The sequence below is a fragment of the Flavobacterium sp. C4GT6 genome (assembly GCF_036347315.1).
In the GTDB taxonomy this organism is placed as follows: Bacteria; Bacteroidota; Bacteroidia; order Flavobacteriales; family Flavobacteriaceae; genus Flavobacterium.
Map to the genome: position 1 here is coordinate 1 of NZ_JAZGZU010000019.1, position 57,671 is coordinate 57,671.

Consider the following 57,671-nt stretch of genomic DNA (forward strand, 5'->3'; position numbering starts at 1 on the left):
TTTAAGGTAACATCTCCTGCCACACCACCTGTACCTTCGTGGATTTCAACATCGCTAAAATCATCAGCCTCTGCCCATAATCTGTTTCTGATTAACAGGGTTGCCGCCTGTGAAGAAGCACCACAACCTATCACCTCATTAATTACTACTCTGTACTGGTAGTTGTTAAGGCTTAGCGGAGCATGTACAACAGAAAGCATATTGGTATTTACACCAATATAAGTAGGATTCACACCACCATCTGTAAGGTTGTACCATGTAGTACCGCCGTCATTACTTTCCTGCCACTGGTAGCTGTAAGCATTAGCCACATCTACAGTAAAGTGAGCATCACCGTCAAACGGAGTAGAATCATCTACAGGCTGTGCGTTAAATGTCGCTGCAGGAAGTCCCTGTATAATTACGTTTGCCGAGTTAGAACAACCATTGGCATCGGTTACAAATACACTGTAAGTACCTGCTGTAAGACCTGTAATGTTTGCTGTAGTAGCACCGTTACTCCAAAGGTAAGTATATGGCATAACACCACCCACAGCAGTTACGTTTGCCTCACCATAAGCAGCACCTATACAGGTAGGATTGGTTTGACCCGCTGTTATGAAAAGTGGAGATGGCTGAGAGATAGTACATCCCTTAATGATCTGGCAACCGTTAACATCGGTAATGGTTACGTTATAACTTCCGGCTGTAAGGCCTGAAATAGTTTGTGTTGTAAGTCCGTTACTCCAAAGGTAAGTATACGGAGCCGTACCGCCATTGGCATTGGCTGTAGCCGTACCGTTACTACCACCGTTACATGACACATTGGTTTGTGCAATGAAACCTGTAAGCTGTAAAGGCTGAGTTATAATTACTGTTGCAGTAGCCGTACATCCGTTAGCATCGGTAATGGTTACCGTGTAAGCTCCCGGAGTAAGGTTTTCAATCATATCGGTAGTCTCACCGTTACTCCATGCATATTGGTAAGGTAATACCCCACCGGCTACGATAGCTGTAGCTGTACCGTTTGCAGCATTAAAACAGGTAATGTTAGTGCTGTCAATAGTTACGGTAAGTAGTTCAGGCTCGGTGATAGTGAAATCCTGAGTGATTGAACATCCGTTAGCATCGGTTACAAGTACACTGTAATCTCCGGCAACGAGCTGGGTTGCTGTAGCAGTAGTTTGTCCGTCACTCCATAAATATTCGTAAGGCATTGTTCCACCTGAAACCGTTACTGATGCCTCTCCTGTATTGTTACCATTACAAAGTACGTCTACCTGAGATGCGGTAAGTGTTAAAACATCCGGCTCAGTAATAACAAATTCCTGTGTGAAAACACAACCGTTAGCATCAGTTACATCAACCGTATATGTACCGGCTACAAGAGCTGTAGCAGTAGCTGTTGTTTGTCCGTCACTCCAGGCATAAGTATATGGCATTACACCACCTTCTACATCAATAGTAGCTTCTCCTGTTGCCGTACCGTTACAAGTAACGTTAGACTGCGTAGTAGCATCTGTTGCAACAAGAGCATCAGGCTGGGTAATTTCAAACTCAAGACTAAGTATACAACCATTAGCATCGGCTACATCAACTGTGTAAACTCCTGCTGTAAGTCCGCTTAATGAAGCTGTTGTTTGTCCGTCATTCCACAAATAAGTATATGGTGTTACACCACCCTCAACAACTAAGTTAATTTCTCCGGTAGCAGCACCGTTACAAAGAATATCTGTTTGTGTAGTTGCAGCACCTTCAATCAATGCAGGCGGTTCACTAATATTAAAGTTCTGTATAATAATACAACCGTTATCATCAGTAACCGTTACAAAATAAGTTCCGGCAGCAAGCCCTGTAACAGTATCGGCAGTTTCACCGTTACTCCACAGGTAAGTATAAGGAGTAACACCACCCGATACAATTACCGAAGCTGTAGCATTATCGTCTCCGTTACAAAGCACATTAGTTTGTGAACCTGTTGTAGATAAAGCAGTAGGCTCATTAACTGTAAACGATTCTGTTAAAACACAACCGTTAGCATCAGTTACATCAACAGTATAAGTACCTGCTACAAGACCTGTAGCTGTAGCTGTAGTTTGACCATTATCCCACAGGTAACTATATGGAGCTATACCTCCCTGAACGTCAACTGTAATTAACCCACTCGCACCGCCGTTACATAACACATCATTTACAACGGTATTAGGAGTAAGAGCTAATGCATCCGGCTGAGATATAATAAAATTCTCTGTTAAAGTACAACCATTAGCATCACTAATAGTAACAGTGTAATTTCCTGCGGCAAGTCCGGTTGCTGTAGCAGTAGTCTGTCCGTCACTCCATGCATAAGAATACGGAGTAACCCCCCCCTGCATTACAACAGTAATTTCACCATCAGCACCGCCATTACACGATACATCATTTTGGGTAGATCCTGTAGCAGCTGCAAGAGCATCGGGCTCATCTATTGTAAAGTTCTGCACTACTAAACAACCATTAGCATCGGTAACTGTTACGGTATAATCACCAGGTGCAAGCCCTGTAGCCGTAGCAGTAGTTTGTCCGTTATCCCATACATAAGTATAAGGAGTAATACCTCCGGTAACAGCTACGGTAGCAGTACCGTTAGTTTCTCCATTACATAAAACATCTGTGAAAGAAGAAGTAACTGCTAAAGCAGTAGGTTCGTTAATGGTAAAAGTATGAGTATAATTACAACCACTACCACTGTCTGTAACAACTACTGAATAAGTTCCTACTGTTAACCCACTTATTGTAGCAGTAGTTTCATTTGTATTCCATAAATAAGTATAAGCACCTGTACCACCTGTAACATCTATTGTAGCACTACCTGTAGCAGCACCATTACACAATACATCAACCTGAGTGGTAGCAGCTGTTGCTGTTATAGTATAAACTTCTGTAATTGTAAAGCTATGTGTATAAACACAACCGTTAGCATCGGTTACATCTACTGAGTAGTTACCAGCTGTTAACCCACTTATTGTAGCAGTAGTATCTCCTGTATTCCATAAGTAAGTATAAGTACCTGTACCACCGGTCACATCAATAGTAGCACTACCAGTTGCTTCACCATAACATATAACATCAACCTGTGTAGTACCTGCTGTAGCTGTTATAGCATCTGGCTCATCAATGGTAAAGTTATGTGTATAAGTACAATTGTTAGCATCGGTAACAACTACCGAATAATTCCCTGCTGTTAAACCGCTAATTGTAGCAGTAGTATCTCCTGTATTCCATAAATAAGTATAAGCACCTGTACCACCTGTTACATCTATAGTAGCACTACCTGTAGCAGCTCCATTACAAAGTACATCAACCTGAGTAGTACCCGCTGTTGCTGTTATAGCATCTGGCTCATCAATGGTAAAGTTATGTGTATAAGTACAATTGTTAACATCGGTAACAACTACTGAATAATTCCCTGCTGTTAAACCTGTTGCAGTTGCTGTAGTTTGTGCGTTACTATCATCCCATAAATAAGTATAAATACCTGTACCACCTGTAACATCTATAGTAGCACTACCAGTGGCAGCTCCATTACAAAGTACATCAACCTGAGTTGTAGCTGCTGTTGCTGTTATAGCATCTGGCTCATCAATAGTAAAGTTATGTGTATAAGTACAATTGTTAGCATCGGTAACAACTACTGAATAATTCCCTGCTGTTAAACCTGTTGCAGTTGCTGTAGTTTGTGCGTTACTATCATCCCATAAATAAGTATAAGTACCTGTACCACCTGTAACATCTATAATAGCACTACCAGTGGCAGCTCCATTACAAAGTGCATCAACCTGAGTTGTAGCTGCTGTTGCTGTTATAGCATCTGGCTCATCAATGGTAAAGTTATGTGTATAAGTACAATTGTTAACATCGGTAACAACTACTGAATAATTCCCTGCTGTTAAACCTGTTGCAGTTGCTGTAGTTTGACCGTCATTCCATAAATAAGTATAAGTACCTGTACCACCTGTTGCATCTATAGTAGCACTACCTGTAGCTGTACCATTACAAAGTACATCAACCTGAGTAGTACCTGCTGTTGCTGTTATAGCATCTGGATCTGTAATAGTGAAGTCCTGTACTACAGAACATCCGTTGGCATCTGTTACAATTACAGTATAATCGCCTGCAGCAAGACCCGTAGCCGTAGCTGTAGTTTGACCGTCATTCCATAAATACGTATATGGTGCAGTACCTCCGGTAACCGCTACAGTTGCACTACCATCTGTTTCTCCGTTACACAGAATATTAATTTGATTAACTGTAGAAACTGTTGGCGAAGCCGGTAAATCAACTGGAAGGTCGAATTCAGAAACACAGGTACCATTAGTAATCGTCCAACGTAAAACATAGCTGGCGCCCGGTGTACCTGTAAAAGAAGTTTCGGCATCTGTATCTGTACCTAAAACACCATCTGTACCCGATACTATAGTCCAAAGCCCCGTACCAAGAACCGGTACGTTTGCAGTAACCGTAATTTCATTACAGGTATTGGCACTAAAATCAGCCACAGCCGTAGCAGCCGATACCACACAAAGATTAGCAGCATCTGAAACCACATACCCACAAACAAAGTTAGACTGGGTAATAACCACCCTATAGTCATAATCTGCCATTGCAGCAGTAACAGCTGTTAAGTTAAGAGTATTTGTAGTAGCGTCACTATAAATTCCGCCATCGGTAATATCTGTCCATGTAGTACCATTATCAGTACTTTCCTGCCATTGGTAGTTTGTTGTTCCCGAACCACCTGAAGCCGCTACAGTAAATACAACGTTAGCATTAACCTCAACCGACTGCTCAACAGGTTGCGTATCAATAGTGCTTCCTGTTCCTATAGTAGTAACATTGTTGTTTGTTCCTGCATAAGAGGCTCCTATAACAGTACCATCGGCATTTACGGCAACAGGCCCTACACCATAGTACATATCTCCGTCATTACCATCGGCATCAGCCAGGCCATAAGCCTCGTTAGCATCACTACAGCCGTCATTATCACTATCTAAATCAACATAATCAGGGAAACCGTCGTTATCACTATCAGCACAATCTAATAAATTTGGTACTCCTGTATCTACACTATAGTTACCAATAGAAGGTGCTGTAGAGTTCGTTATATAATCACCAATACCTGTATATGAAGAAAGTATAGGTACATTACCCGTTGTAGATGTTACATTGATTGCCGTACCCGCAGCTATACCAGATACCTCGGCATATGATGTACCGGGTGAGCTAGGATATGGAACCCATCCCGTTACAGGAGCACCATTATATAAAACAAGGGAGGTACTGGCTGTAGGTGCTATAAGTGCCAGTACATTTGATGTGGTCATGGAGGTTGGTATAGAAAAGTTAAAACTGTTTACAGCTTTACTCTCATCAAGTACCAACTGCCATGCAGGATCGTTATTATTAGGACTTAACTGCCATACCGAAGCAATGTTACTGGTTTCAACCACGTTAAGATCTGTAGCCGAAACATTAAAAGAATAAACATCTCCGGCATTTGCCAGTGTAGTCACAATACTGCCGTTAAGTGTAACGGTTGTATTATCGGCATCGGCCATTACATAAGTAGTATTACTTGCAGTGTTTGAGATATAAAATTTAGTACCTAACATGTTTGTAGGCAATAACATCTCATCAATATTATCACAGGCACCATATGGAGTATTGGCACATTTAACACCAACAATTACTCCTACATTATAGGTAGACTCAACCGTCCACCCTGTCATATTAAGGTCTACCCCTGTTTGAAGATAGGTTTCTCCCGCATTTAATGTAAAGCTTTTTTGAACAACACCGGTTTTGTCTTTTATCAGTACGTTATTAGCATCGGTAGCACTGTAAATCATGGCATATTGATCTTTTTGTCCATTATCCGAATAGTGATACGTAAACAGCCTGTAGCTGTTGCCCCATATTTTTTCGGGAAGTACTACCCACGAGTCGCTTGTGTTAGCACCTGTAAGTTCGTGTATTATTGTTACCGGCATATCGGCAACTAGTAAAAGACTTTTGCCCGACTGGACCACGTTATTGGAAAGATCTGGCACCTGAGCACCTGTTACACTTATTACAAGCGTTTGTGAAGCTGGAATAACATAAGTGGAACCAAGAAAAGTAATTGTTGTCCCCTCATCGCCCGATATTACAATATTCCATATTTCGTCAGGGTGAAAGAAGTTAGGCGGAGCAAACAGGTTAAAGGTTGTTGCTGCCAGTGTTACGTCACATTCGTCGGTATCTAAAATACCATCGTTGTCATCGTCAAGGTCGTCGCTGTTTATTACACCGTCACAGTCAAAATCCTGATTAGGCGCTGTACCATAATTGGCACACTGTGAATAAGCTATTTCACTAAAAAGTAAAACGGCAAACAGCATTGTTAGTTTGAATAATAAATTTCTGGTTTTAATCATAGGTGGTATGTAATAATAATTGGGTTGTTTACTTGCTATAATAACAAAATGCCTTCCTGTCACCCGGACAAAAAAGCTCAAAAAGCCAATAGCTAATTATATTTTAAATAGATTGAACCGTACAGATTAATTAATAATCAAATAAAAGAAGACAGTTCAGGTAGTGGAGTGAGGTAGTTTTTTTCATAGGCATTAATTATTGGGTTTTACTCTTGTTATTTCAACATGCTAATATAAAGTATTTTCTATATTTTATTTAAGATTTAATTAACTTATTTAACAGGTATTTTTCTATTAAATAATAAATATACCTTAAAACTTGATTTATTTAAAAAATATATAGGCTATGCAAAGGTAATTTTTAGGATTATTTAATTTTAGAGTAGAATTACCTGTTTTTTAATAATGGGTAAAAACACCTAAAAGTGTTTTTTTATACCTGATTAAAGTATTTACAGACTACTGAATACAAATATCTTGTGGGTAAAAACAAAAAAAATACCCAAAAGTGGGTATTTTCATATAAAATGGTATGTATTAAAAAAGCATCCTTTAAGGAGGCTTTTTTAATATTAATCTACTACAGTTTCGTCTATTTGCATGTTATTTAAGAAGGCTATGGTATTCTCAATATCATAATGCAGTATTCTGTCGTCTTCCACAAGCGGAACTTCTTCCCTGTATGATTTAAGGAACATTTCTATAAAGTCGCTTGATTTTAGCGGTCTTCTAAACTCAATAGCCTGAGAGGCATTCATAAGCTCTATGGCTAGTATACGCTCTAGGTTTTCAATAATTCTAAGTGCTTTTGTAGCCGCATTAGCCCCCATACTCACATGGTCTTCCTGCCCGTTGCTCGATACTATACTATCGGCACTTGCAGGCGTACATAACTGTTTGTTCTGGCTGGCAATACTTGCTGCAGTGTACTGCGGAATCATAAAGCCCGAGTTAAGCCCGGGATTTGCCACAAGGAATGGTGGTAACCCGCGCAGGCCTGATATTAACTGATACGTTCTTCTTTCTGAAATACTTCCCAGTTCAGACAGGGCTATACCTAAAAAGTCAAGCGTTAATGCCAGTGGCTGACCGTGGAAGTTACCTCCCGATATAATCTGGTCGCTGTCAATAAATATATTTGGATTATCGGTAACCGAGTTGATTTCGGTACGGAATACCTTTTTCACATAATCAATAGTGTCTTTTGTAGCACCGTGTACCTGTGGTATACAACGGAACGAATACGGATCCTGAACGTGTTGTTTAGGGTGTGCTATAATCTCACTATCCTCAAGCAACTGGTTAAAACGTTGTGCTGTTACAATTTGTCCTTTATGAGGGCGCACCATGTGGATAAGCTCATTAAACGGCTCTATTCTTCCGTCAAAACCTTCAAGGGAGATAGCACCAATAACATCGGCAAGGTAAGAGTACTTAATTGATTTAAGCAGAACATACACACCGTATGAACTCATAAACTGAGTACCGTTTAACAACGCAAGACCTTCTTTAGATTTAAGCACTATAGGCTTCCACCCCATTTTCTCCAAAACTTTTGAAGCAGGCTGACGGAAACCGTCCATATTTACCTCTCCCTCACCTAATAGCGGTAATGAAAGATGTGCCAACGGAGCAAGGTCGCCCGATGCTCCAAGAGATCCCTGATTGTAAACAACCGGTAAAACATCGTTATTGTAAAAATCGATAAGCCTTTGTACGGTTTCCAGCTGAACGCCCGAATGCCCGTAGCTTAACGACTGTATTTTTAACAGAAGCATAATCTTAACGATTTCCTGCGGTACTTCCTCCCCTGTACCACAAGCATGTGATTTTACAAGGTTCTCCTGTAGTTTTGACAGGTTTTCGTTAGATATTTTTACATTATATAGCGAACCAAATCCTGTATTTATACCATAAATAGGGTCGCTGTGCGATTTCATTTTTTCATCAAGGTACGTTCGGCATTTTTCAATGTTCAGCCTCGCTTCCTCGCTAAGCTCCAGTTTTTTGCCCTGAGTAATAATTTCGTTTACGACTTCAATAGAAAGCAGGTCGCTGCTTATATAATGTATTGTTTCCATTTATACGTTGAATTGAAGCCCCAAAATTCATTAAACCTTATTTAAAAAACAAGATTTTTATCAACTTTTCAATATTAAGGATGATTTGATTCGATTTCATGATAGGCTTTTCCTATATAATCAGGTATCATAGATGCAGTGAAAGCCTGCATTCCGGTTTGCGGCAGGGCAATATCTGCTGTGAGTCCGTGCAGGTATACTCCAAAAACCGCAGCATCGGCAGCAGTGTAACCCTGTGCCAGTAATCCGGTAATAATACCTGTAAGCGTATCGCCGCTACCACCCGTTGCCAGTGCCGCATTGCCCGATGCGTTTATATGTACCTCATTGCCATATACTACCATTGTACGGGCATCCTTAGCTACAAGTATTACATGGTACTTTTTACAAAAGGCTTTCATCTTCTCTATTTTATCAAAACCATCGTTCCAAGTTCCCATTAAACGTTCCAGTTCTTTGGGGTGCGGAGTAAGTATGGTATTTACAGGAAGTAGTTCTAACCATTCCTTATTATAGGACAATATATTTAGTCCGTCGGCATCTATAACTAACGGATGTTTGTACCGAATTAAAAAATCGTGGAAAGCCTTTTGAGTTTCGGGATGCTGCCCCATTCCCGGACCTATACCTATTGCTTTGAGTTCAAAATCAAAATTGATATGGGTAATATGTTCCTCACCATTGGTTATTGCCATTGCTTCTGGGAATGCCGACTGTATCACTACGTAGCCACACTTGGGCAGGTAGGCAGTTATGAGTCCGCAACCTGATTTTAAGGCCGACTTCGCCGCAAGGCATACTGCCCCAATTTTGCCATAGCTACCCCCAATAATAAGTGCATGCCCCTGTTTGCCTTTATGTGTAAAGGGATCTACAGGCATGTAGCGCTTGTGTGCCTCAAAACTATCGGTAAGGAAATAGTTGGTCTCAACTGTATTAATAAAGTCCCTGTCTAACCCTATATCCAGTATTTCTACTTTTTTTATGTACTGATAATTATCTGAAAGGTAAAACGAAAGCTTGGGTTGTTGGAAAGTTAGTACGGCATCACTGTGTACCGCAAAATTTGTTTTCCTGTCCATAAACACCCCCGAAGGCACATCTATAGAAACCACATACGCATTACTGTGATTAATTTTTTCAATCATCTCCTTAACCGAACCTTCCGGCTCACGGCTAAGCCCAATCCCGAAAATAGCATCTATCACCACCAACTTACCATCAGTATATTGGTATATCTCTTTGTTGTTGTATTTAATCCCGTCTTTATTAATACGTTTCAGGTTGGCCGTAAAATCAGCAGTAGGTTTTCCGGCATCTTCCAGTATATCGAGTACCACACGGTATTTGGACTCATACAGCAGGCGGGCAACTACCAGTCCGTCACCACCGTTATTACCCTGACCGCATATTACATGAAAAAGCGTTTCCTTATCAGGGAAATTACGTTTTAGCCACTGGAACACCTCTGTCCCTGCCCTTTCCATAAGCTCGTAGTAAGTTATACCCTGTCGTTCTACAGTTACTCTGTCGGCTTCCCTATTGGCTTCAACGTCAAAAATTTTCATGTTTACTATTATTTGTAATACTTTTACTAAGTAAATTTATAATAAAGCTTTTAGATGGCAGGCAGATAAAACAAATATTTAACCTGCCCATTTATAAACCACACATTGGTGTTTGTTATAAAATCATCTTAAAAAAAGAATTTCGGTAAAATGAGATATCAGTTTAATAATTTATTTAGAGATAAAATCAGCACTGGAATTGATATTCGTAATATTGAGCCATGTGAGCTTGCAGATAACATTACAGAAGATGAAATTATAATTGTATCTAACTGCTATTTTTTATCCTCAATTTACACAGGAGGGGAAAACCCCGTTTTTTATGACAAAACCGCAGCTGAAGTTTTACACAACAAGATATTAATTAACGATTACATTAATGAAGATGTATCGCATAATTATCTGATGTGTGCCATTGGCTACTCCAATTCACTGGCACAAAAACTTAAGCAAATTTTTAAAGATAACTTTAAAGTCGTTTTATCTTTCGATGACGAATTTTATACTGTTTTCTTTTATAAAACAAGACCGTTAGAAATATATCTTGACGAAGATTTAAACAAATACAAATTAGAAGCAATTCTCACCATTGATACTGCTTTAAAAGACCAAAATGAGTTTAGTTTAACAAACCTAAACCAATAAATTTTGTTTACAAACTAATTTAGTGGCAATACGGTAACCTGAAAATATTTTATTTTGTAATTACCTGCTTTTCATATATTTACAACACCAACAAAAACAAATCATTATGGAAACCAACCTTACCCCACAGCAGGAACAGGAAGCTGTTAACCACATTTATGAATATGCCGCCGACTTATTTATAAACAAAGACAAAAACTCCTACGAAGTTAAAATGGCACTTGTAGCCAAAGGTATGAGTGAAGAAAATGCCCAAATAGTGGTAGACAGGCTTGAAGATGAAATTGAGCAGGCCCGAAAAAGCAGAGCAAATAAAGATATGCTATGGGGCGCTGTATGGTGTATAGGCGGACTAATAGTTACTTTAGCTTCGAGAAATGTTATTGCCTGGGGTGCTATCCTCTTTGGTGGTATACAATTTATAAAAGGTGTTATTGCATCTACTAAATAGCAGGTTTTACTTTAACAATGCATATTCATTTAATATTAAACCCAAAAATTGTGAAATAATTTGTATTTCCCGACAATAGCATGCCATTAGTGCGTTTTTTTCAATAAATTAGCGCCGTTGAAACTTTATTATTATTCTAGATGAAAAATACTGCGCTAACGCACATACACGAAAGCCTTGGGGCTAAAATGGTACCATTTGCAGGATACAACATGCCTGTACAATATGAAGGGGTAAATGTAGAACACGAAACAGTAAGGAACGGTGTGGGAGTTTTTGATGTATCTCACATGGGTGAATTTTTCATCACCGGGCCAAATGCCCTTGCACTTATTCAAAAAGTTACAACAAACGATGCTTCTACCCTAACTGTAGGGCGCGCTCAATACTCTTGCCTTCCTAACGAAGACGGCGGTATTGTAGACGATCTTATTGTTTACAAAATGGGTGAAGAAAAATACCTTTTAGTAGTAAACGCTTCTAACATTGAGAAAGACTGGAACTGGATTTCATCTAAAAACGATGTGGGCGCTACTATGGAAAACGCTTCAGAAAACTATTCTCTACTGGCAATACAGGGACCTAAAGCTGCCGAAGCTATGCAGTCTTTAACTTCTGTAAACCTTACCGAAATAAAATATTATCACTTTGAAGTAGCGGATTTTGCTGGTGTTAGCGACGTAATTGTTTCTGCAACAGGATATACCGGTAGCGGAGGATTTGAAATTTACGTAAAAAATTCCGATATTGAGCAGGTATGGAACAAGGTGTTTGAAGCAGGAGCTGCCTATGGTATTAAACCAATAGGACTTGCTGCCCGCGATACTCTTAGACTGGAAATGGGCTTTTGCCTGTACGGTAACGACATTAACGATACCACTTCACCTATTGAGGCCGGTCTTGGCTGGATCACTAAGTTCACTAAAGATTTCACTAACAGCGAAGCCATCAAAAAACAAAAAGAAGAAGGCGTTAGCAGAAAACTTGTTGGTTTTGAGTTAACCGAAAGAGGTATACCAAGACACGATTATGAAATTACAGATAAAGAAGGTAATGTAATAGGTATAGTAACATCGGGTACCATGGCGCCATCACTTGGTAAAGGTATCGGGTTAGGCTATGTGCCAACTGCCTATGCTGCACCGGACAGCGAAATTTACATCAGGATAAGGAAGAATGATGTAGCCGCAAAAGTGGTGAAGCTCCCTTTCTACAAAAAGTAAAGGCCTATGAAAAACATACTAGCGATAGCCTGTTTGTTCCCGCTGCTTGCAGGGGCACAAAAACACGAGCAGGCATGCAGTGTGTTTTACAACATAAACACGCTTTTACAAAGCGAACATTTTAATCCTAAGCCGACAGACGATAGCCTGTCGGCTTATGTTTTTAATAGGGTTATGCGGGAAATGGACGATAACCGTATGCTCCTGCTACAGGAAGAGGTTGACCTGCTTTCCAAACACAAATACAAAATAGACGATTACATTACAGGGAACGACTGTTCCTTTTTTACCGATTTTGTATCTATATACAAAACAGCTCTGGAACGTAATACCGATATCATTAGTGAAATTGTTTACGACGGAATAAACCTTAACGGTACCGATTCCATTTACTACTCCAAAGAGCATTTCCCCTACCGTACCAGTAAGGAACAGCTTAAAAAGTTTATTCGTAAAAAAATTGTGTATGATGTACTGGAGGATATTGCCAAACTAAGCAAGAACCGCGATTCCTTAAAAGCACAGATACCCGTAATGGAAAACAGCGTAAAGGCTAAAATAGCCGATGCCTACATGTGCCGAACCGAAGCATTGCTTAACCCTAAGGAAGGACTGGACGAAAATATGCATCACAGGTTTTATGAGGCATTTTGTTCCTACTTTGACCCACATACCAATTACTTTAATTACGACGAAAAATCTACGTTTATATCGGCAGTGTCCGATGAAAATTATTCATTAGGAATTTATGTAAGCCAAAATGAAAATGAGGAAATCATAATACAGGAAGTGGTTCCGGGGGGACCTGCCTATAAAACCCAAAAGATAGACAAGGGCGACCAGATACTCAAACTGGCATCGGAAAATACCGAATACCCCGTTACATGCGCCTCGCTTGAAACCATAACCAATATAGTGTTTAGTGATGCTTACAGAACGGTGGAACTTACCCTTAGGAAAAACGACGGTACGGTATATAGCGTTAACCTTGAGAAAAAGGTAATGCGGTCTGAAGACAATACGGTATACAGCTTTGTTATCGGCGATACCCTGCCTATGGGCTACATAAAAATACCCAGCTTTTATACAGCCCGCGATGAGAATAGTTTTCATGGTTGTGCCGATGATGTGGCACGTGAAATCGCAAAACTAAACGAAGAAAACATAAACGGACTCATAATAGACCTTCAGTTTAACGGTGGAGGCTCAATGGAAGAGGTTACCAAGCTCGCCGGTATGTTTATAGATTTTGGCCCTTTAACGGTAGTAACCGGCAGGAACAGGTCGCGCAATGTGATTAAGGACTACCTGAGAGGCAGTATTTATAACGGACCTATAGTGATACTGGTTAACGGATTCTCGGCTTCAGCAAGCGAATTCTTTACCGGAGTAATGCAGGATTACGGACGTGCCATTGTTGCCGGGAACACCACTATGGGTAAGGCTACTATGCAAACCATTTTTCAGTTACAGCAAAACAACCCTACCGATTTTGTAAAGGTTACCATAGATAAGTTTTACCGCATTACAGGCAAAAGCAACCAATACATAGGCATAGTACCCGATATTGAAATTCCCTCATACCTAAACGACTTTTTACCAAGGGAGAAAACCAATGCTACTGCCCTTGCTAACGACAGCATTAATGTGAGGCTGAAATTCCGTAAGGAGAAGTTAGACTACAGGGAGTACGCCATAAAACAAAGCAGGGAAAGGATAAGTCAGGATGCCGACTTTAACGAGATACTTTTGGTTAACAAAACCATCAAAAAAATTTATGAGGAAGACAAAGCCCCTGTTGCCCTTAATTTTGACGGTGTGTTTAACGATGTACACACTATGGATGCCATTTGGAAAAGCATAAGTAACTTTGAAGACAAGCAACAGATAAGCCACATTAAAACACCGCGCGATACCTATCAGCGTATTATGTACGACGACTTTTTGGTCAATACAAACGAGTACCGCGAAAAGCTGGTAAAAACCAATCCGTACATAAAAGAAGGCATAAACATACTTACCGATATTTATAATTTGGAAAATAAGTAAGTTATAGCGTCTTTTTTTACAATCAGCCCTAATAAGATTTTGCAAAAACAGCTAATAACCTTATTTTTGTTCCTCCAAATAAAATTAATTTATGGGAAGAGCGTTTGAATTTAGAAAAGCCAGAAAAATGAAACGTTGGTCGGCAATGGCCAAAACGTTTACCAGAATTGGAAAAGATATAGTAATTGCTGTAAAAGAAGGTGGTCCAAACCCTGAGACCAACGCACGTTTAAGGGCTGTTATACAAAATGCCAAAGCGGCAAACATGCCTAAAGACAACGTTGAAAGAGCAATTAAAAAAGCAAGCGACAAAGATACTGCCAACTATAAAGAAGTACTTTTTGAAGGCTATGCACCACACGGTATCGCCATACTTATAGAAACCGCTACCGATAATAATAACCGTACAGTAGCAAACATTCGTAGTTATTTTAACAAATGTAACGGTACTATGGGAACTCAGGGATCGGTTGAGTTTATGTTTGACCATACCTGTAACTTCCGTATCCCTGCAGAAGGTCAGGATGTAGAAGAGCTGGAGCTTGAAATGATTGACTTTGGTGTGGAAGAGATTTTTGCCGATGAGGATGGTATCATAATGTATGCTCCTTTTGAAAGCTTTGGTGCTATACAAAAAGAACTTGAGAACCGTAACCTTGAAATCCTTTCTTCAGGATTTGACAGGATCCCTCAGGTAACTAAAGAGCTTAACGAAGAGCAACAGGCAGATGTTGAAAAACTTCTTGAAAAAATTGAAGAAGATGACGACGTAATGAACGTGTATCACACTATGCAGGAATCTTAATATTCCCTGTTATATACCATATAAAAAAGCAGCCCTAATAGGCTGCTTTTTTTGCAATAAATTGATGTTGTTATTAATTCTTCTTTCTAAAATTATATTTAAATCCAAAAAAGGTTTGCAAAAAACTGTTCGTCTTTTTATTAAGATTATTGGTTAATCCCATTTCCAAATCTAGCGAGTCAAACAAATTATAAGACAATGCTACAGAAATATCCAAACCTAAATTTGAACAGTTACTTTCTTCAAATCCGTTAAAATATAATAATGCAGGCCCCGTTTTTAATGTCATTAAAAAGTTCTTATCCTGAGAATACACATTGTAACCTGCTGTCAAAGCATATTTAGAAATTATATAGTCGTTAATACTGCTGCTATCCAGTTCGGAATATTGATAGCTTGCTTCCAGACCAAAACGATTAAAATCTACTCCAAAACGTCCTCCAACAGATTTGCCTAAATCTTCTTTTGCTAAAACCAGTCCGGTATTAGCTGAAACAGAAAAATTATCCTGTGCCAGCAGGGTTTGAGGTACTGCAAGAAATAAAAATAAAATAGTATATATTTTCACTTTGTAATTAATTATAGTAAAAGTACTAAAATGCCACTTACAATCGTTACCACAGCTGCAAGAGTTACTCCATTAGAAGCTCCCCCTCCGTTTGCAGTTGAACTTAACCACTCCCATACATTAGAAATATGACAGCCTATTTGATACCATTTACAGCCTTTTTTCTTTAGGAAAGAAGTATCTTCTTGTACTGAATTTGGATCCAGACCGAATAACCAAAAAGAATCTTTGTCTAAATCAACTTCATCAATTGTTTTGTGACCTAAATCAATGTTGTGTTGAATCATTGCTTCGGTTGCTCTCATAATTTCAATACCGGTAGCATCTTCAATGCTAGATTCTTTGTTCAAAATACTAAATGATTTTTTTAACAAATCACTACCTTCAGCTTTGATTTTTTCCAAACCCGAAGCTGGATCAAGTGACCATTTAAAATCATTAAAAGTCATACCCTCATGATAGTATGGAGTAACGCCTTCTACAAAACTAATCATAGCATTTTTACTCTCGGTGATAACATAAGCCGAATCAATTTCTACTGTTTCTACTGTCGTCTTCAGGTTAAAAGAGTTACTTGGTTGTTCTGAAATACTCTCGTTTGAACAAGAGAAAAAAGTAATTCCTGCAAAAGCAATTGCAGCGAATAAAAAGGTTTTTTTCATAATAAAAAATGTTAATAATTAATTAGTGGATTGTATGCTGCAATAGTAATAAATCAAAGAGTTGCTTTAACACAAGGTTATTTTTTTTTATGAAAACTTTAGCACTTTTTGTTAAAGAACCGCAGGTAATGAGTAGAATAACATATTATATTTGAAACAGATTATAAAATCAACTATGAAAAAATTATCATTATACTTTTCACAACACTTCTAATTAGTTCATGCGCTTCAAAAATTGTTGATATTGCATTAAAAAAAACAGGAGTCTTAGATTCCAAATTAACTTTGAAAACATTAACATACAAAGACAAGGTAATAGTTTTTGTCGAGATGATGCACTTAGGGAAAGTCGAATTTTATAACGATGTTAAATCTAAAATTGACAGTTTAGAAAATGAAGGATATTTTGTTTTTTATGAAGGTCTTTATTTAAAGAAAAGTGACCGTGTGATAAAAGAAAACGATACTATTAATTATTTAAAATTCAGAAAAATATTAAACTTAGATCCTTTATTGGAATATTCTAAAGTTAAACCCCTTTCAGAATATGTTTCAAAATATAACCTTATAGATCAGCCCGATTATACTGATTTAGGACTTACTCCTGAAAACTCCCAACCTGTTGATTTACCAGTAACAGTATTGATAAATGAATTTGAGAAAGAAAAGGGTTCTATTATATTAAACGATTGTGATTATAAAACCCCTTTGGGAAGTGAAAACTATACTTGTGAAACAGTTAATAGCGAAGATAAAAAATTCTTCCTGAAAGAAATTGTAGAGAATAAAAGAAATATAAATCTTGTTGAAAAAATAAAAACTACAACTAAAAAGAAAATACTTATTCTTTATGGAAAAAAACATTATGAACCTGTAGACAGGTTACTTAAAGAACAATCCTAAATTCATAAAAAAGCAGCCTTTAGGGTGCTTTCTTTGTACCTTCTCTCCTACATATAAAATATGTTTACTTATGAATATTAATTTAAAAACTGAAAAATTAAGAAACACTATTTATAACGCTATTGAAATGAAATCACTTAGCGATGTGTATACTGATTTTGATGTTTTTACAGCTAAAATAATTGAATTAATAACTACCGATGAGGTTACTCCTGCGTTTGATTTTTTCAATGAACTGGTAAACCTAAAGGAAGAAAGTATTGATAATTTACTGGATGGAACACTCTACGAAAATTTATACCAAGAACTGGGTGATAATGAAACACTTTTTATAAACAGGCTTAACGAACGCTCTGTAAAACTGTATCGTTTAGCTGTGTACATTCGTAAAACCCCATCAACCCGAGAAGAAATAATACAACAACAAAAAAGTTTAGGATTGTAATACTTAATTAATTACTGATGCATCTACAAAACATGGATCCAGATATAAAATCAATGCCTGATGAGGAAGTAATTAATCTGTATTACGAAAAGGCTGTTAGCGGGTTTAAAAAAAGTTGGTTTAGCATTTCACACAATGAGAAATGGTATAAATATATAACAGAGTTACCCTAAAAGGAAAGTACTGCATACCTTGTATGCCTTTTAGACGGCCAAGTATACAACGGAGGTTTTAATCAGTATTTTATTAATGGATACGGTCAGTTTATTAAAGAAAGTATTTTAGCCTTCAAAAGGATTAAGGCTTTTAAAATGGCCGACTTGATTGAAAAAGCTTTTCTGGCAGTTAACTTTAATAACGATGACTATAAGCTGTTTAGAAAAAAAATAATTGCAGGTAAAATTGACGAACTATACAATGATGATAGCAACCTTAATAATTACTTAGAAAAGCTGGATGATGATTACTGGGAATATCCTGAAAACATAAGTAATTTACTGGCTGAGTATTTAAGATTTAAATAACTTTTTTAACTGATAACTCTTGCTCCAACACGACAAATTCCGTTTTTATTAAACTGAATTACTTTATGAAACTTATTGTCCCAAACCGAAAAATCTCTATCTTTTAAGGTAGCTACAATTTTTTTTATGATTTCAGACTTCTGAATTTCATGTGAATCATCCCTGTCTAAAACAATATATAGACTGTTATCTAAAAAAGTTTGATTAACAATCTGTATAATCTTTTCTTCATTAATATTCTCATTGCCTATAAAATACCACTCACTCCCCTTATTAACGAAATCCCAAGTAACCTTATTAAGGTAAGTTGTATTAGATTTATAGATTAATCTTGATTCCATATAAGAACTATTAAATTACAATAAAAGCTGCCAATCAGCAGCTTTTATTGTATATATCTCTTAAAAATTAAATGATACCCCTATTTGCCATACAAACTGGTTATTGTACTTATCAAAACCTTCGGGGTTGCTTTTATAAGTAGCGATTGGAATACCACCTTCGGTATACAGTCCGAAACCATCTGAGAAAAAGTAACGGAAGCCCAGATGTCCGCCAAAATTACGTAATCCCAAATCAAGACCCGGGTAAACATCAAACTGATCCCCTATCCCGAAAATATTACCAATATTGGCATTAAGTCGGGCTTTTACATCGGCTCTGTCCCCAAAATCGGCTTCCTGACCCAAAATATCATCGGCAGAAAGCATATAGCTAGCCGAAAATCCGAACGAAAGATTATCTGCCAGTCCAAAATCAGTAGTGGCAACAATACCGGTACCACCATCCTGTACGGTAGCCCCTATTTGTAGTTTAGTATCTCCTTTTCCGTTAAATGCCTGTGCATTAATAAAGTTGGCACACAATAAAGCGGCCATGGCAATAATAGTCCTCATGCTGTAAAATGTAAAAATTTTCTAACGTAAATATACTTTAAAAACAAGTTAGACACAATCAGGAAAAGGCATAAAATACGGGCATAATTTAAAAAATCATTAAATTTAGAAAACTTTTTTTCACTGTAACTGTAACAATAAGGATATCCTGCCAGTCATTATATTAAACCAGGCAAACAAAAGTTGGAAAGAACGCAAACCGATATAAACCATCTCATTACACTATGTAAGGCGGGTAACCGCAATGCGCAGTTTGAAGTCTATAATTTGTACTATAGGGCTATGTATAACACTGCATTACGTATTGTAAAAGATGAACATTGGGCCGAAGATGTTATGCAGGAATCGTTCTTAAAAGCTTTTACAAAACTGGATTCGTTTAAAGGAGAGGTGGCCTTTGGCGCCTGGCTTAAAAAAATTGTAGTAAATCATAGCCTAGACAACTACAAAAAATTAAACAAGGATGCCGCCCAGCCTATAGACAACATGCTGTATAAACTGGAAGACAGCGATAATGGCGAAGAAGCTAAAATTGATTTTCAGCAACTGCAGGTGCAACAGGTTTCGCAAGCCATAGCGTCGTTAAAGGAAAATTACAGAATAATATTAACCTTACTGTACATAGAAGGTTACGACCAGGAGGAGATAAGTGAAATAATGCAGATAACAGCCGGCAATTGCCGCACAACCATTAGCAGGGCTAAAGAAAGCCTGCTAAAAAAATTAGCAATATCATGAACGAGGATAAAAATTTAAACGAGCTATTTAAAAACCTGGAGGGACAGTGGGATAAACACGAACCTCTACTGGGACATCAGCAGCGATTTTTAGACAGGCTTGAGGGTAAGAAAAAGCGTTCACCACTAACCCTTATACTGCCTATAGCTGCCGCTATACTTATACTGTTTGGAATTTTTACCGTATACAATAACAACGGTACTACTGATGCTACGCAAGAACAAATGGCAAACGTATCGCCCGAGGTACAGGAAACCCAAATGTACTTTGCATCTATTATAGAAAAAGAACTGGCAAAAGTAGAAAAGGAAAAAAGCCCCGAAACAGAAATGATTATAAGGGATGCCCTTGTACAAATGAAAAAGTTGGAGGAAGATTATAACAAACTTACCCGTGAGCTTATTGATAAGGGCGAAAACAAACAGATTATCCATGCAATGATAACTAACCTGCAAACACGTATATCCTTCCTTGAAGAAGTACTTACACGTATTGAAAACATCAAAAAAATTAAAGAGAACTACCATGAAAACACTACCACTTAAACTTTTGGCTTTTCTTCTCTTAATTCCGTTTGGCATGAATGCCGGGCAGGTTAAAGGGAAGTATACCAAAGAGAAAAAGATACAGAAAGTATACCTTGTTAATCCAGATGCCGGACTCGAGGTAGGCAACCAGTACGGAAACATTTATGTTACCACCTGGGACGAAAGCAAAACCAGTATTGACGTAGTTATAAAGGTATCGGGCAATAATGAAGACCAGGTAAATAAAAGGATTAACGGTATAGACGTTAAGCTCAATGCCACCAAAGGACTGGTTGCCTGTAAAACCGAAATCAGCAGCTCTAACTCACGCACCAATATCGAGATTAATTACACCATTAAAATCCCGAAAAACGGAAATATAATACTTCATAACCAGTATGGTAATATTGTACTGGGTGATATTAAAGGACACTCGGAGTTAAAGTGCCAGTATGGTAATATCCAAGCCAATCAGCTTAACCATGTGAGTGCAAAGCTACAGTATTGTAACAGCTCAACTATAAGTACAATGGCTAATGGGGAGATAAAGGCCGAGTATTCCCGCCTTACTATAAACAAGTGTAATAATCTTGAAATTAAAACCGCATATACTGATTACACTATTGACGAAGTGAACAATATAGCTTTTAATTCAGAATATGGCGACCTTAAAATAAAACAAGCCACGAATATTGAAGGCAAAGGGGAATATATAGGTATGCGTTTCGGTACTATTAGAGGAGCTATGAATCTTTCTGCCAGTTATGGTAACATTGATATTCAAAATATTGAAAACAATGCCAAAAACATCTATATAAACTGTGCTTACACCAATGTAGATATCAATTTTAACGAAAACTATGCTTATAACTTTGAGTTCGATCTACAATATGGTAACTTAAGAGGTAGTAACGGACTTAATTTCACCGAAAAGAACGTTAGAAATACCAGTGCCAACTATAAAGGTTACTCTAAGAAAAACGGAGGTAATAAAGTATATATAGAGTCACAGTACGGCAACATCAATTTAGGAAGAAGTTAATAAAATAAGTAATTAAAAGTAACATTTTATGAAGTACATCGTCTTTAAATAAGACAAAAAAATCATCAATCATCATCAATCAAATCAATTTTTATCATGAAACGACAGTTATTATTGTTAGCAGCATTATTTACTCTGCTAACCGGTGCCGCACAGGGTACCCAGAAACTTATTACCGGAAACGGAAACAAAGTAAAACAGCAAAAAGCAATTACAGCTTACCAATCACTTAGAATAAGTGGTCCGTTTGAAGTAATTCTTATGTCTGACGAACACAATAACATGCTATCGCTTGAAGGAAGCGAAAACATTGTTAACCTACTGGAAGTTAGAAACATTAACGATACCCTTTATATAGGTTTGCCAAAAGGCTTAAACTTCAGGGCGCACAAAAACAATAAGGTAAAAATCAAAGTACCTTATTACACTTCGCTAAACAATATCTATTTAAAAGGATCGGGTACAATAAACAGTAAGACTACCCTAAAAAGCAATATAAAAATTCAGCTGGAAGGTTCGGGTTATATTGACCTGAGGCTTTTTAATGCCAGTAGCGAAGCTTATGTACTGGGGTCGGGCAATATTATACTAAAAGGTGCCGTTCAGGATTTTAAATGTAAAGTTATCGGTTCAGGTAATATTGAAGCCGAGCGTCTTGAATGTGCCAATGTAGACATTGACCTCTCAGGGTCAGGTAAGGCCGATATTGTTTGTAACAAAACCATTAAAGGAAAAATTAGCGGCTCGGGCAAAGTAGTTATTGCCGGACACCCAAAAGAACAGGATTTAAAGCGCCAGGGAACCGGTGAGTTCACGGCAGCTTTATAACCTCCTTTTTATACTTACTTTTACTCACTTCGTAAAAACCATCCCCTGAGCCGGGATGGTTTTTTTAGCACTACACTTAAAAACATATAATTACAGTAATAAAATACGGGAAGTAGTAGTCCCGGATATCCTGCATCCATAAAAAAAGCCATCCCTAACAGGATGGCTTTTTGATATCTTTTTGGTACTAATCTCTCTTATTATTATTATTATTTGATGAACTCTATTTTTTGAGTTGCTTCCATGTTAATGCTGTCAAAGAAGCCCTGCTCGTTCATCCAGTCATCACTAAATACCTTGCTCATGTAGCGTGAACCATGGTCAGGGAAAATAAGGATAACATTACTGTTTTCGTCAAATTCACCAGCTTCAGCATACTGTTTAACAGCCTGTAGTGCCGCACCACTCGTATATCCTACAAAAAGACCTTCTGTTTTGGCAATATGCCTTGCAGTGTGGGCGCTATCTTCATCAGATACTTTTATGAACTTGTCAATAACATCAAAATCTGTTGCGGTTGGGATAAGGTTTTTACCTAAACCTTCAATTCTGTATGGGTAAATTTCTTCGTTGTCAAACTCTTTAGTTTCGTGGTATTTTTTAAGTACCGAACCATAAGCATCAACACCAAGAACTTTAATATTTGGGTTTTGTTGTTTTAGGTAACGTGCAGCCCCCGATATGGTACCTCCTGTTCCACTACAGGCAACAAGGTGGGTAATTTTACCGTTTGTTTGTTCCCAAATTTCAGGACCTGTAGTAGTAAAGTGAGCGTCTACATTTAAATCGTTAAAGTATTGATTGATATAGACCGATCCTTTTATCTCCTCATGTAGCCTTTTAGCTACGTTGTAGTAAGAACGCGGATCATCTGCCGATACATTTGCTGGGCAAACATATACCTTAGCACCCATGGCGCGAAGCATATCAATTTTATCTTTTGATGACTTTGAGCTAACTGCCAGTATGCAGTCATAACCTTTAATAATACTAACCATTGCAAGACTAAAGCCAGTATTACCTGAAGTAGTTTCAATAATAGTGTCTCCCGGTTTCAGGATACCCTTTCTTTCGGCTTCCTCAATGATGTATAATGCAATCCTGTCTTTGGTTGAATGGCCCGGATTAAATGCCTCTACTTTTGCGTAAAAATTCCCTTTTAACCCTTGTGTAACTTTATTGAGCTTAATTAGTGGTGTATTCCCAATTAATTCCAATACATTATTATAGGCTTTTATTTCTTCTTTCATAAAAAATAAGTTAGTAAGGTAAACTATGTACAAAGTTTAATTGACCTCAAAACCTTGCAAATCTAACAAAAAAAATTTAATTACTCCTGAATTCCTTCCAAATCTAGTAAAAAACTATACTCTTTAGCGACCTCTTTTAGTGCCTCAAATCTTCCGGAAGCCCCGCCATGTCCTGCGTCCATATTGGTGTCAAGATACAGCTGGTTTTTATCGGTTTTTACGGCTCTTAATTTAGCTACCCATTTGGCAGGTTCCCAGTATTGCACCTGAGAATCATGTAGTCCTGTTGTTATCAGCATATTAGGATATTTCTGAGCTGTTACATTGTCATAAGGTGAATATGATTTCATATAATCATAGTACTCTTTTTCGTTAGGGTTCCCCCACTCGTCATACTCTCCTGTTGTTAACGGTATCGAATCGTCTAGCATGGTAGTTACCACATCTATAAACGGCACCTGTGCAATAACACCATGGTACAGTTGCGGAGCCATGTTTACCACAGCACCCATTAGCAATCCACCTGCTGATCCACCCTCGGCATACAAATGCTGAGCCGAAGTATATTTCTGCTCTATTACATATTTAGAACAGTCTATAAAATCGGTAAAGGTGTTTTTCTTTTTAAGCAGCTTTCCGTTTTCATACCATTCACGACCTAAATCTTCACCACCCCTAATATGGGCAATGGCATAAATAAAGCCTCTGTCTAATAAACTAAGCCTTATGGATGAAAAGTACGGATCCATACTCGCCCCATACGAACCGTAAGCGTATAATAATAACGGATTATTACCGTCCATTTTAATACCTTTGCGGTATACCATAGAGACAGGCACTTTAGTACCGTCTTCGGCAGTAGCCCATACCCTTTTCTCTTCGTAGTTATTTTTATCAAACTTACCACCTAGTACCTCCTGCTCTTTCCTTACGGTCTTTTCGCGGGTTTTCATATTAAAGTCGATAACCGAACTTGGTGTAGCCATAGACTGGTAGCCGTAGCGAAGCACATCGGTATCAAAATCAACATTGGTAGTAGTATAGGCAGTATAAGTTTCAATATCAAACGGAAGATAGTATTCCTCGCTACCATCCCAAGGGCGGATACGTATTTTATTAAGTCCGTTAGAACGTTCGCTTACCACAAGGTAGTTTTTAAAAATATCTACCCCTTCAATAAGCACATCCTCACGATGGGAAAGCAGGTCTTTCCAGTTTTCCATACCTGTAGCCGTTTCCGGAGTCTCCATCAGCTTAAAGTTGGTTGCATTGTCTTTATTGGTTACAATGTAAAACTTATCACCATAGTGGCTAATATCATACTCCAGTCCGCGTGTTCTTTTTTGGAACACTTTAAACTCGCCATCAGGATTTTGTGCATCAAGTATTCTGTATTCGCTGGTAAGCGTACTGCTTGAACCTATTACAAGATATTTTTTTGATTTCTCTTTGTATATAAACGTGTTAAAGGTGTCGTCTTTCTCGTGAAAAATTAACTCATCTTTAGCCACATCGTTACCCATTTTGTGTTTGTAAATCTTTTCAGATCGTAAGGTAACAGGGTCTTTTCTGGTATAGAAAAGTGTTTTGTTATCGCCGGCCCATGTAGAACCTCCTGTTGTATTTTCAATTTTATACGGAAGCACCTCACCGGTAACCAGGTTTTTAACCTGTATGGTATACTGCCTTCTTGAAACGGTATCTACCGCAAAAGCAGCCCATTGGTTGTCCTCACTAATATTGATTCCTTTTAGCTGAAAGTAACTTTGTCCTTTTGCAAGCTCGTTGCAGTCAAACATAATTTCCTCAGGGGCATCGAGGTTTCCTTTCTTACGGGCATAAATAGGATAATCTTTACCTTTTTCATAACGGGTAATGTAGTAATAACCGTTGTAAAGGTAAGGGACAGAAGAGTCGTCCTCTTTAATCCTGCCTTTCATTTCCTCAAATAATTCCTTTTGGAACTCCTTGGTGTGGGCAGTACACTGTTGGTAGTATTCGTTTTCTTTGTTTAGGTAGTCTATTACTTCCGGGTTTTCCCTCTCATTTAACCAGTAGTAATTATCGATCCTAACATCTCCGTGTTTTTCCAGTTTTTCTGGTTTAATTGCGGCCACGGGTGCCGCGACGGTTTCTGTCATTTCAGATTTTTTAGTTTGGTCGCATGCAAAAATAACACAAACACAACTTAAAAGTAAGTGTTTTTTCATTCTTTTAAATGATTATTATTTAAACGTGCAATTTAATATTTTTAGCAGATAATTTTCATCAAACACAAAAAATATTTACACAATCAACAGTTAATAACCTTCGTATTATAAAAAGAATGTAAAAACACTTTCCTCAAAAATCCTCTTGTTTGCAGCTATCTCCCCTACAACAGGCAATCACACCGTTAAAGCGACATTAAAACAGTGTAAAAAACATTTTTATTTTAATAATTTTGCCACAACAAAACAAATAAAAAATCAACACTATGTTTGGAGATATTATGGGCATGATGGGTAAGATTAAGGAAACCCAGCAAAAAATGGAAGAAACCAAAAAAAGACTTGATACCGTACTGGTAGATGAGCAAAGTAATGACGGACTGTTAAAAGTGACGCTTACGGCTAACCGCGAAATCAAATCGGTTACCGTTGCCGATGAGCTTTTAGAAGATAAAGAACAGCTTGAAGATTACCTGGTAATGGTACTTAACAAAGCTATTGCAAAAGCAACATCGGTTAACGAAGCCGAGCTTGGTGCTGTTGCTAAAGACGGTATGCCAAACATACCGGGTATGGATATGTTTAAATAACAGTAGTTATTTAAAATTTACTATTAAAAGATTTAAAAAAGCGCGGATGAGTAATCCGCGCTTTTTTATTATTTTATATACATTATTACATCGTTCCTCCTTGTAATGACAATCAGAAACAGGAAATTCAAAACTACAAAGTAAGCTTCTGCAGTGTTTCCATTACAAAATCGTGCATTACCCCTTTATAATCCAGGTGTGTCACTATACGCAGTTTACCTTTACCCAGCGAACTGATATGAATGCTTTTCTGTTTTAGCTTCTCCATCAGGTCGGCCTCACTGTATTGCGGTTTAAGGGAAAATATAAGTATGTTGGTTTCTACAGGTTCAACCTTGTCTATCCAAGGTAACTGCTGTAACAGGTTACCTATATCTTTAGCTCTTTTATGATCTTCTTCCAGCCTGCCTACATTGTTTTGTAAAGCATACAAACCTGCTGCCGCCAGATAACCTGCCTGACGCATACCGCCACCTAATATCTTACGCACACGCAACGCCCTGTTCATATCTTCCTTACTACCTAACAGTACCGATCCTACAGGAGCGCCTAACCCTTTACTAAGGCAAACCGAAATGGTATCAAACAGCTCTCCAAACTGCTTAGGGTGCTGCCTTCTTGCCACAAGGGCATTCCACAGGCGGGCACCGTCAAGGTGGTATTTAAGGTTGTTTGCAGTACAAACTTCTTTTATCTGCTTCAGGTTTTCCATGTCATAACATGCTCCTCCGCCTTTATTTGTAGTATTTTCTATAGACACTAAGCTCGTTAACGGACTATGGTAAAAGTCGGGCGGGTTAATCGCCTCGGCCACCTGTCCTGCTGTAATCATCCCTCTGTCACCATCCAAAAGCCTGCATGAAACTCCACTGTTAAACGAGGCACCTCCGCCTTCATAGTTATATATATGTGCCCATTTGTCGCATATTACCTGCTCTCCCGGGTTAGTGTGCAATTTAATGGCGGTTTGGTTTGCCATGGTGCCCGACGGAAAAAATAAAGCGGCCTCCATACCAAAAAGTTCTGCAACTGATTCTTCCAGTTCGTTAACCGTAGGATCCTGTTTATACACATCATCGCCCACTCTCGCCCTAAACATATGCTGTAACATGTCGTGAGAAGGTTTGGTTACTGTGTCGCTTACTAAATTTATTTCCATATTATGAAAAGTATAGCTTATTTTTGCAATACAAAACTACATTTATTTATGACAAATACCGAACAAATTAAAGGTATTATAGAGCGCCTTGGTGCGCTGAGGAGGTATCTTTGACATCGATAGGAAATTAATTGAGATTACTAACGAAGAAGAAAAAACCTTTGCTCCTGATTTTTGGAACAACGCCAAAGAGGCCGAAATTGTGGTAAGAAACCTACGTTCTAAGAAAAAGTGGGTAGAAGACTACGAAAAGGGAAATGCGATGGCAGAAGAGCTACAGGTTATTTATGAGTTTTTCAAGGAAGGCGATGCTACCGAAGAAGAACTGGATAACCAGTACAGCCAAACCATAGTACACATAGAAAACCTTGAGTTCAAGAATATGCTTAGCGACGAAGGGGATTCCCTTAGTGCCGTACTGCAAATTACTGCCGGTGCCGGTGGTACCGAAAGTTGTGACTGGGCTTCTATGCTTATGCGTATGTACATTATGTGGGGCGAAAAAGAAGGTTATAAGGTTCGCGAACTTAACTTTCAGGAAGGTGAGGTTGCAGGAGTTAAAACCGTTACCCTTGAGTTTGAGGGCGAATATTCCTTTGGTTACCTAAAGGGCGAGAACGGCGTACACAGGCTGGTACGTATTTCACCGTTTGACAGTAATGCTAAAAGGCATACCTCATTTGCATCGGTATACGTATACCCGCTTGCAGACGACACCATTGAAATTGATATAAGCCCTGCAGACATTACTTGGGAAACCATGCGTTCCAGCGGTGCGGGAGGTCAAAATGTAAATAAGGTTGAAACAGCGGTACGACTGCGCCACCACCCTACCGGAATTATTATTGAAAACTCCGAAACGCGTTCGCAGCTGGATAACAAAACCAAGGCGATGCAGTTGCTTAAATCGCAGCTTTATGAAATTGAGCTGAAAAAGCGTCAGGCAGTGCGTGACGAGATTGAGGCAAACAAAATGAAAATTGAGTGGGGATCGCAAATAAGAAACTACGTTATGCATCCGTACAAATTGGTTAAAGACGTGCGTAGCGGCTATGAAACCAGCGATGTAGACGGCGTTATGAACGGTGAAATAGACGAGTTCCTTAAAGCCTACCTAATGATGATGGGACAAAAGGAGGAATAGCCTTTTTACGGGAAAACCTCAAAAGTTAAAAAAAAGCCAAAATAACACTCTAAAGCCTAATGTATTTACAAAAAAATATTGTACTTTAGAGTGTTTTTCACACGCATTTAACACTGTGGAAGTTTTTTTTAACTTGTAATACCACACATCCCCATGAACCATCAAGCAGACATACTTGTCCCTGAGAATGACAGCCTGCGCTTAAAAAAGCTGTATGAGTATCAAATTCTTGATACCCACCCGGAAGATACCTTTGACAAAATTGCCCTGCTCGCTTCAAAAGTTTTTAAAACCCCTTATGCTTTTGTCACTTTTGTAGACGAAGACCGTGTATTCATAAAAGCCAATATTAGTCCGTTTGAAGGTAATGTAATACCGCGTGAGAAATCACTGTGCGGTATGGCAATTATTGATGACGAATGCACCATTATAAAAGACGCTTCAGAAAATGAATATACCAAAGACAGCCTATTGGTAAAGAAAAAAGGAGGCGTTCGTTTTTATGTAGGTGCTCCGCTTAGAAGTCCCGAAGGCTATTTACTAGGAACCGTATGTGTAGCCGATAAAAAACCTCGTTACGGGCATATAAGCAAAAGAAAACAGGAAATGCTTAAAAACCTGGCCGACCTCGTTGTAAACAAACTGGAAATGCGCCTTAGGTATAAAAACCTGTTAAAGGCACAGCATGAGTTAATGAACATCACCCTGCACGAAATAAAAAACCCGTTAGCATCTATAAAACTGGCAAACGATGTAATTAAAAAAGATCCTACTCGCAGTGAAAGTATGTATTTAAGGGTTAAAGACAGTATAGCCCGTATACAGACAAAACTACACGACCTGCTTAAAGACAGTGAGGATGAAGAAGTACAGCAAAAACTGTGCATGGAGGAAACCAACCTGAAAGAGATTTTCGAATCGCTTTTAGAGACCTTTCAGTTACAGGCTAATAAAAAGAAGCAAACCGTAACACTGAGTTATGACGCTAATATCCCTCCTGTTTTTATAGACCGGAAAAAAATAACCGATGTTTTTCACAACCTGCTTAGTAACGCGTTAAAATATTCTTATCCTGATTCAGATATTAACATTTTCGTTAGCCGTAACTGCACCTCGGTAGATGTGGAGTTTAGGGACGAAGGTCAGGGACTGGATCAAGATGATATCAATAAACTTTTTACCCGTTTTGCCAAGCTGAGTTCTAAGCCTACAGGTAAGGAAACCTCAAACGGACTGGGACTTTCCATATGTAAATCATTCGTAGAAATGCATAACGGAGAGATATACGCAACCAGCTCCGGTAAAGAGATGGGCACCTCCTTTTTTGTATCGCTTCCGCTTATTTATGAAGTAGAAAAAGAGCCACAAATGCGTTAATTTATACTTTAACACAGTATGTGTTATAACATTCTGCTAAAGTTTTATTTGTACGAAATTAAGACTTACCTTCGATGAAGAATAGGAATTTATTCCCACACAAAAGCACTGTTCTTTAACGAAGTATGATATATACAAAACCTACATCCATAATTCCGTCAAACGACATGCAAAGGCTTGAAAAGCTGTATGAGTACCGTATACTGGATACTCACAGTGAAGAGGCGTTTGACAAGATTGCTCTGTTGGCTGCACAAATATTTAACACCACCAGTGCCTTCATTTCGTTTGTGGATCAGGACAGGGTCTTTTTAAAGTCTAACCTTAGCCTACTACCCCATAACGTGGTTGATCGTAGAGACAGCTTATGCTCACTGACTATACTTAATGACAATGTTACCGTTTTTAACGACACTCATACTTCGCCTGATTTATTAGAAAGTCCTTATGTAGCCGGCCAAGACGGCATACGCTTTTATGCAGGAGCACCTTTAAAAACTCCCGAAGGTTACCTTGTAGGTACTGTTTGTGTGATAGATAATGTACCGCGCGAAGCTACCGATGCCCAAATGGACATGCTTAAAACGCTTTCTAAAATCATTGTAAACAAACTGGAAAGCCGCCTGCGCTACCGCAAGAGTATTGAGTCGCAAATAGACCTTACCAATATAGCACTGCACGAAATAAAAAATCCATTGGCCTCCATTAAACTGGCGAACGAGATTTTAACCAAAGACAGTTCGAAAGTTGAAAGGATGAGCGGTATGATTAAAGCCAGCGTACTCCGTATACAAAACAAGCTGGCAGATATTTTAAAACAGGCCGAAGAAGACGAACACAGGCTTACACTTTCTATTGAAGAGGTAGACCTTAATGAAATGTTTACCAAAATACTAACGAGTTTTGAATTACTGGCAAACAGGAAAAACCAGGCTTTACTACTGGAACACGACCCTGAACTGCCTAAAATATATGCCGACAAGGCCAAGATCTCTGATGTTATGCATAACCTTGTAAGCAATGCGCTTAAATATTCTTACGCGGGCACTACCGTAAGAATAATAGCAAAGCAGGAAGAAAACATCATGCGTATAGAGGTGCAGGATGAAGGACAGGGATTAAGCCAGGCAGACATTAGCAAACTGTTTACCAAATTTGCTAAACTAAGCTCCAAACCTACGGGTAAGGAAACCTCAAACGGACTGGGGTTATCCATAACCAAATCGTTTGTAGAGCTACACCACGGTACTATTCAAGCCAAAAGTGCCGGAAAAGATAAGGGTACATCTTTTATCGTTTCACTTCCACTTAAATATGAAAAGGAAGAATTGCAGGAATATTTCGGATAGGTATTTCCTGTTTTTTTGATTCAATATCTATATTCTTAGAACGAAAAAATCCCGTGGGTTGGTGATTAACCACGGGATTTTTCATTTTTATGATTTACTTTTTCTTTATAATATATTGCATTATATCTCCCGGATTCATGATTGGGGTTGATGTTGGTAAGTAAGCCTCACTAAAGATTAAAAGATAAACACTATCATCTTTCCTGAAAAAAGCAATATCAGACCTAAGTTTACCTGTTTTATTCACTTCAACATACATCCTTACATCAGGCTTATCATTAAAATAAGCAGTAAGATAATTATACTCTGTACTGTAAACATTAAGTGTGTCATTTGAAAATATTTTTTCCATTTCACCATCCGAAGAAAAATGTATTGATGCCTTTTCCTTAATTTTAGATAGTTTAGCCAGATTATATTTTAACTCATAGTTTCCTCCCTCAAGTATATTATATGAAGAGTTAACATTGCTAAAAGATTTATTACCAGCAACACTTAAATTATAGTTTTTAGTTAAACTATCAATTTTAATAATGTGAAGCGCATACTTATCATCAATAATATAATCACCTATAATAGCTTTACCCTTATAACTATAACTGCCTAATAATTGATACTGAAAACTTTCATTTTTAAAAAAACGTTTCAGTCCAATTAAATCCTGTTTGTTACTATAATCAAAAAACTCTACAGGCTCCATACATGAAATAAAAGACAATGGTATAAACAGCAATATCAAAAAGTATTTCTTCATTATTTAAGGTGTTTGGTTAATTCTTTTTCAAATATAAACAATCGCAACCAGCATAGGTTTTCATTAGGGTTTTAATTTTTAACAGCCCCAGCAATTGCGTTATTCAAAAATTTTTAGTAATTTTTAACTCTTTAATTTACTGCCATGCACTCCAAAAAATTACTCACCACCCCTGAGCTTACTACAGAGAAATCACTAAAAACGCTAGTGGAAAACAGGTCGGTTTATTCACTGGATAACTGCGAACTCAACATATTTGAAACCTATAAGGAAGCACAGCTGGTTCCGTTAAAGTTTAACGATCTTGTAGTGACCAGTATGCTAAGGGGAAAAAAAGTAATGCATCTTTTTGATGACCCTGAGTTTGAGTACCTGCCGGGAGAAACGGTTATTGTACCCTCTAACGTGGAAATGCGTATTGACTTCCCCGAAGCCTCTACCCACAACCCTACTCAATGCCTCGCGCTTGCCATAGACCATGACAAGATTAGCAGTACCCTTAATTTTTTGAACGAACGCTACCCTAAAGACGGTAAGAACATCTGGAAGCTGGACCACGAAAATTATTTCTTTTATAATAATACCGAACTGGCTACATCCATCAATAAACTGATAAAGGAATGTATGAGCACATCGGTCACTAAAGATGCATTGGTAGACCTCAGCCTTCAGGAATTACTGGTGCGTATTGTGCAGTCGCAAACCATACAGACGCTTAACAGCTCTAAAACTTTACAGACAGGCAGTGACAATGAAAATGCTATGCACGTAATTGCCGAATATATTAAAAATAATATTACCCAAAACCTAAGCCTTAAAGACCTTAGCGAAAAAGCATGTATGAGTACCACATCGTTTTACCGCTACTTTAAGCGCGAACTGGGTATGACACCACTTGAGTTTATACTGAATGAAAAAATAAAACAGGCGAAACAGCTTTTAAAACACCCGGGGATACAAGTAAACGAAGTATGTTTCCAGTCGGGGTTTGAGGACTGTAATTATTTTATCAGGCTGTTTAAAAAACATGAAGGTATTACCCCTAAGCAATACCAACAGTTATACATTAATTAATCTTCAAGATATTTAAGTGGTTCAAGGTCTTTAGCTTCCTCTTCGGTAAACAGCCTCGACTCTATTAAAAATCGCATACCATAAGGTATTTCGAGCGAAAAACTGGCTCCCCTGCCCTCTACCGCTGTAAGGGTAAGATGAGTGTGTTTCCAGTATTCAAACTGGTCTTTACTCATCCAAAACTCACAACCTTCAACCACGCCAAGGCACACATCACTGTAACCCAGCTTAAAATCTCCCTTCTCAAAACACATGGGCTGACTTCCGTCACAACACCCCCCGCTTTGATGAAACATGAGTTCGCCGTTCCTGTCTTTTAGTTTGGCAATAAGTTCTGCTCCCTGTGGTGTACAGTCAATTCTTTTATACATAACAGTAGTTTTAGTAAAGTTACTCCGAAAGTTCCGTTTTGACCTTGTGGAAAAATCCAAAAAGTGATTATGAGATTTCCCGACTTCATTACATTCCGCTCGAAATGGAAAACAGAACTTTCGAAATAACCGATAACATATTATCCCTCGGCTATCTGAAGTACCATACGACCTTCAATCTCACCTTTTTTCATTTTATCAAAAACATTATTAATATCCTCCAGTTTTGCAGCAGTCACATTAGCTTTCACCTTTCCTTCCTGCGCAAATTGTATGGCTTCCTGCAAATCTTTTCGTGTACCAACTATAGACCCCCTTACGGTGATCCTGTTAAGTACGGTATCAAAAATAGGCAGGTCAAAACTTCCCGGTGGCAATCCGTTAAGGGCAAGCGTACCTTTACGCCTAAGGGTTTCCAGTCCCTGTTTAAAAGCTATAGGCGAAACCGCCGTAACCAGTGCTCCGTGCATACCTCCTGTTTCCTTTTTCAGGAAAGTACCGGGGTCCTGCTCTTTAGCATTTACAACTAAGTCGGCACCCAGTCGTTTTGCCAGTGCCAGTTTATCATCGGCTACATCAATAGCTGCTACATGGAGTCCCATCGCTTTGGCATACTGTACAGCTACATGCCCCAGTCCGCCAATACCCGATATAGCAACCCACTCACCCGGCTTGGTATCTGTTTCCTTTAAGCCTTTATATACGGTAACTCCGGCACAAAGTATAGGAGCCATTTCCAAAAAGTTAGGGTTAGACCCCAAGTGTCCCACATAACGGGCATCGGCAATAACATATTCGGCAAAACCACCGTCTACACTATACCCTCCGTTTTGCTGACTCTCACACAGGGTTTCCCATCCGGTAATACAGTACTCACATCCGCCACAGGCACTATACAGCCACGGCACACCTACAGCATCCCCTTCTTTCACATTATACACATCTGGCCCTACAGCAACAACATACCCCACACCCTCGTGCCCCGGTATAAGCGGCATTTTAGGTTTAACGGGCCAGTCGCCGTCTACAGCATGCAGGTCGGTATGGCAAACACCACTGGCAATAACCTTAACTAATATCTGGTTACGCCCAGGGCGTTTTACTTCTACTTCTTCAATTTGCAATGGCTTGCCAAATTCGCGCACCACTGCAGCTTTCATGGTTTTTGGTAACATAGTAATTATTTTTGGTTGGTTGTATCAATTTCATATTATAAAAAAAGACAGGCTATGATAGGCCTGCCTTTTAATCCAAACTCTAAAATCAGAAAAATCCTAATTTCTTTTTATCGTAAGAAATCAGCATGTTTTTAGTTTGCCTGTAATGCTCAAGCATCATTTTATGATTTTCTCGGCCAAAGCCCGATTTTTTATATCCGCCAAACGGAGCATGTGCAGGATATGCATGGTAATTGTTTACCCAAACCCTACCTGCCTGTATGGCTCTAGGAACCTGATACAGCTCGTGTGCATCACGTGTCCATACACCGGCACCAAGCCCATAAAGGGTATCGTTAGCAATCTCTATAGCCTCCTCGGTCGTTTTAAAGGTAGTTACACATACCACAGGGCCAAATATCTCTTCCTGGAAAATTCTCATTTTATTATTCCCTTTAAAGATGGTTGGCTGAATGTAGTAGCCCGTACCCAGTTCGCCATCAAGCTGATTCACATCACCACCTGTTAGTACCTGTGCGCCTTCATCCTTACCAATTTTTAGGTATGATTTAATTTTTTCATACTGGTCGTTTGAAGCCTGTGCTCCCATTGCCACGGTTTTATCCAGCGGATGACCAATTTTAATAGCCTCTGTACGCGCCACTACTCTTTCTATAAACTTATCGTAAATATCTTCGTGTACCAGCATACGTGACGGACACGTACAAATCTCACCCTGATTAAGGGCAAACATTACAGCACCCTCTACCGCCTTATCGAAAAACTCATCATCGGCATCACCTACAGATTTGAAGAAAATATTAGGTGATTTACCTCCAAGCTCCATAGTAGAAGGGATAATATTTTCGGCAGCATATTGCATGATAAGCCTACCGGTGGTGGTTTCTCCGGTAAACGATACTTTACTAATTCTTGGTGAGGTAGCCAGTGGTTTACCTGCCTCAACACCAAAACCATTTACTATGTTTATTACTCCCGGCGGCACCACATCTTTAATAAGTTCCATTAATACAATAATGGAAACCGGAGTCTGTTCGGCAGCCTTAACCACTGTACAGTTACCTGCGGCAATAGCGGGGGCAATTTTCCAGGTAGCCATAAGTAGCGGGAAGTTCCACGGGATAATTTGCCCTACAACACCTATAGGCTCATGCAAAACGATGCTAACCGTGTTTTCGTCGTGTTCTGATATTGTACCTTCCTCACCTCTTATAACCGAGGCGAAATACCTAAAGTGATCTATACAAAGGGGTAAATCGGCAGCAAGAGTTTCGCGTATTGCTTTACCGTTATCTATGGTTTCTACCGTTGCCAGGTATTCCAGATTGGCTTCCATAACATCGGCAATTTTATTAAGTACACTGCTACGGTATGCCGGAGAGGCTTTACCCCATGTTTTAAATGCTTCATGGGCAGCATCAAGAGCAAGATCTATATCTTCTTTAGTAGAGCGGGCTGCTTTTGCAAAAGGTTTTCCGTCTATAGGGGAAATGTTGTCAAAATACTCGCCTTTAACAGGTGGTACAAATTTGCCGCCAATAAAGTTATCGTACTTTTCTTTAAACTGCGGTCTTGAAACTATTGAACTCATACTTATAGTAATATTAAAGGTTATATTACCAAAAGTAGATTACTATAACGTTTTAGGATAGCACAATCTTTTCAAATAATAGCACAATTTTACCACTTTGATTATTTTACTATTCTTTTTTTGAATTAATAACAAAATAGAAGTGTGAAAAATAGAAAGTATATAATTACATCCATTCCACAAGTGATATCCCTATCCCAACAATGGTTTGCAGCTGATTATAATCAATAAGCGTTTCGCCATAGCCATGAAAAAACTGTGCATGGAACTTTAAGTTACCTTTTATACTTCGCGCCCAGTTAAGCTCAATACTCCCTTTCATGTTTTTATTAAAACTGAAATTAGGCGCTACGGTAGCCGAAAAGATATCCTTATCGGTAGCATAAGTTACTGTGGCATCGCCATGACCTACATAACGGGAAATATTAGGGTTATCGTCTATATCATCTGGAATGCGGTACCATGCCCTTACAAAAACCTGCCAGTCATCCTTCTCAAAAGCGGCATGGGCTATCAACCTGTTCCAGCTACGTGATAAGGGGTACGACCTTCCGTTTGACTGATGGTTAACACTTATCCCTGCCATTCTCCCTTTAAAGCCAAACAGACTGTAATGTGTAGTGAAGTTCAAAATTGCTTCGGGCTCGTAGTTGATTTCCCTAAAAGGTCGTGACAACGAAGCATTATACACCTGCCAGTGCGCTTTTTGTGAATAGGCTCCCCATAGGTCGCCATTACCCCAAAAAAGCCCCTGTGCAACCTTTACCTTAAAACTTATTTGGAACTTGGCTTCAAGGTTATTAAGATTAAGGTTATCGGTTACGGTATAATCCGGATTATTGTTACCACTACGGGGTTGCCCGTTTGGCGAACTCGACCATCTAAAAGGCAGTATATAAACGGGTTTATAAGGAGTAACTACAAATGTGGCAGGTTGTGAAAGCGAATCAAGCTCCCAACGCTGTGCCAAGCTGTTTAACCGTTGCCTGTTGAAAAGTGAATTGGTTTGTGCAGTAGCAAACCAACAAAACAGCATCAGTATGAAAGTAAAATAACGTTGTAAGGCGTTTGGTATTTGTAGCATAATACACGTGTTTCCTAACAAATATAACGTTTTTAAAGAGAAGCTGGGTTATTTGATTCTCCCATATTCTTCATGAGTTATTTTACCAATTATAAATTTTACATCTTATCTACTTTAATATAAAACTTCTTTATTTTTGGCTGAACATCCTTAATCTTATCAGCTTCAACAGTTAGGGTTTGCCAATCGTTGGTTCCGTTAAGTCGTATGTTTTTATCGTAAATATCAACATCTACCGGCATGGTAAAGTTTTCCTCATCGGTTTCCCAGCGGTACTGTAACTGATGGTCTTTCAGCTTTAACTCCAGTTTAGGAATACTTCTGTATCGTAGGTACTGGTTAAATACAGGCTCCAGGTTTATACCGCTTTCTTTACTGAAAAAGTTAATAACATCCTGCCCTTCAATAACCTGTTTTTTATAGGTTTCGGCATATTTAAGCAACATAGCCCACCATTTGTCATCATCATTTACAATATGCCTTATGGTATTGAGCATTAGTGCTCCTTTGTAGTACATATCGCCCGACCCTTCACTGTTCACACCAAATATCCCTATAACAGGCTTATCGTTACGTACTCCCATTCGCTGACCATACACATACTGCATTGCTTTATCATAGCCCAACATACATTCCAAATACACGGTTTCGCTATACGTCGTAAAACTCTCATGAATCCACATATCGGCAATATCCTTAGAGGTTATACTGTTGCCAAACCATTCGTGCCCGGTTTCGTGTATAATGATATAATCAAACGTTAACCCTACACCGGTGTACGACAGGTCACCTCCCCTGTACCCCATTTTATAATTGTTACCATAAGCAACAGCACTTTGGTGCTCCATACCTAAGTATGGGGTTTCTACCAGTTTATAACCGTCTTCCTTAAACGGATACTCCCCAAACTTAGTTTGAAAACATTCCATCATCGGTTTTACCTGCTTAAACTGCTCTTCGGCTTTTTCCTTATTGTAGTTTAATACATAGTAATCAAGGTCAAGCCCTTTGTAGTTATCATGTATATGCACATAGTCGGCAATGTTTACCGTAATATCGTAGTTGTTAATTGGGTTTATAACCTCCCAGTCCCAGCGGGTATAACCGTTTTTAAGATCTTCACTGCCTTTAAAACGCCCGTTAGAAACATTCATAAGTCCGTTTGGAACAGCTACTTTTATAGAGGCTCCGTTGTCGGGCTCATCACTCTGGTGGTCTTTTACAGGATACCAAAGGCTGGCACCTGTTCCCTGCACTGCCACACCTATCCAGGGTTTGCCGTTATTATCTTCTGTAAAAACAAAACCTCCGTCCCAAGGAGCATTACGTGCTACTTTAGGCTTCCCCGAATAGTTAAACCTTAGCGTATGCTCACTCCCTGCTTTTAGCTCGTTAGGGAACGATATAAAAACAGCATCGTTATCACGGGTATATTTCAGCTTATTGTTTTTAAGCATTATGCTTTCAATCTTCATATTCTCAAAAAGATCCAGCTGAATTTTTTGGGTATTGTTTACCACTTTAAAAGTAATGTCATTATAGCCACTTATAAATCTTTTATCAGGGTTTACCGTGATGTTAAGATCATAGCGAAGTACATCAAAACTTGTCCTTTCAGGGCGCAGTCCGCCATGCAGGCTATCCCTTCTGGAAAATTCCTGAGCACTTGCATAGGCAAAGGCAAATAATGAGGCGATAAGCAATAAGGTGTTTTTCATGATAAACCGTTTACACTATTAGTCATGAAATGTAAGAATTTGTTACCAATAAAAAAACAGTAAATGGTTTAAACCACATTTTGAGTTAATACATCGGGGGTAATAATAGGCATAGGAATACTACTATCGGTAGTTACAGCACAACCCACTTTGTTAAGGTAATCCACATCTATTTTTAGCCTGAGATCCTCCAGTTCTTTTTTATTTACCTTTTTGAAATTTTCTAATAAAAAAGATTTCATGGCATCATATAACACAAACGAAAGCTGAATATGCAAATCACCTGCGTTTTTAATACTCTCGCCCATTGATATAAGCACAGGGAATACCTTTGCGTTATCGGTTTGGCATAAAAACGGAGGAAGTGAATTTATATACAGCCCGCTTTCAATCAGGTTAATACTAACCTGAACAAGTGTTTTATAGTTAGCGTTCACAGCTATGCCTTTACGCGCTAAGAGTTCTGAAGTGAAAAAGTATTCGAGATAGTTGGTTATCTTCTCTACAAATACAACATTTCGCAGCTCGTCATCGCAAGCTACATCAATAGTTAGCTTTTTCATGGCTGATAAGGTTTGGTTTGTTAAAAGTATATACGAAGGATATATACACCTGGTTCTTTTTTAGTGAAAAAAATTTCAACTTATTTTAAAACCCCGGTAACTATGGTAATTTCGCGGTCAATATTTTCACCGCTGTTACTTAGTACCTGCTCTGTATCTTGATATACATTCCGGATAACAAAACCGGCCTTATCTAATAATTCTGATGTATGCTCTGCCGTATACATGGTAAAGCCATACTTAGCAAACGGAATTTTTATCATGGTGCTTTGGGGAATTAAGCCTATTGATAAAACACCTCCGGGCTGCATAACGCGTGCAATCTCGTTAGCATACTCCTGTGGGTTTTGCCAAAAGTAGATTGTGTTTACTGTAAATGCCTTATTGAACTGATTATCCTGAAACGGAAGAGAGTTTCCGTTAGTAAGCACAAAAGAAGCATTACTGTAACCTTTATTTAGCTTTTGCGCCTGCTCTATCATAGTGCCCGATATTTCGGCACCCGTATACCTTATGCTATCATTCAAAAGAACATCACCTACATGGGCACCGTTACCGGGGCCAATTTCCAATACGCTATCGTTTACAGCCAGTGACAAACTGTTTATGGTTTTGATAATGAGGTTACTGTTGGTAAAATTCATCATCTCGGCGACCTTTAGCCCGGTATCACCTTCGGGACGGCTTAGCTGGCGTGCCAGCTCCTGTAGTTCGGCATCTGTAAGTTTCATGTGTGGAAAGTTCTTGAATTAGCAATTACGATAAATTTACTAATAAAAAAACCGACTGCAAAAGCACCCGGTTAATCAATCGTTATTTATTTTGTAATATATTATTTTTCAAACAGAAACAAAAGCACCTCGTCAAATCGTTGTTTCCACGCTTTTTCAGTATCCTCTGCACCTTCAAAAACTTTTGTTACATAGTTAACATTCTCTTTATAACCTGAATTGACCATTAATTGATCTACCTGTTTTTGATATGGTAATGATATAGCATCAAGCCCTTTTGTTCCCTGATCAAAGTAAAAACGATGGTTTTGTGCCGGAGGCATGTGCAACTCCATATATTTACTTACAGCATCAAAGGGGTTAGTATTATTTTCATCAAACAAAACAGGCCAGTGAGTAGAAAGGCATGCTGCACTACCAAATACCTCAGGATACTCAAAAGCGGCATACATAGAAATTAATCCTCCCATAGAGCTACCACAAACAGCAGTATTTTGAGCATCAGTTAAGGTTCTGTACGTTTTATCTACATACACTTTTAATTCACCCACAAGGAACTTCAAATAATCATTACCCATAAGCTTCTGCTTAGAAGAGCCCGTTGCTTTTGCAACCTCCATTGCTTCTTTCAGCTCATTATTAGTAAGATATTCTAATGCCTTTTCAGGAAGATACTCCAAATACCTGTCTTCTGTACTCCATACAGCAACAATAATAACAGGCTTTATTTTTTTTTGTGCAGTCAGGTCCATTGCTGTATTTCCTGCATTCCATGAAATATAATCTCTGGCTGTATCGTCATTCAATACGTTTTGCCCGTCCTGCATATAGAGTACCGGAAAACGCTGATTCTTTTCCGCCTCATATTCTTTTGGTAACCAAATATCTACCCTGCGGGCATCTACATATTGTGAAGGAAAATGATCAATAGTCTGTACAATTTGTGCCTGCGCAGCAGGTGCAAAAACAGCAAAGCAAAGCAATGCCACTAAAAAAACTCTTTTCATACTCATTGTTTATGTTGGAACGTAAAAGTAAAAATTATACCTGTATTACACCAAGGTTAAACGGTTTTTCTATTGGGGCATGGTTTGCAGCCTCTATCCCTATAGAAATCCATTTACGGGTATCTAACGGATCGATAATTCCGTCGGTCCATATTCTGGAAGCGGCATAGTATGGCGACACCTGTGCATCATACCTTGCCTTTATTTTATTGAAAAGTTCTTCTTCTTTCTCCGGAGTAATTTCTTCTCCCCTTGCCTTTAATGACGAAGCTTCTATTTGTAATAATACCTTAGCAGCCTGCGTACCTCCCATAACGGCAAGCTCAGCACTTGGCCATGCAAATATAAGCCTTGGGTCATAGGCCTTACCACACATGGCATAGTTACCCGCACCATAAGAGTTACCCACTACTACGGTAAACTTAGGCACTACCGAGTTACTCACAGCATTTACCATTTTGGCACCATCTTTAATAATACCGCCATGTTCGCTTTTTGAACCTACCATAAACCCGGTTACATCCTGTAGGAACACAAGCGGAATTTTCTTTTGGTTACAATTGGCTATAAAACGTGTGGCCTTATCGGCACTGTCTGAATAAATCACACCGCCAAACTGCATTTCGCCTTTTTTAGATTTTACCACCTTACGCTGGTTTGCCACAATACCTACAGCCCATCCGTCAATGCGGGCATAACCTGTAATAATTGTTTGTCCATATCCGGCTTTATATTCTTCAAACTCGCTGTTATCAACCAGTCTTTTAATAATCTCCATCATATCATACTGCTCAGAACGCTGCTTAGGCAGTATGCCATAAATTTCGTTAGGGTCAAGAGCCGGCTTTTGCGGAGCCGTACGGCTGTATCCTGCCTTCTCAAAGTCACCTATTTTGTCTACAATATTCTTTATCTTATTAAGGGCATCCTTATCGTCTTTTGCCTTATAATCAGTAACCCCCGATATTTCACAGTGTGTAGTAGCACCCCCCAGGGTTTCGTTATCAATATTTTCACCAATGGCAGCTTTTACAAGGTAACTACCGGCCAGGAATATACTTCCTGTTTTATCTACTATAAGTGCCTCATCGCTCATAATAGGCAGATAAGCACCACCCGCCACACAACTCCCCATTACGGCAGCTATTTGGGTAATACCCATACTACTCATAACAGCGTTGTTACGGAAAATACGCCCGAAGTGTTCTTTATCAGGGAAAATCTCATCCTGCATTGGCAGGTATACCCCTGCGCTGTCTACAAGGTAAATAATAGGCAGTTTGTTCTCTATGGCAATTTCCTGAGCACGTAGGTTTTTCTTTCCTGTAATAGGGAACCATGCACCTGCTTTAACAGTAGCATCGTTAGCCACAACTATACATTGCTTACCGCTAACGTAACCTATTTTTACCACAACACCACCCGATGGGCATCCGCCGTGTTCCTCATACATTCCCTCGCCTGCAAAAGCAGCGATTTCAACACTCTCACTATTTTTATCTAAAAGGTAATCTATACGCTCGCGCGCTGTCATTTTACCCTCGTTATGTAGCTTTGCTATTCTTTTTTCACCACCTCCCAGCTTTACTTTTGCCAGTTTGCGTTTTAGCTCAGAAAGCAGCAGTTTGTTATGATCTTCATTCTTATTGAAGTTAATATCCATGGGAATTATATCTTTTTTTGTGATAGTTGTAATTTTCGTGGTGCTAAAATACGAAATCGTTTGAAATTTTCAGTAAAACAGCCTATATGATTAATATTCATTAAATGTTAAAATTAAGCCGACTAAAACTGACTTACGCCCTACTTTAAAACCTAATCATAAATTTAGTAAATTGTATTTTACAAAACCACTACTGCATGTTAGCACAAATAGATACAAAATGGATCTTACTCATTGAGATTATTTATGTACTTATTGTAATTGGCGTATGCATACGCATTATTTATGATACCCGCGCCGTAAGCAAAGCCCTCGCCTATGTACTGTTTGCCGTATTTGTACCTGTTGTGGGCATAGCATTTTATTTCTCGTTTGGGATAAATTACCGAAAGCGTAAAATATATTCCAAAAAACTGACGGTAGATGAAAAACTCGCGCGGCGCTTTAGGGAAAAAATTGCCGAAGCCGACCGTAACGTTTATGCTTCACATAACCCTTCTATAATTCAGAATAAGGATTTATACCAACTGCTGTTTAATGAAAAAACAGGACGAAACCCATTAGTTCCAAATAACAAAGTCACTGTGCTTAAAAACGGAGAAGCATTGTTCCCCGAACTCATACAGGCTCTTAAAGAAGCTCAAAGCCATATCCATATTGAATTTTATATTTATGAAGATGATGCCATAGGTAATACCATTAAAGAAGTACTGATAGAGAAAGCCAGGCAAGGAGTTGAAGTACGGTTTATGTATGACGATTTTGGCAGCAGGAGCATCCGTAAAACTATAGTGAAAGAACTACGCAAAAACAATATAGCCGCTTTCCCATTTTATAAAATCAGACTTATGCCGGTAGCCAACCGTATAAACTACCGCAACCACCGTAAAATAGTAATTATAGACGGGAAAACATCGTTTATAGGCGGCATTAACATATCTGACAGGTATATAAATTCAGGGAAAAACAAAGTGTACTGGAGAGATACCCACATCAGGGTAGACGGTCCGGCTACCTATTCGCTGCAACGCGTATTCCTTAGCGACTGGAACTTTAGTAGTGGGGAATCTCTAGGTATAGACAACACCTATTTTCCATTATATCCATTAAACGAAAAGGCTACTGCTAATATGCAGGTGGTTTCCAGCGGGCCCGATTCTGATTTACCCAATATACTCTATACCGTAATCAAAGCCATAAGCCTTGCCAAACAGGAAATACTGCTCACTACCCCTTACTATATTCCTGACGAAGCCCTACAGGAAACCCTTATCATAGCCGCACTTAGCGGTATTGAGGTAAAGCTACTGGTTCCTAAAGAGTCGGACTCCAAAATAGTGAACCTTGCCTGCCGTGCTTATTTTGAAAACCTGTTAAGGGCAGGTGTACGGATATTTTTATATGAAAAGGGATTTGTACACAGTAAGACTTTTGTGATAGACAGGACACTGGCATCTGTAGGGACGGCAAATTTAGACCTGCGCAGTTTTGACCTGAACTTTGAGGTAGCCACAGTTATTTATGACGAAAATATAGCACAACAGCTTGCCATCCACTTTGACGAAGATTGCCAAAACGCAACCGAAATACAGCCACAGGAATGGTTTAGGCGTTCTAAATCCATAAAAGTAACCGAACGCCTGGTAAGACTCATATCGCCCTTTATGTAAAAAGGGGATGCTTTTTAAAAACATCCCCTTTTTAGCTTAACTAATAAACTAAAACAATATTTAATTTAAGCCAAAAAAGCTTAATACATCATTTTTAATAGCCGGGTTTACCGTTGCAGCAAGAGCAACAGATATTATAAGACCGATAAAAGCAAAAGAGAAATCTTTAGCAATCATCTTAAGGGCTTTATTTTTATGTTTTTTACCTTTTTTCAAACGGGCAAGGTTTATGGCTATTTCACGACCACCTATTAAACCAAGGAAAACCCATGTTGTACTCATTGGCACAGTACTGATAAACAGTTTGTAAATAAGTATAAGTGCGTAAGAGAAATCGATTAGCGTAGCTGCCCTAACGTCTGAAACGCGTGATTTTTCACTAACCACTTTCTGAATCCTGTCACCACGAAGGTAGAAAAGCACACCAAGACCAAGGAAAATTACAAGTCCGAATATTACAAACTGCATAGCATCCAGCCTTCTTGGTAAGAATACTGCAACGTTTGCACCATCCTGCATTACCCAAACCGACCATAATATACCACTCACAATCCATTGAGCCACCATCCATGACGGGTGTACTTTACGACCTTTAAACTTCCTACGGATGTAGTTATAACCAAAAAACCATATAAGCACCGAGAATACAAAAGCAATTACATAACCTGATAAACTCTTGGTAATCATCGAGGTAATACCACTTGAGCTTGAACTGAACACACTCAGCATAAGGAATGTGGTAGAAACCGGCATTCTTAACCTAGTAAGTATAAGCAGTACAAGCGGCGCCATAAGCATAAAGAACGAGAAGTTCTCAGGGTGCGGATACTTACTTACCTCTTCAGCATTAATAAGCCTACCGTAAGTAACATCTCCGTTAAGGGTAAACCAGCTTATGGAAATGGTTACTAAAAATATAATACCTATATACAACCAAAGTGTATACCATTTGCGGTGCTTGTTACTTTCAATAAAGGTACCTAGTGACTGTATACTGTCGTTAGATACCGTTGCATAGGCTGCCGTAAGGAAACCTATCCACATTGCCACCTGCGGCTGATTGTAAAAAAGTGCACTGAAAATGAAGATAGTTGATATAATTACCAGGAATATCTTTTCATTCGAAAACTTCTCAATTAAACTTAAAGGAGGAATCGACTTTTTCTTGTATTTCATTTTCATGTGTAGGGTAGTTTAAAAATCGTTGCAAAAGTAACCAGTTAATAAAGTTAGTTACAAAGTCTAATTTTAAGTTATTGTTAATTAATCGATAATTAAAAATTAATTTTGAAGATAACTATTTTTTAATTCATTTTCAGGACTTTATTTGCACCTACCCAAAAATTATTTTCCTGATTTTTAAAATAATGTAAAATTAACACTCGCAAAACACCTTGTTTTAATAACACTCGGTTCACTGTAACTTAACGATTTCTTAACATTGATTAAGTACATTTGCGGCAAAATGTTATTCATGTCAATAAACAGTATCTTCCAGTTTCTTGTTCCGAAGGATAAGAAATTTTTCCCGCTATTTGAGCAGGCAACGCAAAACCTTGTAATACTTGCCGAAACACTACATGAAGCGGTTAACGCTCCTAAAGGCAAAAGAGACGAGTACTTTACTAAAATAGAAGAGTTAGAAGGCATTATTGAAGGCATTGCCCACAAAACAAATCTTGAACTTAGCCGCAACTTTATCACTCCTTTTGACAGGGAGGATATCTACTCGCTAATTACAGCTATTGACGATGTGGCCGACTATACCTATGGAGCTGCCAGCAGAATGAGACTGTACCAGGTAGAGAAGATTACTAAGTCTATTAGAAAAATGACGGAAATTAACCTTGAAGCCTGCGTGCTTATACAGGGTGCCGTTGCCGACCTGAAAGACATGAAAAACCTTAAAGGCATTACAGATGCCTGTAAAAAAATTGCAAAACTGGAAAACAAATCAGACAGCGTTTTTGATAAGGCTGTAGCCGATATATTTGAAAACGAAACCGATGCTATTAACGTGATTAAGTACAAAGAAGTACTATCGGCACTGGAAACAGCATCAGATAAATGCAAAGGGGTAGCAAACGTTTTAGAGTCTATTGCTGTAAAACATTCGTAAAACAAACCAAAACCCCAAGAAACTGATTCATCATGGTTTTACTCATTATAATCATAGTTTTAGCATTAATATTCGACTATATTAACGGATTTCACGATGCGGCAAACTCCATTGCAACCATAGTTGCAACAAAAGTACTTACGCCGTTTCAGGCTGTACTATGGGCTGCATTCTTCAACTTTATGGCTTACTTTATATCCAAGTACTGGATTGGTGAGTTTAAAATTGGTAATACCATAGCCAAAACCGTTAGTGAAGACTTTATAACACTCGAAGTTATCCTTGCCGGGCTTATAGCTGCCATTACATGGAACCTGCTTACCTGGAAACTGGGTATACCTTCGTCGTCATCACATACCCTTATAGGGGGCTTTATGGGAGCTGCACTGGCACATGCCTTTACAATACCGGGAGCCGACCTGAATACAGTAGTAAACTATGCTAAAGTACTCCCTATTGTACTTTTCATATTCATGGCTCCTTTTATTGGTATGGTGGTCGCTTATTTTTTGGCTATACTGGTGCTCAACATCTGCCGCAAGGCAAACCCTTCTAAGGCCGATAAATGGTTTAGAAGATTACAGCTGGTATCTTCTGCATTATTCAGTTTGGGTCACGGTGCAAACGATGCTCAAAAGGTTATGGGTATTATAGGAGCGGCAGTTATATACTACCATCTTAATATAGATCCCGACCCTGCTTACCTTGCTGCAGATAATAAGTTCGCCTACTTTGTAGATCACTGGAGCTGGGTGCCGCTTGCGAGTTTTGTAATGATAGGTTTAGGTACCATGAGCGGCGGTTGGAAAATCGTTAAAACCATGGGATCTAAAATTACCAAGGTAAACTCGTTTGAAGGCGTAGTAGCCGAAACAGCAGGTGCAATTACCCTGTATACTACAGAGCATTTTGGTATCCCTGTATCTACAACCCACACTATTACCGGTTCTATTATTGGTGTTGGTGTTACAAAAAGGGTATCGGCAGTACGTTGGGGTGTAACCATAAGCCTGCTTTGGGCATGGATATTAACCATACCAATCTCTGCTATAATCGCTGCATTGGTATACTACTTTATTACACTTTTTAGCTAAAAGACATATAGCTTACAGCATCAAAAAAGCATATATCTTTCGGGTATATGCTTTTTTTGTATACTTTTATTTTAGTTACACACTTTACAAATCATGACAAACAATCAAATCAGAGCCGAGTATAACGATACCACTATAACCGTATACCAGGCCTACAACAGCGCCATAGCAAAAGGAGCTGTAGTAAACCAAACCTTTGTTCCTCCGTTTAAAATGGAGCGAATGACGTGGATTAAACCTTCTTACCTATGGATGATGTACCGTTCGGGCTGGGCACAAAAGGAAGGACAAGAACACATTCTTAAAATAAAAATAAAGCGTGAAGGGTTTGAATGGGCTTTAAGCAACGCCTGTCTTTCACATTTTGACAGTAATACGCACCAAGACCGAGAAAACTGGAAAACAACATTACAGCAAAGCCCGGTAAGGATACAATGGGATCCTGAGAAAAATATTTTTCTGGAAGCACTTCCCTACCGTTCGATACAAATAGGGCTGTCGGGTGAAGCAGTAGGTAAATATGTAAACGAATGGATTACAGAAATTGAAGATATTACCGATGACTGTAAAAAAATCCAGCAGCTTATAACCATTGGCAAAATTGATGAAGCCAAAGCCCTGTTACCTGCAGAGGAAATTTATACTATCCCGACTGCAATTGGCGAACCTATTGCCGCTGCAACCAATATATAACCCAATACAGAGCCTGTATGAGTACTATTAACCCATTTGAATCAATGTTACGGATATCCAAAACATCTTGGTGCATTCAGGTTATGTACAAAGGTGCATTTATTAATACCCCTGAGCAAAGCCTTCTTAACGAGAGTATTGCCGTAACACCAAATATTTACCTGCTTATAAGTCCTGAACAAAGTTTTAAGGAGTTCATCAACGACAACATAGCCTTACTGGTAAACGGAATTAAGTGGGTTGAACATATTTTTCCTGAAAATGAAACCGTATTAATAAGTATAGATGATATACTTTTTAACTTTTGCGATTTTCAGGAAGAAGGTTTTCTTTTCGGTATAGCCCTTTCTATATGTGAGTATTATAAAAAGCCAATGCCGCAATACACTGTTAGTTTTAACAGGGATAAATGGAAGTATCAGTTCAAGTTTCATTTAGCAGACGTCTTGGATGATCTAACTACTAAATTTAATGAAAATCAAAACTATACCACTACCTTACAACCATTGGTACAAAAGGACGAATACTCCTTTTACAAAACCCTTACATCACTCATAAATTTTAATTACTGCCTGTATTATACTACAGATGCTTTACATGATAATTATCTGCTTATACGTATAATACAGGATTTACCCCTCCCTAAAACAACAAAAACTCAAATACTTATTAGTAAAGAGCTTACTAATGCTTTTTGCCTGCTTACAGACAATATGTTTTATGAGGATGAACATTTTAAACGTTACCCCGATTCGGCATCTATTATATTTAAAAACCTAGAAATACTGATAGATCTGTTTTTACACCATCGTGTTTATCACGAAAATTTATCTAAAAATGAACTTGATAGTTTTATTCAAAGAGTGGTTAAGCTAACCCAAACAAAATACAAAGAGAGGGGCTGGAAATTCAGTCTTACTTTTAATCGTCCTGATAAAGGCGTTAAACAAGAGGCCCGCAAACTTTTAAATATACTGAATAATGAGTGATTCAAACGATGAAAAAACAAGTCCGATAAGGGATGATGTTAAAAAATGGATTGCTATAGCCAAAGAAATTATTGCTAACCTAAATAGTGTTTATTATTACGAAAAAGACGGTATTAATTATAAAGTAGACTACACTATTACTGATTATCCTGAACATGGTAAAAGAGAAATTAATATGACATGCAATGAGTTAAATAGTAACAGAGTTGTTACTTTCAAAATAGACTAATCACTATTTACAGGCGTTATAGCATTTACTTTTTTTATGTAATATACTTTTGCGTCTTCTTCAAAAACAAGTTTTTCACCATCTTCGTTAACCCTGTTTACAGGAAGTACATCATGATAAATGCATATTAAATCTACTTGATATAAATAATAAGTAATGCAACCGTCAAAAGTATATTTTACAGTCCCTCTTTTCTCCTTTCTGTAGTTTTTTTCTACATCATTTACTTCCTTTTTTAAAAAACGCCTAATGCGTTTAACCTGCTTCTTAGAAAGACAAACATCCAGAGAATCAGTTATTGGATGCTGGTCAAAAACAGCATCATATAGCTTATCTGCATTGTCAAATTCCAATATATCTGAAGTCGGAAAAGGAATAGCATAAGCAACAGTAAAGTCGGGATTACCGTCTTTACCTATTTTATAGAGCATTGGATTTTTAGTTTTGCCTGTGGGAGAAAAATTAAAGCACGGATTAAACTCACTTTGCCGGCAAACCTCTACAGCCATGATTCCTTTAACCTGTATGGAATCTCCCTTTTGCTGAGAATAGATTTTTACATTCAATAAAAGAACTATAAAAAGTAGGTAATTTTTCATGATTTAGCAGCTATTAAAGTTGATTAATCGTTACTCTGTAACTAAGTGACATCCGTTTTTATTAACTCTTGTATCACTCAATAATTTTATATAGTCTTTATTATCCAGAGGAATATAATTTAACTGTACCGTTTTAAACTCTTCTTTAACATCTACTCTATTTCCTTTTTGAAAGAAAATAGTAAGCGTATCACCACTAAATTTATATATAAACGGATCGAGTCCTTTTATTCCGCTTATGGTGTCTTTTCTATCTTTAAGTAAAGTACTGTTTTTAGTAACAACGGTGTATTGATAATCATCTGTCATTCCCCAGTTTAAAGTATTGATATAAATTTTTTCGCCCTTACCCGAAACCAGCATTTTACTTTTAAAAGTATCACGCACATCAACACAGCTATTTAATACCATTGCAATTAGTAACATAATTAAATACCTGCCTGATTTATTAAACCGTTTCATGTGTAAGTTATTATTAATTACAAAAAAAACTGCCTCAAATATAGTGTCACTTTGCAAAGTGGAGAACCTTTAAAATTCTGGCAAGAGATTTATTGGTACCACTCAGTTGCACTCAAAATGACATTTGAGACAGTTATATCAAAATATATTTTTATTAGGCGTTTTCAAGGGTTTTATCCCTTATTACCTTACCGCTAACGGTTTCTATAAACTGAGGGACAAACACCACCTCTTTCGGTTTTTCAAATTTACCAAGGTGCTTAAACGCGTCGGTTGGCAAATCAAAAGGTTCACCCTCCACAACAAGTATCAGTTTTTCACCCAATGTATCATCCTGACTACCCTGTACGAAATAGCGTCGGCCTATGTATTCCGATAGTTTTTCTTCAATCTGCTCAGGGAACAGTTTAACGCCACCGCTGTTAATCACATTGTCATAACGTCCCAGCCATATAAACTGCTTGTCGTTTACAATCTCAACCACATCGTTAGTTACCACAGGTTCGTCGCAAATTACATAAGGATCAATTACCAGGCATTTGCGCTCATCCTGACTTATATTAACATTAGGCAGTACCGTGAACGCCTCATCCCCTACCGGCTTAGCCGCAATATGGGTAATGGTTTCGGTCATACCATAGGTTTCATAAATTTTTGCAGGAAGCCCTCTAAGCTGCTTTGTAAGCGCCTGGCTCACCTTTGCACCACCCAGTATAAGCTTTTTTACTTTTTTAAGCTTCATAAGGCTATTTTGTGCCTGTAGTGGTACCATAGCACTAAAATCATAAACCGTATCCAGTCGCTCTAACGGATTGGCCACAGGGGCAATCATATCCATATCCCAGCCCAGTATAAAGGCACGCACCAGCATCATTTTACCTGCCACAAACTGTGTAGGCAAACAATGAAGTACTTTAATCCCTTCATCAAGCTCAAAAAAGCTGCCCGTTGCAAGTGCCGAGTTTACCATAGCCTGTTTATCTACCCTAATCATTTTAGGTGCTCCTGTAGTTCCGGATGTTTGCATCTCTATAAAATCACGATGATCAAACCAGTCCAGTAAAAATTCACCTACCGCTTTTTCATGCGGTTCTCCTTCTTTAATGTAAATGTAAGCCGTACGGCACAGGTCATCTTCATTAAGATGAAACCCATTCAGCTTAAAGCTGTTGTGCACAAAGTGATAATCTGGATTACTCATGTGGGGTTAGTGTTTTGTTAGTAAATTTCGTGGGTTGGCAGCACAACCTTACCGGTAAGCTTTTCTTTCCAGTTGTGCCATTTATATTTCTTACTAAAGATAATCAAAAGAATCGGAAAAATTATAACTACCGGAAACACTATACTTAGTCCGGCTTGTGGTTCGGTTACTTCTTTTAAAACCGAATTGGTTTGGAATGCTGTCCATTCAGATGTTACAAGCAGTGCCGTTACCAGGTTATTAGCCGCATGGAAACCCAGTGCCAGTTCCATCCCTTCATCCATAAGTGTAATAATTCCTAAAAACAATCCGGTACCTATATAATATACCATTATAAACATACCCATTTTACTTACCTCGGGGTTAGCGATATGCAATAGCCCAAAAATAATAGATGTGGTAAGCAGAGCTGTCAATCTACTCCTTGTAGCTATACCAATACCCTGCATAAGGTAACCTCTAAACAGGTATTCTTCAAAACTAGTTTGCATAGGTATAAGTACTATAGAAAGTACTGCCAATATGGCAAAAGGTATCGGTTGAAAATTCCATTCGTAATGATCCGGATTAGAATAAAAATCCACTAAGGTTACCGCAATAGTAAATGATGCCCAAATACCAAATGCAAAAAATATACGACCCCAGTCAACTTTTTTGCGGGAGGTAGTTAAACTTCTAATGGTTTGCTTATGTACATATTTTACCCATAACAGTAGTAAAACAAGTGCTATGGAAAGTGGTGCTATAAGCTCTACAAACACCCTGTTCTCTCCTTTTTCTTCTACCTGCTGCCTTAGTAAATCTTCAGTATTAATGTTTAATAATTTAATGGCAACAAAGTTTAACACCATCATTATCAAAAAAACAACCGGGATAGGTAAATACAGTGCAAAGTTAAATCCTTTGCGATAAGCCTGTTCAATATACATTAAGAATAAAATTTAGTTTGCCCTAAGTTAATTCAATTTTAAAATTATAATACCGTTCTTTGCAAAAAAATTATCATGATTACTATATACCATAACCCACGTTGCAGCAAGTCCCGCGAGGGATTACTGTTTTTAGAACTCGAAGGGAAACCATTTACAACCGTAAAATACTTAAACGAGCCACTTACCAAAGAAGAGCTTACAACCCTTATAAAAAAGCTGGGAATTACCCCAATTGAGCTGGTTAGAACTAAGGAAAAAATATGGATTTCTGACTACAAAGGAAAGGAACTTTCTGACAGTGAAGTTATTGAAGCCATGCTGCAACACCCTAACCTTATAGAACGCCCTATAGTGGTTAACGGAGACAAGGCTGTTGTTGCCCGCCCTGCCGAAAAGATAAAAGACATCCTCTAAAAAACTTTAACATTTTTTTATGGGGTATCCATTAAACTTGGGCTGCTTTTTGTAGTCAAACCCCCCGATAAAAAAAACCAGAATCATTCATGAAAAAAATACAATCCGTATTCTTATTACTCATACTTCTTACCTCAATAGGAGCAGTAGCACAAGGAAATCCGGGCAATGTTACCATTAGCGGTAAGCTTATTGACCAGGATACGAAACAGCCCCTTGAATTTGCAACAGTAACAATACAAAAACCAGATAATACTACCGTAAATGGTGCTATGACCGATATGAACGGTGAATACAACATCAACATAGCTCCGGGTACATACAATATTAAATATGATTTTATATCGTTCAAGTCTGTTGTTGTAAGTAACAAGCAGGTTAATACCGATACTAATTTAGGTACTACAGCTATGGCTCCCGATGCCACTCTTTTACAGGAAGTGGAAATTCGTGCAGAACGTTCAACCGTAGATATTAAACTGGATAAAAAAGTATACAACGTAGGTCAGGACATGATCGTTAAAGGTGGTACCATTAGCGACGTGCTTGACAATGTACCATCGGTTACCGTAGATGTAGAAGGTAACGTAAGCCTTAGGGGGAACGAAAGCGTTACTATTATGATAGACGGAAAACCGTCTAACCTGTATGGCTCTAACCTTGCCGATGTGCTTAGAGTACTTCCTGCCGACTCGGTAGATAAAATTGAGGTTATCACTAACCCATCTGCACGTTATGATGCCGAAGGTGGTGGGGGTATCATCAACATTATCCTTAGAAAAGGAAAAGCTCAGGGCTTTAACGGTTCGGTTACCGCAAACACAGGTACGCCCGATAATCACGGTGTAATGGCAAACCTAAACTACAGAGGAGAGAAATTCAACGTTTTCTCTAACCTTGGTTACAATTACAGAAACAGCCCGGGTAACAGCATGACCGACTCAGAATATTTTGATGAGGACGGAAACACCACAAGCTTTATAAACGAGCGCAGGGAAAACAAAAGAAAACGTAAAGGATATAACGCTACTCTTGGATTTGAGTGGTATATAGACAGTACTTTTAGCTGGACCAACTCGGTTTCTGCCAGAAACAGTAATGGTGACAATCCTACCGATACGTATTACTACAACTATAATGCAGACGGTTCGTTTAACAATACCCGTTATCGTTTTAATTCCGAAGACGAGGAAGACAGAAACTTTAACTACACTACCAGCTTCCTTAAAAAGTTTGATAACGACGGACACGAACTTTCAGTGAATGGTACGATTTCCAGAAGTACTGATGATGAAAACTCTCAAATCAGGGACTTGATTTTAGGAAGCACCAATCCTGACGACAGTTCTATTGAAAGAACTCTTAATTACGAAGAGGAAAAACGTACGCTTATTCAGGCAGATTATGTTTTACCTTTTGGCGAAAACAACAGGTTTGAAGCAGGTTACCGTGGTAGCTTTACTCAAAAAGATACCGATGCTAAAGCACAAATTCTTGATGAGAACAACGAATGGCAACAAAACGGAAACTTTTCCAGTATGCTGGAATACAACGAATATGTAAATGCATTGTACGCTCAGTATGGTTCTAAATTCGGTTCTAAATTCTCTTACCTTTTAGGGCTTCGTTGGGAAGATTCTAATATCGATGTAAACCTTATAAACAAAGACGAATATAACAACAAGCGTTATAATAACTTTTTCCCAAGTGCTTTCCTTACTTATGAATTTACAGAAGGAAGCAGCGCCAGCATTAGCTATAGCCGTAGGATAAACAGGCCTAGAGGCTTTTTCATTAATCCGTTTTCAAGCCTGCAAAGTAACATTAACGTATTTCAGGGTAACCCTGATCTAGACCCGTCTAAAACCAACTCGTTTGATGTAGGATATCTAAAAAAATGGAGAGATCTTACACTAAGTACTTCGGCTTATTTAAACATTACCGAAGATTCTTTCCAGTTTGTAAGAAGAACAGAAGATGCCCTTCCGGGACAAACTCCGGTTACGTACTCTACCCCTATTAACTTAGCTAAAGAATACCGTTTTGGTTTTGAGTTTACCTTAAACTACAACCCTTTCAGATGGTGGAAACTTAATGGTAACTTTAACTTCTTTAGGGTTGAAACCGATGGTGACTATACCTGGACTTATACTAACGGAAACGGTGAAGAGATTACCGATTTCCAAAACTTTGATAATACAGCATACACTTGGTTTACCCGCGTAAGCAGTAAAATGAACCTGCCATGGAAAATGGACTGGCAGATTAACGGAACGTATAACGCTCCGCAAAACACAGCACAGGGACGCAGACTGGGTATAATGCACTTTAATACTGCATTAAGCAAAGACATACTTAAAGAAAAAGCTACGTTAACACTTAACGTAAGCGACATCTTTAATACCCGAAAAAGAAAAAATTATACCAACCTACCTACGGTTTCATCATATAGTGAATGGCAGTGGAGAGAAAGACAGGTTACCCTTTCGTTCACTTACCGTTTCAATATGAACAATCAGCAACGCATGAAACAAGAAAGACAGGGACAGGGCGGTGACGACGACTTTAATATGGGAGGTTAATTATTAATTTTTACAGATACTCCTTAAAAAGGGCAGCTTTTATAAAAGCTGCCCTTTTTGTTTATTACATATAATGAGTTTTTAATTGAGATCATTCCTTCGTTATCATGACAACCCCACCTGTAATGTCGACAACAGGAGACATCTCTATTCAAAATTTAAAAGAGATTTCTCCACTACACTATGTTTTGTATAGGAATGACAACGCATACTGTCATTTTGAGCGAAACGAAGTGGAGTCGAAAAATCTATGATTTGAGATTGCCACGCTCCATTGCATTACGCTCGCAATGACAACACTGTTACGTAACAGCAGAGTGAATAACCGCATTAGACTCCGTAGCGTTAAGAAAATTATAAGCGAGGCGTTAAAAAGCATCCGCTGTTTGAGGCGACAGCCGAGTTCGGATGGTTTAGCCTTGTGTAGTAATTTTTAGCTTAAAGAGTCATAGCCTTGACTTTTTGGTTCTTTTGTGTCAAAACAAAAGAAAAAATATACAGTTTTATTGTATTGAGATCCTTCCTTCGTCAGGATGACAACCCATATATCATTGCGAGGAGGAACGACGCGACAATCTAAATCTAATCCAATAAAAAAGCAGCCCTAAGGCTGCTTTTAGTGAGTTTTAGTTTAGTTATAATCTTAAGGAAAAATTCCTCGTTGTTTATAAGCCATTTCAATTCTGGTTAGTGCCTGTATGTAAGCGGCAGTTCTCCAGTCTGTTTGATACTGAACAGAAGTATTGATTACTTTATTGAAAGCATCTTCAAGTTTCTTTCTCAGTTTCACAATAACATCATCCATTGTCCATATCTCACCATTACGGTTTTGTAGCCACTCAAAGTAACTACCAATAACCCCACCTGAATTACAAAGTATATCCGGAATCATTTGTACACCGTTAGCAAGCAAAATAACCTCACCTTCGGTATCAATAGGTCCGTTAGCACCTTCTGCAACCACTTTAGCTTTAACAGTGTTTGCGTTATCTTCGGTAATTTGGTTACCTAAAGCAGCAGGAATAATTACATCACAGTCAATCCCGAAGAAATCTTCAGACGGGTAATCCTGTGTACCTTTATAACCTGTAATGGTAGCATTATCGCTTTGGTATCTTAATAAAGCTTCCGGATCAATACCTTCAGGGTTGTAAATAGTACCTGTAGCATCCTGTACACCTATAAGTATTGCACCATTTTTGTGCATAAAGTGTGCAGCCCAGTAACCTACGTTACCAAATCCCTGTACAATATATTTTTTACCTTCAAGTGAAGTACCGTTAAGCTTAGCCCACGACTCCAGTGTAACAACTACACCAAAACCGGTAGCACGGTCACGTCCTTCAAGACCACCCGATCCTACAGGCTTACCTGTAACCACGTGTTGGTTTTTAGAACGTTCGCTTGGAGATTTTGTAGACATATAAGTATCTGCAATCCAAGCCATCATTTGTGCGTTGGTATTTACATCGGGAGCAGGGATAT

General features: G+C 38.5%; 51 protein-coding genes and 1 pseudogene (1 of these 52 running past the window's edge). 26 read left to right on the forward strand and 26 right to left on the reverse strand.

All coding sequences use genetic code 11. The annotated features are described in order from the left end of the window. The 3 genes from V3Z67_RS16640 to V3Z67_RS16650 form a co-directional block, all read right to left on the reverse strand. On the reverse strand, nt 1–6,434 hold a 6,434-nt coding region (locus tag V3Z67_RS16640), incomplete at its 3' end, for a hypothetical protein (protein WP_330444387.1). Between the two features lie 572 nt (nt 6,435–7,006). Then, the gene (hutH, locus tag V3Z67_RS16645) at nt 7,007–8,515 is read right to left on the reverse strand and encodes a histidine ammonia-lyase (protein WP_330444388.1); all 1,509 of its coding nucleotides are present in this window, start codon (nt 8,513–8,515) and stop codon (nt 7,007–7,009) included. Nucleotides 8,516–8,589: 74 nt separating this feature from the next. Next, nucleotides 8,590–10,083, reverse strand: coding sequence for an NAD(P)H-hydrate dehydratase (locus tag V3Z67_RS16650; protein WP_330444389.1), 1,494 nt, complete (start codon nt 10,081–10,083; stop codon nt 8,590–8,592). 150 nt (nt 10,084–10,233) lie between these two features. Here V3Z67_RS16650 and V3Z67_RS16655 point away from each other — a divergent pair, with 150 nt between their 5' ends. The 5 genes from V3Z67_RS16655 (at nt 10,234) to V3Z67_RS16675 (ending at nt 15,256) form a co-directional block, all read left to right on the forward strand. Beyond that, a complete protein-coding gene (locus tag V3Z67_RS16655) occupies nt 10,234–10,728 on the forward strand; it encodes a hypothetical protein (RefSeq protein ID WP_330444390.1) in 495 nt (164 codons plus the stop codon). A gap of 106 nt (nt 10,729–10,834) precedes the next feature. Beyond that, nucleotides 10,835–11,179 (forward strand): hypothetical protein, encoded by a 345-nt coding sequence (locus V3Z67_RS16660; RefSeq protein ID WP_330444391.1) that lies wholly within the window; start codon nt 10,835–10,837, stop codon nt 11,177–11,179. A 140-nt stretch (nt 11,180–11,319) separates the two neighbouring features. Next, nucleotides 11,320–12,402, forward strand: a complete 1,083-nt coding sequence (gene gcvT, locus V3Z67_RS16665; protein WP_330444392.1) for a glycine cleavage system aminomethyltransferase GcvT — start codon at nt 11,320–11,322, stop codon at nt 12,400–12,402. Nucleotides 12,403–12,408: 6 nt separating this feature from the next. After that, nucleotides 12,409–14,451 (forward strand): S41 family peptidase, encoded by a 2,043-nt coding sequence (locus V3Z67_RS16670; protein WP_330444393.1) that lies wholly within the window; start codon nt 12,409–12,411, stop codon nt 14,449–14,451. 91 nt (nt 14,452–14,542) lie between these two features. Then, on the forward strand, nt 14,543–15,256 hold the full coding sequence (locus V3Z67_RS16675) for a YebC/PmpR family DNA-binding transcriptional regulator (RefSeq protein WP_330444394.1): 714 nt from the start codon (nt 14,543–14,545) through the stop codon (nt 15,254–15,256). Nucleotides 15,257–15,329: 73 nt separating this feature from the next. Here the strand turns inward: V3Z67_RS16675 and V3Z67_RS16680 are convergent, their stop codons facing one another. Together V3Z67_RS16680 and V3Z67_RS16685 are read right to left on the reverse strand one after the other, a co-directional pair. Continuing rightward, entirely contained in the window at nt 15,330–15,824 is a 495-nt protein-coding gene (locus V3Z67_RS16680) for a hypothetical protein (RefSeq protein WP_330444395.1), read from the reverse strand. 11 nt (nt 15,825–15,835) lie between these two features. Next, the gene (locus V3Z67_RS16685) at nt 15,836–16,486 is read right to left on the reverse strand and encodes a hypothetical protein (RefSeq protein WP_330444396.1); all 651 of its coding nucleotides are present in this window, start codon (nt 16,484–16,486) and stop codon (nt 15,836–15,838) included. 285 nt (nt 16,487–16,771) lie between these two features. Between V3Z67_RS16685 and V3Z67_RS16690 the strand changes: the two genes are divergently transcribed. The 4 genes and pseudogenes from V3Z67_RS16690 to V3Z67_RS16705 form a co-directional block, all read left to right on the forward strand. Beyond that, nucleotides 16,772–17,389, forward strand: coding sequence for a hypothetical protein (locus V3Z67_RS16690; protein ID WP_330444397.1), 618 nt, complete (start codon nt 16,772–16,774; stop codon nt 17,387–17,389). Between the two features lie 70 nt (nt 17,390–17,459). Then, nucleotides 17,460–17,834, forward strand: coding sequence for a hypothetical protein (locus V3Z67_RS16695; RefSeq protein WP_330444398.1), 375 nt, complete (start codon nt 17,460–17,462; stop codon nt 17,832–17,834). 32 nt (nt 17,835–17,866) lie between these two features. Continuing rightward, nucleotides 17,867–18,007: a hypothetical protein gene (locus tag V3Z67_RS16700; protein ID WP_330444399.1), complete on the forward strand. Its 141-nt coding sequence runs from the start codon at nt 17,867–17,869 to the stop codon at nt 18,005–18,007. An 18-nt stretch (nt 18,008–18,025) separates the two neighbouring features. Further along, nucleotides 18,026–18,358, forward strand: a pseudogene (locus V3Z67_RS16705) (DMP19 family protein); the annotation flags it as partial. 5 nt (nt 18,359–18,363) lie between these two features. Here V3Z67_RS16705 and V3Z67_RS16710 read toward each other — a convergent pair. Together V3Z67_RS16710 and V3Z67_RS16715 are read right to left on the reverse strand one after the other, a co-directional pair. Further along, complete coding sequence (locus tag V3Z67_RS16710) at nt 18,364–18,699, reverse strand: hypothetical protein (RefSeq protein ID WP_330444400.1); 336 nt, start codon at nt 18,697–18,699, stop codon at nt 18,364–18,366. 60 nt (nt 18,700–18,759) lie between these two features. Continuing rightward, nucleotides 18,760–19,254 (reverse strand): DUF6646 family protein, encoded by a 495-nt coding sequence (locus V3Z67_RS16715; protein ID WP_035134873.1) that lies wholly within the window; start codon nt 19,252–19,254, stop codon nt 18,760–18,762. A gap of 183 nt (nt 19,255–19,437) precedes the next feature. On the opposite strand from V3Z67_RS16715, the gene V3Z67_RS16720 reads away from it, so the two are divergent. From V3Z67_RS16720 to V3Z67_RS16735, 4 genes are all read left to right on the forward strand, one after another. Beyond that, nucleotides 19,438–19,992 carry an RNA polymerase sigma factor gene (locus tag V3Z67_RS16720; protein WP_330444401.1) on the forward strand — a complete coding sequence of 185 codons (555 nt, stop codon included), beginning with the start codon at nt 19,438–19,440 and terminating at the stop codon, nt 19,990–19,992. Continuing rightward, nucleotides 19,989–20,537 carry a hypothetical protein gene (locus tag V3Z67_RS16725; RefSeq protein WP_330444402.1) on the forward strand — a complete coding sequence of 183 codons (549 nt, stop codon included), beginning with the start codon at nt 19,989–19,991 and terminating at the stop codon, nt 20,535–20,537. The genes V3Z67_RS16720 and V3Z67_RS16725 overlap by 4 nt, the downstream gene beginning before the upstream one ends. Further along, entirely contained in the window at nt 20,518–21,561 is a 1,044-nt protein-coding gene (locus V3Z67_RS16730; protein ID WP_330444403.1) for a hypothetical protein, read from the forward strand. Before V3Z67_RS16725 ends, V3Z67_RS16730 begins: the two co-directional genes overlap by 20 nt. A 96-nt stretch (nt 21,562–21,657) precedes the next feature. Continuing rightward, nucleotides 21,658–22,389 (forward strand): head GIN domain-containing protein, encoded by a 732-nt coding sequence (locus V3Z67_RS16735; protein ID WP_330444404.1) that lies wholly within the window; start codon nt 21,658–21,660, stop codon nt 22,387–22,389. Nucleotides 22,390–22,598: 209 nt separating this feature from the next. On the opposite strand, the gene V3Z67_RS16740 is transcribed toward V3Z67_RS16735, so the two are convergent. Further along, a complete protein-coding gene (locus V3Z67_RS16740; RefSeq protein ID WP_330444405.1) occupies nt 22,599–23,639 on the reverse strand; it encodes a PLP-dependent cysteine synthase family protein in 1,041 nt (346 codons plus the stop codon). Between the two features lie 80 nt (nt 23,640–23,719). Beyond that, on the reverse strand, nt 23,720–25,849 hold the full coding sequence (locus V3Z67_RS16745) for a S9 family peptidase (protein ID WP_442902273.1): 2,130 nt from the start codon (nt 25,847–25,849) through the stop codon (nt 23,720–23,722). A 266-nt stretch (nt 25,850–26,115) separates the two neighbouring features. Between V3Z67_RS16745 and V3Z67_RS16750 the strand changes: the two genes are divergently transcribed. Next, nucleotides 26,116–26,439 carry a YbaB/EbfC family nucleoid-associated protein gene (locus V3Z67_RS16750; RefSeq protein ID WP_035134858.1) on the forward strand — a complete coding sequence of 108 codons (324 nt, stop codon included), beginning with the start codon at nt 26,116–26,118 and terminating at the stop codon, nt 26,437–26,439. 133 nt (nt 26,440–26,572) lie between these two features. Here V3Z67_RS16750 and V3Z67_RS16755 read toward each other — a convergent pair whose 3' ends face one another. Beyond that, nucleotides 26,573–27,598, reverse strand: coding sequence for a threonine aldolase family protein (locus V3Z67_RS16755; RefSeq protein ID WP_330444406.1), 1,026 nt, complete (start codon nt 27,596–27,598; stop codon nt 26,573–26,575). A 48-nt stretch (nt 27,599–27,646) separates the two neighbouring features. Between V3Z67_RS16755 and prfB the strand changes: the two genes are divergently transcribed. From prfB to V3Z67_RS16770, 3 genes are all read left to right on the forward strand, one after another. Further along, nucleotides 27,647–28,742, forward strand: a protein-coding gene (prfB, locus tag V3Z67_RS16760) for a peptide chain release factor 2 (RefSeq protein ID WP_330444407.1) whose coding sequence is annotated in 2 segments (ribosomal slippage) — nt 27,647–27,709 and nt 27,711–28,742 — 1,095 coding nt in all. Because the reading frame shifts where the segments join, the coding sequence is not laid out codon by codon here. Between the two features lie 153 nt (nt 28,743–28,895). Next, the gene (locus tag V3Z67_RS16765; RefSeq protein ID WP_330444408.1) at nt 28,896–30,119 is read left to right on the forward strand and encodes a GAF domain-containing sensor histidine kinase; all 1,224 of its coding nucleotides are present in this window, start codon (nt 28,896–28,898) and stop codon (nt 30,117–30,119) included. A gap of 125 nt (nt 30,120–30,244) precedes the next feature. After that, nucleotides 30,245–31,468, forward strand: coding sequence for a GAF domain-containing sensor histidine kinase (locus V3Z67_RS16770; RefSeq protein WP_330444409.1), 1,224 nt, complete (start codon nt 30,245–30,247; stop codon nt 31,466–31,468). A gap of 94 nt (nt 31,469–31,562) precedes the next feature. Here the strand turns inward: V3Z67_RS16770 and V3Z67_RS16775 are convergent, their stop codons facing one another. Further along, complete coding sequence (locus V3Z67_RS16775) at nt 31,563–32,222, reverse strand: hypothetical protein (RefSeq protein ID WP_330444410.1); 660 nt, start codon at nt 32,220–32,222, stop codon at nt 31,563–31,565. A gap of 144 nt (nt 32,223–32,366) precedes the next feature. Here V3Z67_RS16775 and V3Z67_RS16780 point away from each other — a divergent pair, with 144 nt between their 5' ends. Then, nucleotides 32,367–33,296 (forward strand): AraC family transcriptional regulator, encoded by a 930-nt coding sequence (locus tag V3Z67_RS16780; RefSeq protein WP_330444411.1) that lies wholly within the window; start codon nt 32,367–32,369, stop codon nt 33,294–33,296. Here the strand turns inward: V3Z67_RS16780 and V3Z67_RS16785 are convergent. The 9 genes from V3Z67_RS16785 to V3Z67_RS16825 form a co-directional block, all read right to left on the reverse strand. Then, a complete protein-coding gene (locus tag V3Z67_RS16785; RefSeq protein WP_330444412.1) occupies nt 33,293–33,667 on the reverse strand; it encodes a DUF779 domain-containing protein in 375 nt (124 codons plus the stop codon). The genes V3Z67_RS16780 and V3Z67_RS16785 overlap by 4 nt on opposite strands. Before the next feature lie 140 nt (nt 33,668–33,807). Then, on the reverse strand, nt 33,808–34,842 hold the full coding sequence (gene adhP, locus V3Z67_RS16790; RefSeq protein ID WP_330444413.1) for an alcohol dehydrogenase AdhP: 1,035 nt from the start codon (nt 34,840–34,842) through the stop codon (nt 33,808–33,810). Between the two features lie 88 nt (nt 34,843–34,930). Further along, a complete protein-coding gene (locus V3Z67_RS16795; protein ID WP_330444414.1) occupies nt 34,931–36,436 on the reverse strand; it encodes an aldehyde dehydrogenase family protein in 1,506 nt (501 codons plus the stop codon). A gap of 166 nt (nt 36,437–36,602) precedes the next feature. Further along, a complete protein-coding gene (locus V3Z67_RS16800; RefSeq protein ID WP_330444415.1) occupies nt 36,603–37,520 on the reverse strand; it encodes a phospholipase A in 918 nt (305 codons plus the stop codon). Nucleotides 37,521–37,618: 98 nt separating this feature from the next. Beyond that, nucleotides 37,619–39,238, reverse strand: a complete 1,620-nt coding sequence (locus tag V3Z67_RS16805) for a M1 family metallopeptidase (protein WP_330444416.1) — start codon at nt 39,236–39,238, stop codon at nt 37,619–37,621. A gap of 68 nt (nt 39,239–39,306) precedes the next feature. Next, on the reverse strand, nt 39,307–39,801 hold the full coding sequence (locus V3Z67_RS16810) for a hypothetical protein (protein ID WP_330444417.1): 495 nt from the start codon (nt 39,799–39,801) through the stop codon (nt 39,307–39,309). A gap of 80 nt (nt 39,802–39,881) precedes the next feature. Next, complete coding sequence (locus tag V3Z67_RS16815) at nt 39,882–40,532, reverse strand: class I SAM-dependent methyltransferase (RefSeq protein ID WP_330444418.1); 651 nt, start codon at nt 40,530–40,532, stop codon at nt 39,882–39,884. Nucleotides 40,533–40,633: 101 nt separating this feature from the next. After that, entirely contained in the window at nt 40,634–41,539 is a 906-nt protein-coding gene (locus tag V3Z67_RS16820) for an alpha/beta hydrolase (RefSeq protein WP_330444419.1), read from the reverse strand. Between the two features lie 34 nt (nt 41,540–41,573). Beyond that, complete coding sequence (locus V3Z67_RS16825; protein WP_330444420.1) at nt 41,574–43,202, reverse strand: acyl-CoA carboxylase subunit beta; 1,629 nt, start codon at nt 43,200–43,202, stop codon at nt 41,574–41,576. Between the two features lie 197 nt (nt 43,203–43,399). On the opposite strand from V3Z67_RS16825, the gene cls reads away from it, so the two are divergent. Further along, nucleotides 43,400–44,872, forward strand: coding sequence for a cardiolipin synthase (gene cls / locus V3Z67_RS16830; protein ID WP_330444421.1), 1,473 nt, complete (start codon nt 43,400–43,402; stop codon nt 44,870–44,872). Between the two features lie 60 nt (nt 44,873–44,932). Here cls and V3Z67_RS16835 read toward each other — a convergent pair whose 3' ends face one another. Next, nucleotides 44,933–46,054, reverse strand: a complete 1,122-nt coding sequence (locus V3Z67_RS16835; RefSeq protein ID WP_330444422.1) for a hypothetical protein — start codon at nt 46,052–46,054, stop codon at nt 44,933–44,935. Between the two features lie 292 nt (nt 46,055–46,346). On the opposite strand from V3Z67_RS16835, the gene V3Z67_RS16840 reads away from it, so the two are divergent. From V3Z67_RS16840 to V3Z67_RS16860, 5 genes are all read left to right on the forward strand, one after another. After that, nucleotides 46,347–46,991: a DUF47 domain-containing protein gene (locus V3Z67_RS16840; RefSeq protein ID WP_330444423.1), complete on the forward strand. Its 645-nt coding sequence runs from the start codon at nt 46,347–46,349 to the stop codon at nt 46,989–46,991. A gap of 32 nt (nt 46,992–47,023) precedes the next feature. Next, complete coding sequence (locus V3Z67_RS16845) at nt 47,024–48,085, forward strand: inorganic phosphate transporter (RefSeq protein ID WP_330444424.1); 1,062 nt, start codon at nt 47,024–47,026, stop codon at nt 48,083–48,085. A 93-nt stretch (nt 48,086–48,178) separates the two neighbouring features. Then, on the forward strand, nt 48,179–48,778 hold the full coding sequence (locus V3Z67_RS16850) for a DUF4291 domain-containing protein (protein ID WP_330444425.1): 600 nt from the start codon (nt 48,179–48,181) through the stop codon (nt 48,776–48,778). 17 nt (nt 48,779–48,795) lie between these two features. Next, nucleotides 48,796–49,767, forward strand: a complete 972-nt coding sequence (locus tag V3Z67_RS16855; RefSeq protein ID WP_330444426.1) for a hypothetical protein — start codon at nt 48,796–48,798, stop codon at nt 49,765–49,767. Next, on the forward strand, nt 49,760–49,996 hold the full coding sequence (locus tag V3Z67_RS16860; protein ID WP_330444427.1) for a hypothetical protein: 237 nt from the start codon (nt 49,760–49,762) through the stop codon (nt 49,994–49,996). Before V3Z67_RS16855 ends, V3Z67_RS16860 begins: the two co-directional genes overlap by 8 nt. Here V3Z67_RS16860 and V3Z67_RS16865 read toward each other — a convergent pair. From V3Z67_RS16865 to V3Z67_RS16880, 4 genes are all read right to left on the reverse strand, one after another. Then, entirely contained in the window at nt 49,993–50,595 is a 603-nt protein-coding gene (locus V3Z67_RS16865) for a hypothetical protein (RefSeq protein WP_330444428.1), read from the reverse strand. The genes V3Z67_RS16860 and V3Z67_RS16865 overlap by 4 nt on opposite strands. Before the next feature lie 30 nt (nt 50,596–50,625). Continuing rightward, entirely contained in the window at nt 50,626–51,057 is a 432-nt protein-coding gene (locus V3Z67_RS16870; RefSeq protein WP_330444429.1) for a hypothetical protein, read from the reverse strand. Nucleotides 51,058–51,211: 154 nt separating this feature from the next. Then, nucleotides 51,212–52,258, reverse strand: coding sequence for an AMP-binding protein (locus V3Z67_RS16875; protein ID WP_330444430.1), 1,047 nt, complete (start codon nt 52,256–52,258; stop codon nt 51,212–51,214). Nucleotides 52,259–52,275: 17 nt separating this feature from the next. Next, nucleotides 52,276–53,187 carry a CPBP family intramembrane glutamic endopeptidase gene (locus V3Z67_RS16880; protein WP_330444431.1) on the reverse strand — a complete coding sequence of 304 codons (912 nt, stop codon included), beginning with the start codon at nt 53,185–53,187 and terminating at the stop codon, nt 52,276–52,278. 75 nt (nt 53,188–53,262) lie between these two features. Between V3Z67_RS16880 and arsC the strand changes: the two genes are divergently transcribed. Together arsC and V3Z67_RS16890 are read left to right on the forward strand one after the other, a co-directional pair. Further along, nucleotides 53,263–53,604, forward strand: coding sequence for an arsenate reductase (glutaredoxin) (gene arsC / locus V3Z67_RS16885; RefSeq protein WP_330444432.1), 342 nt, complete (start codon nt 53,263–53,265; stop codon nt 53,602–53,604). Between the two features lie 89 nt (nt 53,605–53,693). After that, complete coding sequence (locus tag V3Z67_RS16890; RefSeq protein ID WP_330444433.1) at nt 53,694–56,186, forward strand: outer membrane beta-barrel family protein; 2,493 nt, start codon at nt 53,694–53,696, stop codon at nt 56,184–56,186. A gap of 643 nt (nt 56,187–56,829) precedes the next feature. On the opposite strand, the gene V3Z67_RS16895 is transcribed toward V3Z67_RS16890, so the two are convergent. Further along, nucleotides 56,830–57,671: the 3' portion of a Glu/Leu/Phe/Val family dehydrogenase gene (locus V3Z67_RS16895; RefSeq protein WP_330444434.1), read on the reverse strand. Its footprint extends 436 nt past the window's final position; the window shows 842 of its 1,278 coding nt (coding positions 437–1,278); the start codon falls outside the window, past its right edge; the stop codon is at nt 56,830–56,832.

Coding starts and splice junctions, on each gene's coding strand:
- V3Z67_RS16810 (WP_330444417.1), bottom strand. CDS start 39,801: ATGAAAAAGCTAACTATTGATGTAGCTTGCGATGACGAGCTGCGAAAT.
- V3Z67_RS16685 (WP_330444396.1), bottom strand. CDS start 16,486: ATGAAAAAAACCTTTTTATTCGCTGCAATTGCTTTTGCAGGAATTACT.
- V3Z67_RS16870 (WP_330444429.1), bottom strand. CDS start 51,057: ATGAAACGGTTTAATAAATCAGGCAGGTATTTAATTATGTTACTAATT.
- V3Z67_RS16710 (WP_330444400.1), bottom strand. CDS start 18,699: ATGGAATCAAGATTAATCTATAAATCTAATACAACTTACCTTAATAAG.
- V3Z67_RS16845 (WP_330444424.1), top strand. CDS start 47,024: ATGGTTTTACTCATTATAATCATAGTTTTAGCATTAATATTCGACTAT.
- V3Z67_RS16880 (WP_330444431.1), bottom strand. CDS start 53,187: ATGTATATTGAACAGGCTTATCGCAAAGGATTTAACTTTGCACTGTAT.
- V3Z67_RS16815 (WP_330444418.1), bottom strand. CDS start 40,532: ATGAAACTTACAGATGCCGAACTACAGGAGCTGGCACGCCAGCTAAGC.
- V3Z67_RS16875 (WP_330444430.1), bottom strand. CDS start 52,258: ATGAGTAATCCAGATTATCACTTTGTGCACAACAGCTTTAAGCTGAAT.
- V3Z67_RS16855 (WP_330444426.1), top strand. CDS start 48,796: ATGAGTACTATTAACCCATTTGAATCAATGTTACGGATATCCAAAACA.
- V3Z67_RS16730 (WP_330444403.1), top strand. CDS start 20,518: ATGAAAACACTACCACTTAAACTTTTGGCTTTTCTTCTCTTAATTCCG.
- V3Z67_RS16850 (WP_330444425.1), top strand. CDS start 48,179: ATGACAAACAATCAAATCAGAGCCGAGTATAACGATACCACTATAACC.
- V3Z67_RS16700 (WP_330444399.1), top strand. CDS start 17,867: ATGGATCCAGATATAAAATCAATGCCTGATGAGGAAGTAATTAATCTG.
- V3Z67_RS16860 (WP_330444427.1), top strand. CDS start 49,760: ATGAGTGATTCAAACGATGAAAAAACAAGTCCGATAAGGGATGATGTT.
- arsC (WP_330444432.1), top strand. CDS start 53,263: ATGATTACTATATACCATAACCCACGTTGCAGCAAGTCCCGCGAGGGA.
- gcvT (WP_330444392.1), top strand. CDS start 11,320: ATGAAAAATACTGCGCTAACGCACATACACGAAAGCCTTGGGGCTAAA.
- V3Z67_RS16715 (WP_035134873.1), bottom strand. CDS start 19,254: ATGAGGACTATTATTGCCATGGCCGCTTTATTGTGTGCCAACTTTATT.
- cls (WP_330444421.1), top strand. CDS start 43,400: ATGTTAGCACAAATAGATACAAAATGGATCTTACTCATTGAGATTATT.
- V3Z67_RS16835 (WP_330444422.1), bottom strand. CDS start 46,054: ATGAAAATGAAATACAAGAAAAAGTCGATTCCTCCTTTAAGTTTAATT.
- V3Z67_RS16695 (WP_330444398.1), top strand. CDS start 17,460: ATGAATATTAATTTAAAAACTGAAAAATTAAGAAACACTATTTATAAC.
- V3Z67_RS16755 (WP_330444406.1), bottom strand. CDS start 27,598: ATGGAAATAAATTTAGTAAGCGACACAGTAACCAAACCTTCTCACGAC.
- V3Z67_RS16865 (WP_330444428.1), bottom strand. CDS start 50,595: ATGAAAAATTACCTACTTTTTATAGTTCTTTTATTGAATGTAAAAATC.
- V3Z67_RS16735 (WP_330444404.1), top strand. CDS start 21,658: ATGAAACGACAGTTATTATTGTTAGCAGCATTATTTACTCTGCTAACC.
- V3Z67_RS16825 (WP_330444420.1), bottom strand. CDS start 43,202: ATGGATATTAACTTCAATAAGAATGAAGATCATAACAAACTGCTGCTT.
- V3Z67_RS16785 (WP_330444412.1), bottom strand. CDS start 33,667: ATGTATAAAAGAATTGACTGTACACCACAGGGAGCAGAACTTATTGCC.
- V3Z67_RS16890 (WP_330444433.1), top strand. CDS start 53,694: ATGAAAAAAATACAATCCGTATTCTTATTACTCATACTTCTTACCTCA.
- V3Z67_RS16840 (WP_330444423.1), top strand. CDS start 46,347: ATGTCAATAAACAGTATCTTCCAGTTTCTTGTTCCGAAGGATAAGAAA.
- V3Z67_RS16775 (WP_330444410.1), bottom strand. CDS start 32,222: ATGAAGAAATACTTTTTGATATTGCTGTTTATACCATTGTCTTTTATT.
- V3Z67_RS16820 (WP_330444419.1), bottom strand. CDS start 41,539: ATGAAAAGAGTTTTTTTAGTGGCATTGCTTTGCTTTGCTGTTTTTGCA.
- V3Z67_RS16805 (WP_330444416.1), bottom strand. CDS start 39,238: ATGAAAAACACCTTATTGCTTATCGCCTCATTATTTGCCTTTGCCTAT.
- hutH (WP_330444388.1), bottom strand. CDS start 8,515: ATGGAAACAATACATTATATAAGCAGCGACCTGCTTTCTATTGAAGTC.
- V3Z67_RS16800 (WP_330444415.1), bottom strand. CDS start 37,520: ATGCTACAAATACCAAACGCCTTACAACGTTATTTTACTTTCATACTG.
- V3Z67_RS16670 (WP_330444393.1), top strand. CDS start 12,409: ATGAAAAACATACTAGCGATAGCCTGTTTGTTCCCGCTGCTTGCAGGG.
- V3Z67_RS16660 (WP_330444391.1), top strand. CDS start 10,835: ATGGAAACCAACCTTACCCCACAGCAGGAACAGGAAGCTGTTAACCAC.
- V3Z67_RS16770 (WP_330444409.1), top strand. CDS start 30,245: ATGATATATACAAAACCTACATCCATAATTCCGTCAAACGACATGCAA.
- adhP (WP_330444413.1), bottom strand. CDS start 34,842: ATGTTACCAAAAACCATGAAAGCTGCAGTGGTGCGCGAATTTGGCAAG.
- V3Z67_RS16750 (WP_035134858.1), top strand. CDS start 26,116: ATGTTTGGAGATATTATGGGCATGATGGGTAAGATTAAGGAAACCCAG.
- V3Z67_RS16765 (WP_330444408.1), top strand. CDS start 28,896: ATGAACCATCAAGCAGACATACTTGTCCCTGAGAATGACAGCCTGCGC.
- V3Z67_RS16795 (WP_330444414.1), bottom strand. CDS start 36,436: ATGAGTTCAATAGTTTCAAGACCGCAGTTTAAAGAAAAGTACGATAAC.
- V3Z67_RS16780 (WP_330444411.1), top strand. CDS start 32,367: ATGCACTCCAAAAAATTACTCACCACCCCTGAGCTTACTACAGAGAAA.
- V3Z67_RS16675 (WP_330444394.1), top strand. CDS start 14,543: ATGGGAAGAGCGTTTGAATTTAGAAAAGCCAGAAAAATGAAACGTTGG.
- V3Z67_RS16650 (WP_330444389.1), bottom strand. CDS start 10,083: ATGAAAATTTTTGACGTTGAAGCCAATAGGGAAGCCGACAGAGTAACT.
- V3Z67_RS16745 (WP_442902273.1), bottom strand. CDS start 25,849: ATGAAAAAACACTTACTTTTAAGTTGTGTTTGTGTTATTTTTGCATGC.
- V3Z67_RS16740 (WP_330444405.1), bottom strand. CDS start 23,639: ATGAAAGAAGAAATAAAAGCCTATAATAATGTATTGGAATTAATTGGG.
- V3Z67_RS16725 (WP_330444402.1), top strand. CDS start 19,989: ATGAACGAGGATAAAAATTTAAACGAGCTATTTAAAAACCTGGAGGGA.
- V3Z67_RS16655 (WP_330444390.1), top strand. CDS start 10,234: ATGAGATATCAGTTTAATAATTTATTTAGAGATAAAATCAGCACTGGA.